Raw genomic sequence first — 57036 nt, forward strand, 5'->3', positions numbered from 1 at the left:
GACATGGACCCGGTCAACCCCGACTACCAGTACTGGTGCGAGGAATGCGCGCGGGCGCTGATCATAAAAGGCGACCCGATCGAGACGTACCGTGAGCTGGAGGGGGAGCCGATCTATGGGCGGCTGCTCGACGAGCACTGCACGCTCAAGCGGTTCTACCAGTTCGCGAGAGCCTGACCCGGGCCTGAGCCCGGGCCCGTCGGCGTCCGCGACGGGCAACGCGGTTCACGACGGACAACAGGGATGAATCGGGCAAACCTCTGCGCCCGGAAACCGATTTTTGGACCTGGGGCATGACCGTGTAATGTTCTCGATGTCGCCAGGGGGAACCGGCAAGGGAAACCGAGCAAGGGCCCGGCGGCAGAGGAACAAGGGGCTATAGCTCAGTTGGTAGAGCGCCTGCATGGCATGCAGGAGGTCAGGAGTTCAATTCTCCTTAGCTCCACAGAAGAGAAGCGGGCCACCCGGATCGGGTGGCCCGCTTCTCGTTGTGCGGAACGGTCGAGCGGCCGCCGGACCCGCTGCGGTACCCTGGCGCCATGCGTGCCGTACGCCTTCTGCTTACCGAGCCGCGCTGATCAGTACCGACCCTCCGAGACGGTCGGCATCGGCGCGGCGCCCCCTCCTGTGCGAGGGGTTTTTTCGTTTGGGCAGGCAGAGACGGCAGAGACGATCGATGGAGCTTCTGGAATCATGAGCGAGACGAACACCCCGGCCCCCGAGGCGGCCGAGGCGCACCGTTACACGGCTGCCATGGCCGCCGACATCGAGGCACGCTGGCAGGACGTATGGGACGCGCAGGGCACGTACGAGGCCCCGAACCCGTCCGGTGACCTGGCCGGTGACGCGGAGGTCGTCGCGCGCCCCAAGAAGTTCATCATGGACATGTTCCCGTACCCGTCCGGTGCGGGCCTGCACGTCGGCCACCCGCTGGGGTACATCGCCACCGACGTCTACGCCCGCCACCAGCGGATGAGCGGCCACAACGTCCTGCACACCCTGGGCTTCGACGCCTTCGGCCTGCCGGCCGAGCAGTACGCCGTGCAGACCGGCACGCACCCGCGCGTCTCCACCGAGGCGAACATCGAGAACATGAAGGTCCAGCTGCGCCGGCTGGGCCTGGGCCACGACAAGCGCCGCTCGTTCGCGACCATCGACCCGGACTACTACAAGTGGACCCAGTGGATCTTCCTGCAGATCTACAACTCCTGGTACGACGCGGACGCGGCCAAGGCCCGCCCGATCGCCGAGCTGGTCGCCGCCTTCGAGGACGGCTCCCGTGAGGTCCCCGGGGGCCGCTCCTGGGCCGCGCTGACCGCGGGCGAGCGGGCCGACGTACTGAACGAGTACCGGCTGGCGTACGCCTCGGACGCGCCCGTGAACTGGTGCCCCGGGCTCGGCACCGTCCTGGCCAACGAGGAGGTCACCGCGGACGGCCGCTCCGAGCGCGGCAACTTCCCGGTCTTCAAGGCCAAGCTGAGCCAGTGGAACATGCGGATCACCGCCTACGCGGACCGCCTGCTGGACGACCTGGACGCGCTGGACTGGCCCGAGGCCATCAAGCTGCAGCAGCGCAACTGGATCGGCCGCAGCGAGGGCGCGCGCGTCGACTTCGCGGTCGGCGACGACGCCATCACGGTGTTCACCACCCGTCCCGACACGCTGTTCGGCGCCACCTACATGGTGCTGGCGCCCGAGCACGCGCTGGTCGAGAAGATCGTCCCGGCCGAGTGGCCCGAGGGCACGCACCAGGTGTGGACCGGCGGCGCCGCGACCCCCGGCGAGGCCGTGGACGCGTACCGCAAGCAGGCCGCCGCCAAGTCGGACGTCGAGCGGCAGGCCGAGGCCAAGGACAAGACCGGTGTCTTCACCGGCGCCTACGCGGTCAACCCCGTCAGCGGCGACCGGGTCCCCGTCTTCATCGCCGACTACGTCCTGATGGGCTACGGCACCGGCGCGATCATGGCCGTCCCGGCGCACGACGGCCGCGACTTCGAGTTCGCGCGCGCCTTCGAGCTGCCGATGCGCTGCGTCGTGCAGCCCTCGGACGACCGCGACGCCGACCCGGCGGAGTGGGAGGACGCGTTCTCCTCGTACGACGGCACCATCGTGAACTCGACCGGAGACGGCATCTCCCTGGACGGCCTGGGCGTCGTCGAGGCGAAGGCCGCCATCACCGCCTGGCTGGCCGAGCGGGGCATCGGCGAGGGGACCGTCAACTTCCGCCTGCGCGACTGGCTGTTCAGCCGCCAGCGCTACTGGGGCGAGCCCTTCCCGATCGTCTACGACGAGGAGGGCGTCGCGCACGCGCTGCCCGCCTCGATGCTGCCGCTGGAACTGCCCGAGGTCGAGGACTACTCGCCGCGCACCTTCGAGCCCGACGACGCCGGCTCGAAGCCGGAGACCCCGCTGTCGCGGAACGAAGAGTGGGTCAACGTCGAGCTGGACCTGGGCGACGGGCGCGGGGTGCGCTCCTACCGCCGCGAGACCAACACCATGCCCAACTGGGCCGGTTCCTGCTGGTACGAGCTGCGCTACCTGGACCCGCACAACGCGTCGGCCCTGGTGGACCCGGAGATCGAGCAGTACTGGATGGGTCCGCGCGAGGGCGCGCCGCACGGCGGCGTCGACCTGTACGTGGGCGGCGCCGAGCACGCGGTGCTGCACCTGCTGTACGCGCGCTTCTGGTCGAAGGTGCTGTTCGACCTGGGCCACGTGTCCTCGGCCGAGCCGTTCCACAAGCTGTTCAACCAGGGCATGATCCAGGCGTACGCTTACACCGACGAGCGCGGGGTGTACGTCCCGGCCGCCGAGGTCGAGGAGCGCGACGGCGGCTGGTTCTACGAGGGCAAGCAGGTCAAGCGCGAGCACGGCAAGATGGGCAAGTCCCTGAAGAACGCCGTCACGCCGGACGAGATCTGCGAGGAGTACGGCGCGGACACCCTGCGCCTGTACGAGATGGCGATGGGTCCGCTGGACGTCTCGCGCCCGTGGGACACGCGGGCCGTGGTGGGCCAGTACCGGCTGCTGCAGCGCCTGTGGCGCAACATCGTCGACGAGGAGAGCGGCGCCGTGACGGTCGTCGACTCCGAGCCGGGCGAGGAGACCCTGCGCGCGCTGCACAAGGCGATCGACGGGGCCGGCGCGGACATGGCGGGGCTGCGCTTCAACACCGCCATCGCCAAGATCACCGAGCTGAACAACTTCCTGACCAAGGCCGGCCGCCCGCTGGAGCGCTCGGTCGCGGAGCGGCTGGTGCTGCTGATCGCCCCGCTGGCCCCGCACATCGCGGAGGAGCTGTGGCACCGCCTGGGCCACTCCGACTCGGTGGTCCACCGGGACTTCCCGGTCGCGGACCCGGCGTACGTCGTGGACGAGAGCGTGACCTGCGTCGTGCAGATCAAGGGCAAAGTCAAGGCGCGCCTGGAGGTGCCGCCGACGATCTCCGAGGGTGACCTGGAGCAGCTGGCGCTGGCCGACGGGGCGGTCGTGGCGGCCCTGGGTGGGGCCGAGATCCGCAAGGTGATCGTGCGCGCGCCGAAGCTGGTGAACATCGTCGTGTGACCCTGTTGGTCGGGGCCTGTACGGCCCCGCTGGTCAGGGCCCGGGTGACCCCGCTGGTCAGGGCCTGGTGACCTCGCTGGTCAGGGTCTAGGGGTTGTCCCGTACGGGCAGGTTGGGGGTTCGATTGGAACCCCCGGCCTGCCCGTGGCGTTTACGGTGGAGGGGACGGAAACGGCAGGGGAAGGGAGCCTCTTATGGAGGCGGGCGCGTTGATCATTATCTTTGCCCTGTTGGTGCTGTTCGCCTTCCTGGGGCTGGGAGCCTGGGCCACCGTGAAGGCGGTCGGGGCGGCGAAGCGCGGCGTGGACCGTACGATCACCCAGGCCCGCCGCACCGTGGAGGACACGGCGCTCAGGGCCAAGAGCTTCGGCCAGGTGGGCGTGGCGGGGTCGCTGGCGCAGCTGCGGCTGGACCTGCGCACCTCGATGCGGGCCACGCAGCAGGCGCTGTACCAGGGCGTCCAGGCGGACGCCTCGCTGAAGGAGTCGATCGGGTTGTTCGAGCGGCTCAGCGCGCACGGCTACGAGCTGGACGACGAGCTGAAGCGGCTGGAGCAGGAGCCGGACCGGGCGCGGACCGGCGCGATGCTGCCCGAGCTGAGGGAACGGACCGCCAAGATCACGGAGGCGGCGGACTCGCTGCGGTGGGCCGCCCGCGACCGGGCCCGGCGCTTCGCCGAGGACGACCTGTCGGCGCTGTCGGCGCAGATCGAGGTCGAATCGGGGGCGCTGCGGGACTGGTCCCGCGAATCGGTGGACGACCTGGCGGCGGCGGCCGCGGCCTGGGACGCGCAGCAGCCGCCCGCGGGGCGGGCCACCTCTGCCGGCCCGTCCGGTCCTGCCGCGCGGACCCCGGAGCCCCCGGCGGCCCTGAACCCGACGCCCCCGCGGAGCGGCTACCCGTGGCAGAAGGCGCCGCGGCCGGAGACCACGACCTGAGCCGCGGGCGCCGAGCGGCCCCCACGCGGAACCTTTCCCGGTCCCCGGCCAGGGCCGGGCTGCCGTCGCGCCCCCACTGGCGGTAACCTCCGGCTCATGTCCTGCCATGTCGCGATCGTCACCGATTCCACGGCCTACCTGCCCCAACCGGCCATGTCGCGGCACGGAATCACCTCCGTCCCGCTGACCGTGGTCCTCGGCGACGAGGCGCTCGAAGAGGGCACCGAGATCTCGGCCCGCAGCCTCGCCCTGGCCCTGCAGAAGCGCCGCTCGGTCACGACCTCCAGGCCCAGCCCGGAGGAGTTCGTACGGGCCTACCGGGCGGCCGCGGAGGCCGGCGCGACCGGCATCGTCAGCCTGCACCTGTCCGCCGAGTTCTCCGGCACCTACGACGCCGCCGTCGTCGCGGCGAAGACCGCCCCGGTGCCCGTCCGCGTCGTCGACACCGGCATGGTCGCGATGGCCCTGGGATTCTGCGCCCTCGCCGCGGCCGAGGCGGCCGAAGCCGGCGGCTCCGTGGACGAGGCCGTGGCCGCCGCCGAGAAGCGGGCCGCCGACATGTCCGCGTACTTCTACGTCGACACCCTCGACTACCTGCGCCGCGGCGGCCGCATCGGAGCCGCCCAGGCCCTCCTCGGCTCGGCCCTCGCCGTCAAGCCGCTGCTCACGCTGCAGGGCGGGCGGATCGAGATGCTGGAGAAGGTGCGCACGGCCTCCAAGGCCATCGCCCGCCTGGAGGAGCTGGCCGTGGAGCGGGCGGGGGCGGGCAGCGTCGATGTGGCGGTGCACCACCTCGCGGCGCCCGAGCGAGCGGAGAAGCTGGCGCAGCGGCTGCGCGAGCGCATCCCCGGGCTGGTAGAAATGCACGTCAGCGAGGTCGGCGCGGTGATCGGCGCGCACACCGGTCCGGGGCTGCTGGCGGCGGTCGTCTCGCCCCGCTGATCACCGGAACGGGTGACGGAGTTTTCCACAACGGCCGGGATTTCCACCGGAATTGATAACTCCGGACCGGGGTCGGGATTCGCCCCTACCGTCGTGCCATGACTCTTCGCACACGTACCTCGCCCTCCTCCGGAGCCACCAGCGGTCCCGGCCGGTCCCCTCTCTCCGACGGGCGGCTGCGCCACCGCCGGAGGCGTCCGCGTGCCGGTTCCCCTCACCCCGAGGCCGCGGCGGTGCGGCGCCGGGCCGAAGCCCTGCTGGGCGGCGGCCCGCAGCCCCCGCCGCCGCAGGCGCCGCCGGCGCCACCGGAGTCCCCACCGCCGCAGGCGCGGCCGGATCCGGGGCCCGGGATCCGGTCCGTGGCCGATCCGCCGCCCGGGGAGGCCGCGTCCGGCGCGGCTCGGCTGTCCGGGGGAGCCGCGCTGCGGCTCGCGGTCCGGGAGCGGCTGCCGGTGTGGTTGCAGGCCCGGTGTGCGGTGGAGCCGCGGACGGCGGCCGCCGTGGGGGTGGTGCTGGCCGCCGCCGTGGCCTTCGGGGCGCAGCAGTACTGGACCGCCCGGCCGCAGCCGGTGACCGCCCCGCCGGTGGTCGCCCCGGCCACGGCATCCGCTGCGGCGGCGAGCCCCGGGCCGCCCGGCGCTGCGGGAGGGGGCGGTGGGCGGATCGTGGTGGATGTCAGCGGGAAGGTGCGTGATCCCGGGGTGCGGCGGCTGCCCGCCGGGGCGCGGGTCGAGGACGCGCTGGCCGCCGCAGGGGGAGTGCGGCCCGGTACCGACGTCAGCGGGCTCAACCGGGCCCGGGTGCTGGTCGACGGCGAGCAGGTCGTGGTGGGCGCCCCGGCGTCGCCCGCCCCGGGCGGAGGCGCGGGTGGCGGTGGTGGCGCCGGGCCGTTGAGTCTCGGCACGGCCACCGTGGAGCAACTCGACGGCCTGCCCGGGGTCGGCCCGGTACTGGCGCAGCACATCGTGGAGTTCCGGACCGCCCGGGGCGGCTTCCGCTCGGTGGAGGAACTCCGGCAGGTCGACGGCATCGGGGAGCGGCGCTTCGCCGACCTGCGCAAGCTGGTGCGGCCGTGAAGGGCCCCGAGGGTCCGGGGCCGGTGGACCTGCGCCTGGTGGTGCCGGCGCTGGCAGCCTGGGGGGCCGCCGCCCTCGCCCTCGACGCACCGGCGGTCGTGGCCGCCGCCGGGGCAGGACTCGGGGTCCTCGGCGCGGGGCTGCTGCTCGTGGCCGCCTGTCGGCGTCCGCGATCGCTGTGGCGGGTCGGGCCGGCGCTGGCCGCCGTCCTGCTCTGTGCGGCCGCCGGGGCCGGGGTGGCGGGCCTCCAGCGGGCCGAGGCGCGGGCCGGGCCGGTCCCGGGGCTCGCGGGGGAGCGCGCCCGGGTCCTCGCCGAGCTCACCGTCGGCTCCGACCCGCGGGCCGCCCGCGGAGGGAGCGGGCCGCCGGTGGTGGTCCTGGACGCGGTGCTGACCGGGGTGACCGCGCCCGACGGGACGCGGACCCGGGTCGAGACCCCCGTGCGGGTGCTGGCCGGGCATCCGCAGTGGGCCCGGCTGCAGCCCTCCACCCGGGTCGCGGTCGTCGCCCGGCTGGCCCCGGGCCGGTCCGGGGAGCGGGCCGTGGCACTGCTGCGCCCCGCCGGGGACACCCCGCCGCGGGTGACCGGCGGACCCGACACCGTCCAGCGGATCGCCGGGAGGCTGCGGGCCGGGCTGCGCGAGGCCACCGGGGGGCTCGCCCCGGACGCCCGGGCCCTGCTGCCGGGGCTGGTCGTCGGGGACACCTCGCGGGTGCCGCCCGACCTGGACGAGGCGTTCCGCGCCACCGACCTGCTCCACCTGCTGGCCGTGTCCGGGTCCAACCTGACGGTGGTGCTGTTCCTGCTCATCGGCGCGCCCGCCGCCGCGCAGCGCGCCGAGCGGGGCGGGCTGGCACCCCGCCTCGGACTGTCCCTGCGGGCGACCGCCCTGTGCGGCGCCGCCCTGACCCTGGCCTTCGTGGTGGTGTGCCGGCCGGAGCCGAGCGTGCTGCGGGCCGCGGCCTGCGGGGCGGTCACCCTGCTGGCCATCGCCACCGGGCGGCGCAGGTCCCTGATCCCCGCCCTGGGGGCCGCGGTCCTGCTGCTGGTGCTCCACGATCCGTGGCTCGCCCGCAGTCCCGGGTTCCTGCTCTCGGTCCTGGCCACCGGCTCCCTGCTTACGCTCGGCCCGCGCTGGAGCGAGGCCCTGCGGCGGCGTGGGATGCGGCCCAGGCTCGCCGAGGCGCTGGCCGCCGCGGCGGCCGCCCAGGCGGTCTGCGCACCGGTGGTCGCGGTGCTCTCGGCCCGGGTGAGCCTGGTCGCGGTGCCCTGCAATCTGCTGGCCGAGCTGGCGGCGGGCCCGGCGACCGTGCTCGGTTTCGCGGCGCTCGCGGCGGCCCCGCTGTGCATGCCCGCCGCCGAGCTGCTCGCCCGGTGCGCGGGGGTGCCCGCGGGGTGGATCGCCGGCGTGGCCCGGGCCGGGGCGCGGCTGCCGGGCGCGGAGCTGGCCTGGCCGGGCGGGCTCGCCGGGGGAGCGCTGCTGGCCGTCGCCACCCTGGCCGTCGTGGGGCTCGGCGTGCGCGTCCGGCATCGTCCGTGGGTGTGCTCCGCCCTGGCCGTGCTGCTGCTCCTGGCCGTGCTGCGGCCGCCGCAGCTGACCCGTACGCTCACCCGCTGGCCGCCGCCCGACTGGAGCTACGTGCAGTGCGCGGTGGGCCAGGGCGACGCCGGCGTACTCGCCGTCGGACCGGGTACGGCCGTGGTGGTGGACGCCGGTCCGGAGCCGGGCCCGGTGGACGCCTGCCTGCGCGCCCTGGGGGTGAGCCGGGTCCCGCTGCTCCTGCTGACGCACTTTCACGCCGACCACGTCGGCGGCCTGTCCGGGGTGCTGCGGGGCCGGGCCGTGGGTGTGATTCAGACCACCACGCTGGAAGAGCCCGCCGGGCAGGCCGCGTTCGTCCGGAGGGCCGCTGCGGCGGCGCACGTACCGGTCACGGCGGCCTCCGCGGGTGAGCGGCGCCGGGCCGGGCCGCTGGACTGGCAGGTGCTGTGGCCCTCGCCCGACGGGCCGCGGCCGGAGGGGCCCAACGACGCCAGCGTCGCCCTGCTGGTCCGCGGCGCGGGCCTGACCCTGATGCTGCTCGGCGATCTCGAACCGCCCGCGCAGGAGGCCCTTTTGAGGGCCCATCCCGAGCTGGGCCCCGTCGACGTCCTCAAGGTCGCCCACCACGGTTCCGCCCACCAGGACCCCGGCCTCCAGGACCGGATCCGGCCCCGGCTCGCGCTCGTCCCGGTCGGCGAGGGCAACCGGTACGGACACCCCGCGCCGGGGACGCTCGCGCGGCTGCGGGCCGGGGGCGCGACGGTGCTGCGCACCGATACCGACGGTTCGATCGCGGTGGCCGGGAGCGGCCCGGGGATGCGGGCGTTCCCCTCCCGGCGGCGGCGGCGCCGACACGGGCATACCGGACACCGCCTTTCCGTTTGCCCGCAACCCGACAGCATGATCGAATGCGTCTTCGCCAGAGCGGTACAAGTCCACACAGCACGGGGGTGCATCAACCATGTTCGGTCGCCGAAGGGGGATGGAGACGGCCGGGAGTGCCGGTCAGCACACATCCGCGACACTGACGCTGCCTCATACGGCGCGGCTGCTCAGCTGTCGGGTCCTCGACACCGTCCACCAGCCGGTCAGACAGGCGAAGTTCGAGGTGACCGACCCGATCGGCCGGCGCGTCGTCAGCGGCGAGACCGACCCGTACGGCGGGTTCACCGCGGCCGTACCGGAGGGCGAGTACCGGCTCTCCGTCACCGCCGAGGGCTACGCCCCGTTCCACGGGGCGACGCTGGTGGGGGACCCGGGGCAGCCCGCCACCGGGGAGATCGTCCTCGACGCCGTGGAACCCCCGCTGCTGCCGGCGCCCGGCCACTGGGAGCTCGACCCCGCGCATTCGTCGATCGCCTTCACCGCCCAGCACATCGGCTTCGCCAAGATCCGCGGCCGGTTCAACACCTTCGCCGGCGGGGTGCGGATAGCCGACCGCATGGAGGACTCCTCCATGCACGTGATCATCGACGCGGCGAGCATCGACACCGGCATGCGGATGCGAGACGACCACCTGCGCTCCGCCGACTTCCTGGACGCGGCCCGGCATCCGACGGTCGAGTTCTACAGCGAGCGGTTCATCCACCGCAGCGGCAGCCGCTGGGCCGTCGCGGGCGCCCTGACCCTGCACGGGACGAGCCGCTCGGTGACGTTGGACACCGAGTACCTGGGCCTGGGCACCGGGTTGGAGGGGGAGCCGCGCGCGGCCTGCCGGGCGACCGCCGAACTGCACCGCGAGGACTTCGGAGTGAACTGGCAGTCCGTCCTGGCGCAGGGGATAGCGGCGATCGGTTCGAGCGTGGAAGTGGTGCTGGACGTCCAGATCGTGCACAAGGCCTAGGTCGCAGGGAGTTCCGGAGGCTACGGGGCTTCCAGCCAGCCCTCGTACTCGGCGGCGAGGCCGTCCAACGCCGTGGCGTCGAGCCGTTCCTGCGGGTCCTCGACGACCACCAGCCACTGGGCGTCCTCGGCGTCGTCCTCGCCCGCGAGGGCGTCGCGCAGCAGCTGGGGCTCCTCGGGGAGGCCGAAGCGGTCCACGGCCTCCTGGGCCACCTCCTCGGCGGCGTCGCGGTCGGGCAGGACGAGTACATGTCGCACGTTCACCCGGCCATTCTCAAGGATGCGGTGCGGGAGGCCGCCGTGCGGGGGGCTGTCAGTGCGGCGTGGGATGCTGGACGCGATGGCCACCAGGAAGAACTCCACCGACGATCCGCTCGCCCCGCTCACCCTCGCGGTGGGGCAGGAGGACCTGCTGCTCGACCGCGCCGTTCGGGAGGTGGTGGCGGCCGCCCGGGCCGCCGACGCCGATACGGACGTGCGCGATCTCGCCCCGGAGCAGCTCCAGCCCGGCACGCTCGCCGAGCTGACCAGTCCCTCGCTCTTCTCCGAGCGCAAGGTGCTGGTCGTACGCAACGCGCAGGACCTGTCCGCCGACACGGTCAAAGAGGTCAAGGCGTACCTCGCGGCGCCGTTCGAGGAGATCGCCCTCGTGCTCCTCCACGCGGGCGGGGTCAAGGGCAAGGGGCTGCTGGACGCGGCCCGCAAGGCCGGGGCCCGGGAGATCGCCTGCCCGAAGATGACGAAGGCGGCGGACCGGCTGGCGTTCGTGCGGGGCGAGTTCCGCACGCTGGGCCGCTCGGCGACCCCCGAGGCCTGCCAGACGCTGGTCGACGCGATCGGCAGCGATCTGCGGGAGCTGGCGAGCGCCGCCGCGCAGCTGTGCGCGGACGTCGAGGGCACGATCGACGAATCCGTGGTCGGGCGGTACTACACGGGCCGGGCCGAGGCCTCCAGCTTCACGGTCGCCGACCGGGCGGTCGAGGGGCGGGCCGCGGAAGCCCTCGAAGCGCTGCGCTGGTCGCTGTCCACGGGGGTGGCGCCGGTGCTGATCACCAGTGCGCTGGCGCAGGCGGTGCGGGCCATCGGCAAGCTGGCCTCCGCCCCGCGCGGTGCCCGCCCCGGTGACCTCGCCCGGGACCTCGGCATGCCGCCCTGGAAGATCGACCGGGTCCGCCAGCAGATGCGGGGCTGGTCGGCGGACGGCGTCGCGGACGCCCTGCGCGCCGTGGCCGCGGCCGACGCCGGGGTCAAGGGCGGCGGCGACGATCCGGAGTACGCGCTGGAAAAGGCGGTCGTGGCCGTGGCCCGGGCCGCCCGCCCCCAGCGCCGCTGACGACCGGTCGGCGGCAGGCCGGCGGCGCACCGCCGCCGGCCTGCCGCCGGCCGGCGCCGGGCAAGGCGAAGGCCCCGGGGGCCGCCCTGGGGAAGGGGGGCTCTCGGGGCCTTCGTTACTTCTTGTTGCGCCGCACCCGCGTGGCGAACGCTTCGTGTGCGGCGCGGGGGGCCGGTCAGGAGCGGGAGAGAGGGCCCGCTGGATCCGTTCCGGCGATCACATCAGAGCTCAGCCCTGGAGGGAGGCAACCTTGGTGGCCAGCGCCGACTTCTTGTTGGCGGCGGCGTTCTTGTGGATGACACCCTTCGAGACAGCCTTGTCGAGCGCACGCGAGGCGGCGCGAGAAGCCACGGTGGCCTTCTCGACGTCACCCGCGGCCACGGCCTCGCGGGCCTTGCGGATCGCGGTCTTGAGCGAAGACTTGACGGCCTTGTTGCGCAGGCGCGCCTTCTCGTTCGTCTTGTTCCGCTTGATCTGGGACTTGATGTTCGCCACGAAAGAGCCTTTTCAGGTTCAGAGTTTGATCTTCGGATTGTGCCTCGACAGCTGAGAGGGCATACGAGACACAGCTGCTCAGGCTACCAGGCACGCTCCCACCGGCCCAAACCGAGCGCATCCCCCCGTCCATGGGACCATGGGAGTCTGCGTACAGATCCGACGAGAGCCGGAAACGCTTCCGACTGCGACCCGAGAATCAGGACACTGCGTGCCCGCGATCCCCAGCCACGTGCCCGAGCCGAGCCGTACCGACCCGGCGCTGATCCGCAATTTCTGCATCATCGCGCACATCGACCACGGCAAGTCGACGCTCGCCGACCGGATGCTCCAGCTCACCGGTGTCGTCGACCAGCGGCAGATGCGCGCCCAGTACCTCGACCGCATGGACATCGAGCGTGAGCGCGGCATCACGATCAAGTCCCAGGCGGTCCGTCTGCCCTGGGCGCCCACCACCGGCGAGGACGTCGGCAAGACGCACATCCTCAACATGATCGACACCCCCGGGCACGTCGACTTCACGTACGAGGTCTCGCGCTCCCTCGCCGCCTGCGAGGGCACGATCCTCCTGGTGGACGCCGCGCAGGGCATCGAGGCCCAGACCCTCGCCAACCTGTACCTGGCGATGGAGAACGACCTCGCGATCGTCCCCGTCCTGAACAAGATCGACCTGCCGGCCGCCCAGCCGGAGAAGTTCGCCGAGGAGCTCGCGAACCTGGTCGGCTGCCAGCCCGAGGACGTCCTGCGGGTCTCCGCGAAGACCGGTCTCGGCGTCGACGCCCTGCTCGACAAGGTCGTCGCCACCGTCCCGGCCCCGGTCGGCGTCAAGGACGCCCCCGCCCGCGCGATGATCTTCGACTCGGTCTACGACTCGTACCGCGGCGTCGTCACGTACGTCCGTGTGGTCGACGGCCAGCTCAACAAGCGCGAGCGCATCCGGATGATGTCCACCGGCGCCACGCACGAGCTGCTGGAGATCGGCGTCTCCTCCCCGGAGATGACCCCGGCCGACGGCATCGGCGTCGGCGAGGTGGGCTACATCATCACCGGCGTGAAGGACGTCCGTCAGTCCAAGGTCGGTGACACGATCACCAGCCTGCACAACGGCGCGACCGAGGCCCTCGGCGGCTACAAGGACCCGAAGCCGATGGTCTTCTCGGGCCTCTACCCGCTCGACGGCTCCGAGTACCCCGACCTGCGCGAGGCCCTGGACAAGCTCCAGCTCAACGACGCCGCGCTCGTCTACGAGCCGGAGACCTCGGCGGCGCTCGGCTTCGGCTTCCGCGTCGGCTTCCTCGGCCTGCTCCACCTGGACGTGGTCCGCGAGCGCCTGGAGCGCGAGTTCGGCCTCGACCTGATCGCCACCGCGCCGAACGTGGTCTACCGCGTCGTCCTGGAGGACGGCAAGGAAGTCCAGGTCACCAACCCGAGCGAGTTCCCCGAGGGCAAGATCTCGGACGTGTTCGAGCCGGTCGTCCGGGCCACCGTGCTCGCGCCCACCGAGTTCATCGGCGCGATCATGGAGCTCTGCCAGACCCGCCGCGGCACGCTGCTCGGCATGGACTACCTCTCCGAGGACCGCGTCGAGATCCGCTACACGCTGCCCCTCGCGGAGATCGTCTTCGACTTCTTCGACCAGCTGAAGTCCAAGACGCGCGGTTACGCGTCCCTCGACTACGAGCCCACGGGCGAGCAGTCCGGCAGCCTGGTCAAGGTCGACATCCTGCTGCACGGGGACAAGGTCGACGCCTTCTCCGCCGTCACGCACAAGGACGCCGCGTACGCGTACGGCGTGCGCCTCGTCGCCAAGCTGCGTGAGCTCATCCCGCGGCAGGCCTTCGAGGTGCCGATCCAGGCGGCCGTCGGCTCGCGCGTCATCGCCCGCGAGACCATCCGCGCCATCCGCAAGGACGTCCTCGCCAAGTGCTACGGCGGTGACATCTCCCGTAAGCGGAAGCTGCTGGAGAAGCAGAAGGAAGGCAAGAAGCGCATGAAGATGGTCGGCTCGGTGGAGGTGCCCCAGGAGGCCTTCATCGCCGTCCTCTCCAGCGACGAGTCCGCCGGCAAGAAGAAGTAGTCCGCGGCCCGCTCTCCCGGGCGACGCCGTACGGAACAGGCCCCCACGCCGACGCGCGGGGGCCTGTTTCGTTATGAATCGGCCGCCCGCCGACTCTTACGCCCCGGCCGGAGGCCACCTAGTCTGATCACTGCTCGATGGTTACTCGCCAGTTACAAGCCCCTGAATGACAGGCCCTGCCGCGTGGTCCGGAGGACGTCCGTGAGCGACACACAGACCTTGATCGAGAACCGCCCGCCCACCGTGGCGGCCCTCTTCCTGGAGCGTGTCGCCGCCACGCCGAACGCCGAGGCCTACCGGTTCCCGGTGCCCGCGGCCGGCGGCAGCGGCCCCGACGACTGGAAGTCGCTGAGCTGGGGCCAGGCCGCCGAGCGGGTCTTCGGCATCGCCGCCGGCCTGCTGGAGCTGGGCCTGCAGCCCGAGGACCGGGTCGCGCTCGCCTCCAACACCCGCGTCGAGTGGATCCTCTCGGACCTCGGCGTCATGTGCGCCGGCGGCGCCGTCACCACGATCTACCCGAGCACCAACGCCGAGGAGTCGGCGTTCATCCTCTCCGACTCCGCCAGCCGCGTGCTGATCGCCGAGGACGCCTCCCAGCTCGCCAAGGCCCGCGAACGCCGCGCCGACCTGCCCGAGCTCGCCCACGTGGTGGTCGTGGAGGCCGCCGACGCCGTACCCGCCCCCGGCGATCCGGAAGGCTGGGTGCTCTCCCTCGCCGACCTGGAGGCGCGCGGCACGGCGTACCTCGCCAAGAACCCGGGGGCGGTCAAGGAGCGGATCGGCGCCATCACCGCCGACCAGCTCGCCACGCTCATCTACACCTCGGGCACCACCGGCCGCCCCAAGGGCGTACGCCTGCCGCACGACAACTGGTCGTACATGGCCAAGGCCACCGTCGCCACGGGCATGATCTCCAGCACCGACGTCCAGTACCTGTGGCTGCCCCTCGCGCACGTCTTCGGCAAGGTCCTGACCTCCGGCCAGATCGAGGTCGGCCACGTGACCGCCGTCGACGGCCGCATCGACAAGATCATCGAGAACCTGCCGGTCGTCCAGCCCACCTACATGGCGGCCGTCCCCCGCATCTTCGAGAAGGTCTACAACGGGGTCGCCGCCAAGGCCCGGGCCGGCGGCGGCGCCAAGTACAAGATCTTCCAGTGGTCGGTCGGCGTGGCCCGCGAGTACGCCAAGACCAGCCAGGACAACTTCCGGCGGACCGGCAGCCCCGCGGTCCCCTTCGGCCTCGCCACCAAGCACAAGATCGCCGACGCGCTCGTCTACTCCAAGCTCCGCGAGGCCTTCGGCGGCCGGCTGCGCGCCGCCGTCTCCGGCGCCTCCGCCCTGGCCCCCGAGATCGGCTACTTCTTCGCCGGCGCCGGCATCAACATCCTGGAGGGCTACGGCCTCACCGAGTCCAGCGCGGCCTCCTTCGTCAACCCCGGCGAGGCCTACCGCACCGGCACCGTCGGCAAGCCGCTCCCCGGCACCGAGGTCCGCATCGCCGACGACGGCGAGATCCTGCTGCGCGGCCCCGGCATCATGCAGGGCTACCACCTCCAGCCCGAGAAGACCGCCGAGGTGCTGGAGGAGGACGGCTGGCTCCACACGGGCGACATCGGCGAGCTCTCGCCCGACGGCTACCTGCGCATCACGGACCGCAAGAAGGACCTGATCAAGACCTCGAACGGCAAGTACGTCGCGCCGGCCGAGATCGAGGGCCGCTTCAAGGCGATCTGCCCGTACGTGTCGAGCATCGTCGTGCACGGCGCCGACCGGAACTTCTGCGCCGCCCTGGTCGCACTCGACGAGCCCTCGATCATGGTCTGGGCCGCCGAGAACGGGCTGGAGGGCAAGACGTACGCCCAGGTCCTGGCCGCGGCGGAGACGAACCGGCTGGTCGAGACGTACATCCAGACGCTGAACGAGGGCCTCCAGCGCTGGCAGACGATCAAGAAGTTCCGGATCCTGCCCCGCGACCTCGACGTGGAGCACGGCGACCTCACGCCCAGCCTCAAGCTGAAGCGGCCGGCCGTCGAGCGTGAGTTCAAGCACCTGATCGACGAGATGTACGAGGGCTCGCGCGAGGCGTAGAGCGGCGGCGGCCGGCAGCGGACGGTACGAGGGGCCCGCGGGCGGCGGCGCGCGGCCGGGCCCCCGGCCGGGGTGCGGGACAATGGGGGCATGCCTTCCGCACTGCCCGACGGTGAACCCATGCCCGAAGACGGCTCGCTGCCGTCGCACGCCCTGGCGGGCGGCGGGGACCGGCCGCTCGGGTTCTACCTGCACGTCCCGTACTGCGCCACGCGGTGCGGGTACTGCGACTTCAACACGTACACCGCGACCGAGCTGCGCGGCACCGGCGGCGTGCTCGCCTCCCGTGAGAACTACGCCGACACCCTGATCGACGAGGTCCGCCTCGCCCGCAAGGTGCTCGGAGACGACCCGCGCGCCGTACGGACCGTGTTCGTGGGCGGCGGTACGCCGACGCTGCTGCCCGCCGCGGACCTCGTACGGATGCTCGCGGCGATCCGGGACGAGTTCGGGCTGGCCGAGGACGCCGAGGTCACCACGGAGGCCAATCCGGAGTCGGTGGACCCGCAGTACCTGGCGGAGCTGCGGGCCGGGGGCTTCAACCGGGTCTCCTTCGGCATGCAGAGCGCCAGGCAGCACGTCCTGAAGGTCCTCGACCGCACGCACACCCCCGGCCGGCCGGAGGCCTGCGTCGCGGAGGCGCGGGCGGCGGGCTTCGAGCACGTCAACCTGGACCTGATCTACGGCACGCCCGGCGAGACCGACGAGGACTGGCGGGCCTCCCTGGCCGCCGCGCTCGGCGCCGGTCCGGACCACATCAGCGCGTACGCGCTGATCGTGGAGGAGGGCACGCAGCTGGCCCGGCGGATCCGCCGCGGCGAGGTCCCGATGACCGACGACGACGTGCACGCCGACCGGTACCTGATCGCCGACGAGGTGATGGCCGCGGCCGGGTACTCCTGGTACGAGGTCTCGAACTGGGCCACCTCGCAGGCGGGCCGCTGCCTGCACAACGAGCTGTACTGGCGCGGGGCCGACTGGTGGGGCGCGGGCCCCGGAGCCCACTCGCACGTGGGCGGGGTCCGCTGGTGGAACGTGAAGCACCCCGGCGCCTACGCCGCCGCCCTCGCGGAGGGCCGCTCCCCGGGCGCGGGCCGCGAGCTGCTGTCCGAGGAGGACCGCCGGGTGGAGCGGATCCTGCTGGAGCTGCGCCTGGTGGACGGCGTCCCGCTGTCCCTGCTGGCCCCGGCCGGCCTCGCGGCCTCCCGCCGCGCCCTCGCCGACGGCCTCCTGGAGGCGGCTCCGTACGAGGCGGGCCGCGCCGTCCTGACCCTGCGCGGCCGGCTGCTGGCCGACGCGGTGGTCCGGGACCTGGTGGACTGAGTCACTCGCCGGAGTGAATCCCCGCCGAACCGGCCAGCGCCTGCCTACTCTTTTCCTAGGCTGCCGTCGACAGTACGCGGCGGATGTGGAGGACCACGGAGATGACCGCTGTGGACGAGCGTGGGATGGCCAAGTTCTTCGAGGGGTTCCAGCCTCCCGACGGAGTCAAGGTCGAGCTCCTCCGGGGGGAAATCGTGATGATGGCCGGTCCCGATCTGGTGCACAACCTGATCGTGGAGGACGTGCAGGACCAGATCCCGCGCAAGCGGTGGGCACGGCTTCAGACCCAGGACGTCGACATCGTCGACGAGGCGAGCGAGCCCGTGCCCGACTTGGTGGTTCTGGATCGCGAGGCGCAGCCTGAGTCGGGCCGACTCCTTCCGTCGCAGCTGATCACGCTGGTGGTGGAGGTCGTTTCCAAGACCAGCGTCGACAGGGATTATGTGGTCAAGCGTTCGATCTATGCCGCGGGTCGGGTGTCTGCTTACCTGATCATCGATCCCATCGTTGCCCAATGCGTCCTGCTGACCATCCCTGCCGGTACGGGAGACGACGCAGACTACCGTTCCCAGCGGATCTCGAAATTCGGCGAGCCGCTGCCGCTGGAGCTGCTCGGCATCGAACTGAACACGAGCGACTTCGGCACCTTCAAGGGCGTCAGGCCTCACCGCCACCCGTGACGAAGTCGATCAACTCCTCCACGCGGCCCAGCAGGACCGGCTCCAGGTCCTTGTAGGACCTCACGCGGGACAGGATGTGCTGCCAGGCGGCCCCCGTGTTCTCCGGCCAGCCCAGCGCCCTGCAGACGCCCGTCTTCCAGTCCTGGCCCGGCGGGACCACCGGCCACGCGGAGATGCCCAGCGCGGACGGCTTCACCGCCTGCCAGACGTCCACGTACGGGTGGCCGACGACCAGGACGTCCGACGAGGTCACCGACGCCGCGATACGGGACTCCTTCGAGCCCGGGACCAGGTGGTCCACCAGGACGCCCAGGCGGGCGTCCGGGCCCGGGGCGAAGTCGGCGACGACGGCCGCCAGGTCGTCGATGCCCTCCAGGTACTCCACCACCACGCCCTCGATCCGCAGGTCGTCGCCCCAGACCCGCTCCACGAGCTCCGCGTCGTGCCGGCCCTCCACGTAGATCCGCCCGGCCCGCGCCACGCGGGCGCGCGCCCCCGGGACCGCCACCGAGCCCGACGCCGTGCGCAAGGGCGCCGCGGGCGCCCGTGAGGGGCGGGTCAGGGTCACCACGGCGCCCTCCAGCAGGAACCCCCGCGGCTCCAGCGGGAACACCCGCCGCTTGCCGAAGCGGTCCTCCAGGGTCACCGTGCCCGCCTCGCAGGCCACCACCGCGCCGCAGAAGTCCGTGCCCGCCACCTCGACCACCAGGTCGGGGTCCGCCGGCACCTCCGGCACCGGCTTGGGGCGCTTCCACTGCGGGGTCAGATCGGGGGAGTACTCGCGCATCCGGCCGAGCGTAGGAGAGCGTGCGCCCTCACACGGCCGACACGCCGAACCGCCGTGCCAGTGTGTCGCGTTGCTCACGCACGAACGCCGCCGGGACCACCGCTCCGTGACCCGGCACGTACAGCGCGTCGTCCCCGCCCAGCGACAGCAACCGGTCCAGCGCCGCCGGCCACTGCGCCGGCACCGCGTCACTGCCCGCCTGCGGCTCCCCCGACTCCTCGACGAGGTCCCCGCAGAACACCGCCTCGCGCTCGCCCGGCACGAACACCGCCAGGTCGTACCGGGTGTGCCCGGGCCCTACGTTGGCCAGCAGCACCTGTACCCCGCCCAGCTCCAGCGTCCATTCGCCCGACACGGAGTGCTTCGGGACCACCAGCAGGTCCACCGCCTCGGCCGCCTCGGCCTCCGCCAGCCCCTGCGTGACCGCACTGACGCGCAGTTCCTCCCGGCCCGTCGACAGCTCCGCGTCCAGCCCGACCGCCCCGTACACCTCGGCGCCCGCGAACGCGGCCCCGCCCAGTACGTGATCGAAATGGCCGTGCGTGAATGCGATATGCGTCACGCGCCGGCCCGTCAGCCGCTCCGCCTCCGCCCGCAGCTGCGCGCCTTCCCGCAGGCACGAACCCGGATCGATCAGGAGCACCGATTCGTCCCCCACCACCAGTCCCACGGTGCAGTCCCACACCGGGAGTCGTCGCCGTCCGGTCCGTCCGGTCAGCCGCTCCCAGCCCGCCTCTTCCCAACGCACGTCCATACCGCGACGCTACCCTGGCGGGCCGCCCTTGCCAGGGGCTGACTACCCGGCCGTACACTGGCCGGGGGATCTCTGGCACTCGAACGCCCGGAGTGCCAACGAAGCAGATGAAACCGACCACGACGAGCGACGACGACCAGCTGGAGGTGTGCGCGATGCTCAGCGAACGCAGACTCGAGGTGCTGCGCGCCATCGTCCAGGACTACGTCGGGACGGAGGAGCCGGTCGGCTCCAAGGCGCTCACCGAGCGGCACCGGCTCGGCGTCTCGCCCGCCACCGTGCGCAACGACATGGCCGTGCTGGAGGAGGAGGGCTACATCGCCCAGCCCCACACCAGCGCCGGCCGGATCCCCACCGACAAGGGCTACCGGCTCTTCGTCGACAGGCTGGCGGGGGTCAAACCCCTGTCGACGCCCGAGCGCCGGGCCATCCAGAACTTCCTCGACGGCGCCGTCGACCTCGACGACGTCGTCGGCCGCACCGTGCGGCTGCTCGCGCAGCTCACCCGGCAGGTCGCCGTCGTCCAGTACCCGAGCCTGACCCGGTCCACGGTCCGGCACGTCGAGCTGCTGTCGCTGGCCCCGGCCCGGCTGATGCTCGTACTGATCACCGACACCGGCCGGGTCGAGCAGCGGCTCGTCGACTGCCAGGCGCCGTTCGGCGAGGCCTCGCTCGCCGATCTGCGGGCGCGGCTCAACAGCCGGGTCGTCGGCCGACGGTTCACCGACGTGCCGCAGCTCGTACAGGACCTGCCGGAGTCCTTCGAACCGGAGGACCGCGGCACGGTGTCGACGGTGCTCTCCACGCTGCTGGAGACGCTGGTCGAAGAGGCCGAGGAGCGGCTGATGATCGGCGGGACCGCCAATCTCACGCGCTTCGGACACGATTTTCCCCTGACGATCAGGCCGGTGCTCGAAGCGCTGGAGGAGCAGGTCGTGCTCCTCAAGCTGCTGGGCGAGGCCAACGAGTCGGGGATGGCCGTACGGATCGGGCATGAGAATGCCTACGAGGGACTGAACTCCACGTCCGTCGTCTCGGTCGGCTACGGTTCGGGCGGCGAGACAGTCGCCAAACTCGGCGTGGTCGGACCGACCCGCATGGACTACCCCGGAACGATGGGAGCGGTACGCGCAGTGGCACGTTACGTCGGACAGATCCTGGCGGAGTCGTAAGTGGCCACGGACTACTACGCCGTTCTCGGCGTGCGCCGCGACGCATCGCAGGACGAGATCAAGAAGGCCTTCCGCCGCCTGGCGCGTGAACTCCACCCGGACGTGAATCCGGACCCGAAGACGCAGGAGCGCTTCAAGGAGATCAACGCGGCCTACGAGGTGCTCTCGGACCCGCAGAAGAAGCAGGTCTACGACCTCGGCGGCGACCCGCTGTCCTCCTCGGGCGGCGGCGGGGGCGCGGGCGGCTTCGGTGCGGGCGGCTTCGGCAATTTCTCGGACATCATGGACGCCTTCTTCGGCCAGGCCTCGCAGCGCGGACCGCGCTCGCGGACCCGCCGCGGCCAGGACGCCATGATCCGCCTCGACCTGGAGCTGGACGAGGCCGCCTTCGGCACGACCAAGGACATCCAGGTCGACACGGCCGTCGTCTGCACCACCTGCTCCGGAGAGGGCGCCGCTCCCGGCACCTCGGCGCAGACGTGTGACATGTGCCGTGGTCGCGGTGAGGTGTCGCAGGTCACCCGGTCCTTCCTGGGCCAGGTCATGACCTCGCGCCCCTGCCCCCAGTGCCAGGGCTTCGGCACCGTGGTCCCGACCCCGTGCCCCGAGTGCGCGGGCGACGGCCGGGTCCGCTCCCGCCGCAGCCTGACGGTCAAGATCCCGGCCGGTGTCGAGAACGGCACCCGGATCCAGCTCGCGGGCGAGGGCGAGGTCGGCCCCGGCGGCGGCCCCGCCGGCGACCTGTACGTGGAGATCCACGAGCTGTCGCACCCCACCTTCCAGCGGCGCGGGGACGACCTGCACTGCACGGTGACCATCCCCATGACGGCCGCGGCCCTGGGCACCAAATGCCCGCTGGAGACCCTGGACGGCATGGAGGAGATCGACATCCGCCCGGGCACCGGGTCCGGCCAGTCGATCCCGCTGCACGGGCGCGGCGTCACGCACCTGCGCGGCGGCGGCCGCGGCGACCTGATCGTCCACGTCGAGGTCACCACCCCGAGCAAGCTGGACGCCCAGCAGGAGGAGCTGCTGCGCCAGCTCGCCAAGCTGCGCGGCGAGGAGCGGCCCATGGGCCAGTTCGCGCCGGGCCAGCAGGGCCTGTTCAGTCGCCTGAAGGACGCCTTCAACGGCCGCTGACCGGCCCGTCGGCAGACGTACGAGCCCGGTCCGGGGACGCCCCGGACCGGGCTCGCCGCATGGATCCGGACGCCGCCGGAGAAGCGGACTATGCCAGGCGAATGCCGTGATTTAGCCCGGTGAGCGGGACATGGCACGATGCAGTCCATGTCCTCCGCACCGTACGGTCTCTCCCCCTACCCGATCGTGCAGGCTCCCATGGCGGGCGGCGCCTCCTGTCCGCCGCTGGCCGCCGCCGTGTGCGAGGCGGGCGGCCTGGGCTACCTGGCCGGCGGCTACAAGACCGCCGACGGCATGTACCAGGAGGTCAAACAGCTGCGCGCGCTCACCCGGCGCCCCTTCGGCGTGAACCTCTTCATGCCGCAGACCGGGTACGTGGACCCCGCCGCGGTGGAGGCGTACCGCGGGCAGCTCGCCGGTGAGGCGAGCTGGTACGACGTCTCCCTGGCCGAAGAGGACATCATCGGCACCAGCGACGACGGTTACGACGCCAAGCTCGCGATCCTGCTCGAAGACCCGGTCCCCGTCGTCTCGTTCACCTACGGGGTGCCCGCGCCCGCGGTCCTGGCCGCCCTGCGCAAGGCCGGCACGTACTCGGTCGTCACCGTCACCTCGGTCGACGAGGCCCGCGCCGTCCAGGCCGCGGGCGCCGACGCCGTCTGCGTCCAGGGCGTGGAGGCCGGCGGTCACCAGGGCACCCACCGCGACGACCCGCAGGCCGACGGCACGGCGGGCGTGGGCCTGCTCGCGCTCGTGGCCCAGGTACGGGAGGCCGTGGCGCTGCCGATCATCGCGGCGGGCGGGCTGATGCGGGGCTCGCAGGTCGCGGCGCTGCTGGCGGCGGGCGCGGACGCGGCGCAGTTCGGCACCGCGTTCCTGGCCTGCCCCGAATCGGGCGCGCACCCGCTGCACAAGCAGGCCCTGACCGACCCCCTGTTCCCCCACACGGAGCTCACCCGGGCGTTCTCGGGGCGGCCGGCCCGGGGCCTGGTGAACCGGTTCATGCGGGAGCACGGGCCGTACGCCCCGGCCGCGTACCCCCAGCTCCACCACATGACCAGCGGACTGCGCAAGGCGGCCGCCGCGGCCGGGGACCCGCAGGGCATGGCCCTGTGGGCGGGCCAGGGGCACCGGCTGGCCCGGGCCCTGCCCGCGGGGGAGCTGGTGGAGGTGCTGGTGGCCGAACTGGCCGAGGCGCAGAGCGGATGGAAGTCGATGGACAACAGGAGTACGTCATGACCGCCCCCGTGTTCGTGGTCGAAGAGGTCCCCGCAGGGCCGGAGTTCGTGCTCGACGGCCCGGAGGGCCGGCACGCGGTCTCCGTGAAGCGGCTGAACCCCGGCGAGGACGTGGTCCTCACCGACGGGCGCGGCCACTGGGCCGAGGGGGTCGTCAAGGCCGCCGAGGGCAAGGACCGGCTGGTGGTCATGGACCTGAACTCGATCGAGGAGGAACCGGAACCGGCCGTCCGGATCACCGTCGTACAGGCCCTCCCCAAGGGCGACCGAGGCGAGCTCGCCGTCGAGACCATGACCGAGACCGGCGTCGACGCCATCGTCCCCTGGCAGGCCTCGCGCTGCATCACCCAGTGGCGCGGCGACCGCGGCGCCAAGTCCCTGGCCAAGTGGCGGGCCACGGCCCGGGAGGCGGGCAAGCAGTCCCGCCGGGTGCGCTTCCCGGAGGTCGCGGAGGCCATGTCCACCAAGCAGGTCGCGGCGCTGCTGGCCGGGGCCGACCTGGCGATGGTCCTCCACGAGGACCGGGACACCCCCTCGGGCGCCCTGGCCACGGCCGAACTCCCGGCCGCCGGCTCCGTCGTCCTGGTCGTCGGACCCGAGGGCGGGGTCTCGCCGGAGGAGCTCGCCGTCTTCGCGGAGGCCGGGGCCCACCCGTACCGCCTGGGCTCCTCGGTCCTGCGCACCTCCACCGCCGGAACCGCGGCGACGGCGGTCCTGCTCGCGCGCACCGGCCGCTGGTCCTGAGCCGCCCGTCCCGCCGAAACCCGCATGAGGGCGCCGACGGCGCCGGATACGATGCCGGGGCTGATCATCGTCGGCTCCGGCGGCCCGTCCGCCGCAGCCGCAGTCTCGGAAGGCGGAGCAATGGCCGGGGAACCGCAGGCGGACTGCCTGTTCTGCAAGATCGTCGCGGGTAACATCCCCGCGACCGTGGTCCGGGAGACCGAGACGACGTTCGCCTTCCGGGACATCAACCCGCAGGCGCCCACGCACGTCCTCGTGATCCCCAAGGTGCACTACCCCGACGCCGCCTCGCTCGCCGCCGCCGACCCGGCCGCCGCCGCCGACGTGCTGCGCGAGGCCGGGCAGATCGCGGCCGACGAGAAGCTGGACGACCACGGCTACCGCATCGTGTTCAACACCGGCGCCGGAGCCGGCCAGACCGTCTTCCACGCGCACGCGCACGTCCTGGGCGGCCGCGGCCTCCAGTGGCCCCCCGGGTAGCACCGTGTCCGTACGCGAGTTCGTGGTGCTGGGCACCGCCAGCCAGGTGCCCACCCGCCACCGCAACCACAACGGCTACCTCCTGCGCTGGGACGGCGAGGGCATCCTGTTCGACCCGGGCGAGGGCACCCAGCGCCAGATGCTGCGCGCCGGGGTGGCCGCGCACGACATCGACCGGATCTGCGTCACCCACTTCCACGGTGACCACAGCCTCGGCCTCGCCGGGGTGATCCAGCGCATCAACCTGGACCGGGTCCCGCACCCCGTCACGGCGCACTACCCGGCCTCGGGGCAGAAGTTCTTCGACCGGCTCCGGTACGCCACCGCCTACCGGGAGACCGTGGCGCTGCGCGAGGAGCCCGTGGCGGCGGACGGGACGCTGGCCGAGGGGGCCTCGTACGTCCTGGAGGCCCGGCGGCTCTCGCACCCGGTGGAATCCTTCGGCTACCGCCTGACCGAACCGGACGGACGCCGCATGGTGCCCGAACTCCTCGCGCGGCACGGGATCAAGGGGCCCGACGTGGGCCGGATCCAGCGCGAGGGGCGGCTGGGCGGGGTCACGCTCGACGACGTCAGCGAGCCCCGGCCGGGCCAGAGCTTCGCCTTCGTCATGGACACCCGGCTGTGCCCCGGCGTCGACGCGCTCGCGGCGGGCGCCGACATGCTGGTGATCGAGTCCACGTTCCTCGACGAGGACGAGGCCCTGGCGACCGACCACGGCCACCTCACCGCCGGCCAGGCGGCCCGGGTCGCACGCGACGCGGGCGTACGCCACCTCGTGCTGACGCACTTCTCGCAGCGCTACGGCGACCCGCAGGAGTTCGAACGCCAGGCCCGCGCGGCCGGTTTCGAGGGCGAGCTGACGATCGCCGCGGACCTCGTACGGGTTCCCCTGCCCAAGCGGGGCTGAGGGCGGAGCGGGCAGCCGGTCCGGGGACCCGCTAGAGCCGGTCCTTCGCGGCGGCGCGGCGGGTGCGGGCGGCCGTGGGGGTCAGGAGCAGGATCCGGCGCGGAGTGCGCCGTACGCGGACGGGCGCGTCGGCCACCGGGCCGGGGCCGGGGGCCGGCGCCGGGACCTCGCCCCGCAGGACCGGTCCGCCGACCGCGGCGGTGGCGGTGGCCGCAGGGCCCCTGCCGGCGTGCACCGCGACGGCGGTCAGCGGTCCGGCCACCGCCAGCAGCAGCCCGCCCAGCACCAGTCCCATGCCCGGGAGCCCGAAGGCCTCGGCGAGCAGGCTGCCCGCCACCGGGCCGCAGGCCGTGCCCAGCGAGGAGGCGGCCCCGGCGAACACCGCCCAGCGGCCGCGCGGGTCCAGGGCCGCCGCGAGGCCGATCACGTACGAGAGGACGACCGGGTAGACCGCGTTCCACAGGACCTCCCCGGCCGCGAAACCGGCGAGCCCGTCCGCGGAGGCGGTCAGCACCACGCAGCCCGCGATGGCCGCCGTGCCCGCGCCGATCGGGACCGCCCGCCCCAGCCGCGTGCCGAACGCGGAGGCGCCCGTGACCCCGAGCAGGCCCGCGCCCAGCGCCACGGCGAAGACGACGCCCAGCGTGGCCTCGGACAGCCCCGCCTGCTCGGCGCCGATCCGCCCGCTGACGCCCCACAGGGCCTCCTGGGTCAGGGACCAGAGCAGCAGGCACCCCGCCAGCACCGCCCCGGCGCGCGGGTACGGCGGCCGGCCGGAGCTCCGTACGGCGGCCGGACCGGGACGGGTCGGCCCGCCCAGGCGGCCGGTGGCCGGCCAGGCCAGCGCCGCGACCAGGGCGATGGCCGCGAACGGCAGCCCGTGGCCGCCGCCGAGGTGGGGCAGGGTCAGGTACAGGGCCCCCGCGGTCGCCGAGACCGACAGCAGCCCGAGCGAGGACATCCGGTGCGGATCACGGTGCCCGGCGATCCCGGCGGCTGCCACGGCGGTCGCGCTGCCGGAGCCGAAGCCGCCGACCACCACGCCCGCGACCACGAGCGGGAGCAGGGTGGTGGAGGCCGCCGTCCCGTAGCCCAGGACGGCGAGCAGCAGGCCGAGCCGGGCCAGCGGCCGCGGCCCGCGGCGGGGGATGCAGGAGGCCAGGGTGAACCCGGCGGTGGCGGAGCCGAGGAGCAGGGCCGTGCCGACGAGCCCGGCCTGGGCGGGGCTCAGCGGGAGGTGGGCGTCGAGGCGTCCGACGACGGTGGGGAGCAGGTAGGGGGCGACGTACCCGGCCGTGAAGAGGGCCACCAGGGGCCAGGCGGCGGGCGGCGCGGGGGTGGTGTCGGACACGGCTCTTCCCGATGATGCGCAGGTGGGGCGGGATTTCCGCGAGGCCGCGGTCCCCTTGTCTATCAAGCCGCCGGCGACCCCGAGAAGAGCACCACGAGAGTGATGTGCGCCACACTGTGTTTTGGCCCTGCCCACGGTGGGCAGGGCTGGCAGCTTTCCACCGCATGCCCGCTTGCGGAAACGAGCCTTCGCACCAGAGCCGGGAGTACACCGTGACCAGTCGGGACAGCCGCACCAGCCGCACCGCAGACCTGGACCCGCTCGACAGCGCGGCCGCGGACCTGGATCCGCTCGGCCCGCTGCGGGACCCCCTGGAGCCGGGGTTCGACGTCTACCTGACCGGCACGGTCTTCCTCGACATCATCTTCACCGGCCTCGACTCGGCTCCGGTGCGCGGTACCGAGTCCTGGGCGCGCGGCATGGGCTCCAGTCCCGGCGGAGTGGCCAACATGGCCACCGCCCTGGCCCGGCTCGGCCTGCGCACCTCGCTGGCGGCCGCGTTCGGCGACGACCACTACGGCGAGTACTGCTGGGACGCGCTGGAGCAGGGCGAGGGCATCGACCTGTCGATGTCGCGGACCATCCCCGGCTGGCACAGCCCGGTCACGGTCTCGATGGCGTACGAGGGCGAGCGCACGATGGTCTCGCACGGCCACGAGGCCCCGCCCCCGGCGGGCCCCGGCCCGTTCCCGCAGTGCCCGCCGCGCACCCGGGCGGCCGTGGCCTCGCTGGCGCGGGGGCGGACGGAGCCGTGGGTCGCGGAGGCGGCGCGCCGCGGGGCGCGGATCTTCGCGGACGTGGGATGGGACGAAAGCGGCCGCTGGGACCTGGCGGCACTGCCGGACCTGGAGCACTGCGAGGCCTTCCTGCCGAACGCGGGGGAGGCGATGCGGTACACGCGGACGGACTGTCCCAGAGCCGCGGCCCGGGCGCTGGCCGAGAAGGTGCCGGTCGCGGTGGTGACGATGGGCGCGGAGGGCTCGTACGCGGTGGACGGGCGGACCGGCGAGACGGCGGAGGTCCCCGGGATCGCGGTGGAGGAGCTGGACCCGACGGGGGCGGGGGACGTCTACGTGGCCGGGTTCGTCACCGGCACCCTGGCGGGGTGGCCGCTGGGGGACCGGCTGGCCTTCGCGGGGCTGACGGCGGCCCTGTCGGTCCAGGAGTTCGGTGGCTCCCTGTCGGCCCCGGGCTGGCCGGAGGTGGCCCACTGGTGGCGCACGGTCCCCGAGACCCTGCGGCCGCGCTACGGGTTCCTCGACGCGCTGGTCCCGCCGGGCGGGGAGCCGGCCTCCCGGCGCCGGGCGGTCCCGACCATCGGCTTCCGCCATCCCGTCTAGGGCGTGCCCGCCAGGGCCCCGCGGGCGGGGTGAAAAACCCCCTCGGGGATGGGGCGGCCAAGTCGTACCCTTGGTACTCCGGAGGTCGTCGATCGGCGCGGCCCCTCAGCGGGAGGTATGTGCAGGCCACAGTGCCGGCCCATGACTCAGACACCCACAGCCCAGAACCCGGCGCCGGGGCAGGCGCGAGCCCACTTCACCGTTCCGGCCAGGCACCCGATGGTCGCGGTGCTCGGCTCTGGTGACGCCCTGTTGCGCGTGATCGAGAAGGCCTTCCCGAAGGCCGACATCCATGTTCGGGGCAATCAGGTCAGCGCGGTCGGAGACGCGGCGGAAGTCGCTCTGGTCCAGCGCCTGTTCGACGAGATGATGCTGGTGCTCCGCACCGGGCAGCCGATGACGGAGGACGCAGTGGAACGCTCGATCGCCATGCTCAAGGCGAGCGGCAACGGCAACGGGCCGGACGAGACCCCGGCGGAGGTGCTCACCCAGAACATCCTCTCCAGCCGCGGCCGCACCATCCGCCCCAAGACCCTCAACCAGAAGCGGTACGTCGACGCGATCGACAAGAACACGATCGTGTTCGGCATCGGCCCCGCCGGTACCGGCAAGACCTACCTCGCCATGGCCAAGGCGGTCCAGGCCCTGCAGTCCAAGCAGGTCAGCCGGATCATCCTGACCCGCCCCGCCGTCGAGGCCGGAGAGCGGCTCGGCTTCCTGCCCGGCACCCTCTTCGACAAGATCGACCCGTACCTGCGCCCGCTGTACGACGCGCTGCACGACATGATCGACCCGGACTCGATCCCCCGCCTGATGGCCGCGGGGACCATCGAGGTCGCGCCGCTCGCGTACATGCGCGGCCGTAGTCAGCCGATCTTCACGAACGTTCTGACACCGGATGGCTGGCGACCCATCGGCGATCTTCGAGTGGGTGACCTGGTCGTCGGATCGAATGGCGAGCCGACCCCGGTCCTCGGTGTCTATCCGCAGGGCGAGAAGGACATCTACCGTGTCACGTCCCAGGACGGCTCCTGGACCCTGGCCTGCGGTGAGCACCTCTGGACGGTCAGGACGCGCGACGACAAGCGCCGCGACAAGCCGTGGCGTGTGCTGGAGACCCAGGACATGATCGGCAACCTCCGGGCAGGGCACGCCCGCCGCTATGAGCTGCCGATGCTCACCGCACCTGTCGAGTTCCCCGTACGCGAGATCCCCATGGACCCGTACGCGCTCGGGCTGCTGCTCGGGGACGGATGCCTGACCGGCTCCACCACCCCGTCGTTCTCCACGGAGGACGAGGAACTCGTCCACGCGCTGGAGGCTGCGCTTCCAGGTGTGGCCGTTCGGCACAAGGGCGGTCCCGACTACGTCCTGAACCGGACCAAGTCTCCCGGTGACGTGATCACCCTGGAGAATCCCGTCACCCGGATCCTGCGCGAACTGGACCTGCTCGGCAGCCGTTCACACTCCAAGTTCGTGCCGGACGACTACCTGTTCAACACGGCGGATGTCCGTCTCGCCGTGCTCCAGGGGCTGCTCGACTCCGACGGCGGCCCGGTCGCCCAGAAGGACCGGACCTGTCGGATCCAATACTCCACGGCGTCGGTCGTCCTGAGGGACGACGTGATCGCCCTCGTCCAGTCCCTCGGCGGCGTCGCGTACACCCGGCGTCGCGCGGCCGAGGGACGCGAGCAGGGCAGTGCGCGAGCCGCTCACCGCTACGACGCGCACGTCGTCGACATCCGCCTGCCCGAGGGCATCGAGCCCTTCCGTCTCGCCCGCAAGCGGGACAGCTACCGCGCGGCCGGCGGAGGCGGGCGTCCGATGCGCTTCATCGACTCGATCGAGCCGGCGGGGCGGGAGGAGGCGGTGTGCATCCAGGTGGCCGCCGAGGACTCGCTGTACGTCACGCAGGACTATCTCCTGACGCACAACACCCTCAACGAGGCGTTCGTCGTCCTCGACGAGGCGCAGAACACGACCACCGAGCAGATGAAGATGTTTCTGACCCGCCTCGGCTTCGATTCGAAGATCGTCATCACGGGTGACATCACCCAGGTCGACCTGCCCGGCGGCGCCAAGTCGGGTCTGCGCCAGGTCCAGACGATCCTCGAAGGGGTCCCGGACATCCACTTCTCGCGGCTCACGTCCGAGGATGTCGTCCGGCACAAGCTGGTCGGCCGTATCGTCGATGCGTACGAGAAGTACGACGACAGCCAGGACGCCCAGCAGTCCCGGAACGGCTACCAGCGGAAGTAGAACCCAGCGCACCATGTCGATCGACGTCAACAACGAGTCCGGAACCGAGGTCGACGAGCGGGCGATCCTCGACATCGCCCGCTACGCGCTCACCCGGATGCGGATCCACCCGCTGTCCGAGCTCTCCGTCATCGTCGTCGACGAGGACGCCATGGAGCAGCTCCACATCCAGTGGATGGACCTGCCCGGTCCCACCGACGTCATGTCCTTCCCGATGGACGAGCTCCGTCCGCCGGCGAAGGACGACGAGGAGCCCCCGCAGGGGCTCCTCGGCGACATCGTGCTCTGCCCCGAGGTCGCCAAGAAGCAGGGCGAGGAAGCCCCGACGCAGCACTCCATGGACGAGGAGCTCCAGCTCCTGACCGTCCACGGGGTGCTGCACCTGCTCGGGTACGACCACGAGGAGCCGGACGAGAAGGCCGAGATGTTCGGCCTCCAGGCGGCCATCGTCGACGGCTGGCGCGGTGAGCGCGGCATGACCGGTCCGTCCCCGGCCCCGACCGTCTCGTGACCGCCCCGCAGCTGATCACCGGCGCGGTCCTGCTGGTGGTGGTGGCCTGGTTCGCGGCGTGCGCCGAGTCCGGGATCGCCCGGATCTCCAGCTTCCGCGCCGAGCAGGCCGTACGGGAAGGCCGGCGCGGCAGCGCGAAGCTGGCGCAGGTCGCCGCCGACCCGACCCGTTACCTCAACGTGGCGCTGCTCGTGCGGGTCACCTGCGAGATGGCGGCCGGCGTGCTCGTCACGTACGTCTGCCTCGACGAGTTCGGCGACAACTGGAAGGCCCTGCTCATCGCGATCGCCGTGATGGTGCTGGTGTCCTTCGTGGCCGTCGGGGTCTCCCCGCGCACCATCGGCCGCCAGCACCCCCTCAACACGGCGACGGCGGCCTCGTACGTCCTGGTCCCGCTCGCCCGCGTCATGGGACCGGTCCCGCAGCTGCTGATCCTGATCGGCAACGCGCTCACGCCCGGAAAGGGCTTCCGCAAGGGGCCGTTCGCCTCCGAGGCCGAGCTGCGCGCGATGGTCGACCTGGCGGAGAAGGAGTCGCTGATCGAGGACGAGGAGCGCCGGATGGTGCACCAGGTCTTCGAGCTCGGCGACACGCTGGTGCGCGAGGTGATGGTGCCGCGCACCGACCTGGTCTGCATCGAGCGGTACAAGACGATCCGTCAGGCGACCACGCTGGCGCTGCGGTCGGGCTTCTCGCGCATCCCGGTCACCGGGGAGAACGAGGACGACATCGTCGGCATCGTGTACCTGAAGGACCTGGTCCGCAAGACGCACATCAGCCGGGAGGCGGAGGCCGACCTGGTCACGACCGCGATGCGGCCGGCGGTGTTCGTACCGGACACCAAGAACGCGGGCGACCTGCTGCGCGAGATGCAGCAGGTGCGCAACCACGTGGCCGTGGTCATCGACGAGTACGGCGGCACGGCGGGCATCGTCACCATCGAGGACATCCTGGAAGAGATCGTCGGGGAGATCACCGACGAGTACGACCGCGAGCTCGCGCCCGTGGAGGAGCTGGGCGAGGACCGCTACCGGGTGACCGCGCGGCTCGACATCACCGATCTCGGCGAGCTGTTCAAGGTCGAGGACTACGACGACGAGGACGTGGAGACGGTCGGCGGCCTGCTGGCCAAGGCGCTGGGCCGGGTGCCGATCGCGGGCGCCTCGGCGGTCGTGGAGCTGCCGGACGGGCGGCCGCTGCGGCTGACGGCCGAGTCCCCGGCCGGGCGCCGGAACAAGATCGTGACGGTGCTGGTGGAGCCGCTGGCCCAGGTGGCGGGCGAGGAGGGGGAGGACGTATGACGCCCGCGGAGCTGCGTGCGTTCTGCCTGGGGTTCAACGCGGCGGTGGAGGAGTTCCCCTTCACGCCCGAGACCTCGGTGTTCAAGGTGCTGGGGAAGGTGTTCGCGCTGAGCGCGCTGGACGCCGACCCGCTCAAGGTCAACCTCAAGTGCGAGCCGGAACTGGCGGTGCGGTTGCGCGAGGAGCACGAGGCGATCGTGCCGGGCTGGCACATGAACAAGCGGCACTGGAACACGGTGACGGTCGGCGCCCTGCCGGACGCGCTGGTGCGCGAGCTGGTCGAGGACTCGTACGACCTGGTGGTCGCGGGGCTGCCGAGGGCGGAGCGGCTGCGGCTCGACCGGCCGTGAGGGTCGACCTCCCGGGGGTGGAACACGGACAGGACGAAGGTCACTGGACTGCGTGACCTTTGGATCCCAGGTTCCGTTTATTGATCGCCTAGGTTTGGTCCCGCGTGCCTCAAGATCCAGGGGGATGGGGGACGGGGGACGGAGGGGAGAGCGTCTCGGCGGGGCCGTCGTGCGGCTCCGCCGAGACGCTCCATATGCTTTCGCCCATGACCGACAGCACCGGGATCAACCCCGAGGACAGCAAGATCATCACGCTCGCGCGCAGCGCCCGGGCCCGCAACGGAGTGCCCGAGGGCGCGGCGGTGCGGGACGAGACCGGCCGTACGTACGTCGCCGGGACGGTGGAGCTGGACTCCCTGAAGCTGAGCGCGCTGCAGACGGCGGTCGCGATGGCGGTGGCGAGCGGGGCCGAGTCCCTGGAGGCCGCGGCCGTGGTCAGTTCGGCGCAGGCGGTGGCCGACGCCGACCGCGCGGCGGTCAGCGACCTCGGCGGCCCGGACACGCCCGTCCTGCTGGCCGGCCCGGACGGCATCCTCAAGTCCACGACCCCGGCGGGCGCCTGACCCCGCGCCGGCCCGCGGCCGCCCCGTTCACGCCGTGAGGGCGACGGGGCGGCGGCGGATCACCATCGCCATCAGCGCCGCCATCGCGCACAGCGCGCCCGACGCGTACCAGACCAGGTCGTAGCTGCCGAAGGCGTCGCGGGCCAGGCCGCCCAGGAAGGCCACCAGCGCCGCGCCCACCTGGTGCGAGGCCAGGACCCAGCCGAAGACGATGGCGCTGTCCTGCCCGTAGTGCTCACGGCAGAGCGCGATGGTCGGCGGGACGGTCGCGACCCAGTCCAGCCCGTAGAAGATGATGAAGAAGACCATCGGCGGGTGCACGGAAGGCGCCAGCAGCATCGGCAGGAACAGCAGCGAGACCCCGCGCAGCGCGTAGTACACCGCCAGCAGGCGGCGCGCCTCGAAGCGGTCCGTGAACCAGCCGGAGGCGATGGTGCCGATCACGTCGAACACGCCGATCACCGCGAGCAGCCCCGCGGCCGCCGTCACCGGCATGCCGTGGTCGTGCGCCGCCGGCACGAAATGGGTCTTGACCAGCCCGTTGGTCGAGGCACCGCAGATCGCGAAGGTGCCCGCCAGCAGCCAGAAGGGGCCGGTACGGGCCGCCTTGAACAGGACCGTCACCGTCCGGCGCGCCGCTCCCAGGGCCGGCGCGGGCTTCTCGGCGTAACCGCCCCCGTACGGCGCGAGCCCCACGTCGGCCGGGTGGTCGCGCAGCAGCAGCCAGACGAACGGGACGACCGCGAGCGCCGCCAGCGAGACCGTCACGGCCGCCGGACGCCAGCCGTGGTGCACCACCAGCCAGGACAGCAGCGGCAGGAAGATCAGCTGCCCGGAGGCCCCGGCCGCGGTCAGGATGCCGGTGACGAGCCCGCGCCGGGCGGTGAACCAGCGGTTGGTCACCGTCGCCGCGAAGGCCAGCGCCATGGAGCCGCTGCCCAGGCCCACCAGTACGCCCCAGAACAGCACGAGCTGCCAGGACGCCGTCATCCACACGGTGGCCGCCGTGCCGCCGGATATGACCAGCAGGGCCAGGGCCACCACCTTGCGGATGCCGAAGCGGTCCATCAGCGCGGCGGCGAAGGGGGCGGTGAGCCCGTAGAGCGCGAGGTTCACCGATACGGCGAAGCCGATCGTGCCGCGCGACCAGTCGAACTCCTCGTGCAGCGGATCGATGAGCAGTCCGGGCAGGGAGGCGAAGGCGGCGGCGCCGATGATCGTCACGAAGGCGACGGCGGCCACGAACCAGGCGCGGTGGATGCGCCCCGGGGGGTTCGGGGCGGCGGCCGCGGGAGCGGGGGCTGCGTCGGGAGCTGTCTGCGTCACGCCGACAGCTTCCGGCCAGGAGGCCCCCGTACGACAGTGGCCTGACCGACACCCTTCGATATGATCGGGCCATGGCACCCCACCGCGTCGTCGTCCTCGCGCTCACCGGGCTGCTGCCCTTCGAGCTCGGCATCCCGCACCGGATCTTCGGCCGCGCCAAGGATCCCGCCGGAGCCCCGCTGTACGAGATCCTCACCTGCGCCCTGGCGCCCGGGCCGGTGCGCACGGACGCCGATTTCGCGGTCCACGTCGAGCACGGCCCCGAGCTGCTGGCCACGGCCGACACGGTGGTGGTGCCCGCCTCCTACGAGCTGGGGCCGGTGTACGAGGAGGGCCGCCTGACCGGCGAACTCGCCGCCGCGCTCGCCCGCGTCCGGCCCGGGACGCGGCTGGTGTCCATCTGCACGGGCGGGTACGTGCTGGCCGCAGCCGGGTTCCTGGACGGCCGGCCCGCCACCACCCACTGGGCGCACGCCGAGCACTTCCAGCGGCTCTTCCCGGCCGTACGGGTGGACGCGGACGTGCTCTACACCGACGACGGGGACGTGCTGACCTCGGCCGGGGTGGCCGCCGGCATCGACCTGTGCCTGCACATCGTGCGCCGCGACCACGGCGCGGCCGTCGCCAACGACGTGGCCCGGCGGACCGTCGTACCGCCGCACCGGGACGGCGGGCAGGCCCAGTTCATCGACCGCCCGGTGCCGCAGCCGCAGCTGGCGAGTACGGCGGCGGCCCGCGCGTGGGTGCTGGACCGGCTGCACGAGCCGGTGCGGCTGGCGGACCTGGCCCGGCAGGAGGCCATGTCGGTACGGACGTTCACGCGCCGCTTCCGCGAGGAGTCCGGGGTCAGCCCGGGGGAATGGATCGTCGGGCAGCGGGTGGAGCGGGCCCGGGCGCTGCTGGAGCGGACGGAGCTGCCGATGGAACAGGTGGCGCGGGAGGCGGGGTTCGGGACGGCGCAGTCGCTGCGCAAGCACGTGCAGGCGGCGCTGGGGGTGAGCCCGACGGCGTACCGGCGCACGTTCCGCGCGGCTGGCGGGCAGGGGGAATCCGCCATTTCCTGATGGGCCATCAGTTGGTGCCGGGCCCGCGCCTTGACTTCTCCCGCCGTCCGCTCGTGAATGGCCCCCTGTCGACGCGACCTAGGGGGCGGGCCGTGCGAACACGGGCGGGCAGGAGCAGATGGTCGGCTGCCTTCGGCGTGGCCGCGCTCGCGGCGACGGCCGGGGGAGTGCTGGGCCCGCCCGCGGCCGCCGAATCCCAGACGCCCTCCGGCCAAGTGGAGTTCCCGACGCGGTGCCTGCCGCCGCGGGAGGCCGGCCTGCCGGCCGCCGAGGGGCCGACCACGGCACGGATCACCGTGGACGACCCGGCGCCGAAGGTCGGGGACACGGTCACCGTGACCTACCAGGTGACCCGGACCCCCGCCGTGAACCCGGTTGCCGACGAGCTCCCGGCCGATGTGCTGACCCCGGCCGGGCGGGTCCTCCTCGGCGGCGCGCAGAGCGGTGAGGTCACCGTCGTGGGGGCGCAGCGCAACGATCCCGTCGGGGCGGGGGCGGCCCTGCCGGCCGTCACGATGACCGGCACCTTCACCGTCACCGCACCGGGTGCGATCACCCTGGCCCCGGGCGGCTACACGCTGCACACCAGCCACCTGCTGGACCTGGACACCGGCTGCGCCGTGACCGGGGCGCCGGTGTCCGGACGGATCACCGCGAGCCCCCTGCCCCGGGCGAACCTGCGCTCGCTCGCGCTCGGCGCCGCGTACGGGAAGCCGGGCGCCGGGGTCGAGGTCACCGGCGCCGGCTTCGCCCCGGGCGCGGCCGTGACGGTGGCCGGCCGGGCGGGCGCCGCCGAGACGGCGGACCGGGTGGCGGCGAGGGCGGACGGGCGGGGGGAGGTCCGGGCGCACCTCCCGGTCACCGACCGGGCCACGACGGCGGTGGTGGCGTACGAGGGCCCGGCCTGGTCGGCGCAGGAGGGTTCGGGCCCGGCGGCGTACACGGTGCTCGCCCCGGCGCCCCCGCGGGCGGCCGCCCAGGAGGTGACCGCGCTGGTGGTGGATCCCGGCGCCCTGTCGATGACCCAGACGGGCGCCTCCCTCACGCTGGGCGCGCTCCCGTACGGGTCGGGCGGCGCGGCCCCGGGCCGGATCGGCACGGTCACCGTCAAGGACGCCCGGGGCGGGGTGCGGGGATGGACGCTGACCGGAAAGGTCACGGCCTTCACGGGTGCGGGCGGGGCAGCGGTCCCGGGCGCATCGCTGAGCTGGACGCCGACCTGCACGGCGGCGCCGGGCAGCGCGGGCCGCTGCGCGGCGGGCAGCGCCGGGCCGGTCGGACCGGAGGGGGCGGTGCTGGCCTCCGTACCGGACGGCGCCGCGGCGGGCGGCACCTTCACGATCGACGCGGCCGTCACCCTCACGCTGCCCGCGTACACCCCGCCGGGCGCCTACCGGGCGGTGCTGACCCTGACCCTCTCCTGACCCAGTCCGGCCCTCCGTCCGGCCCTCCTCGTGGCGGACTGGTCGGCGCGGGGACCCGCATCGGGGAGAATGGCCCGTATGAGCGATCGTTCCCCCGAGTCCACCGCCCCGCACCGTGCGGGCTTCGCCTGCTTCGTCGGCCGCCCCAACGCGGGGAAGTCGACCCTGACCAACGCACTCGTGGGCACCAAGGTCGCGATCACCTCCAACCGGCCGCAGACCACCCGCCACACCGTCCGCGGCATCGTGCACCGCCCCGACGCCCAGCTCGTGCTGGTCGACACCCCCGGTCTGCACAAGCCGCGCACGCTCCTCGGCGAGCGGCTGAACGATGTCGTGCGCACCACCTGGGCCGAGGTCGACGTGATCGGCTTCTGCCTGCCCGCCGACCAGAAGCTGGGCCCCGGCGACAAGTTCATCGCGAAGGAGCTCGCGGGGATCAAGAAGACCCCCAAGATCGCCATCGTGACCAAGACCGACCTCGTCGACTCCAAGGCACTGGCCGAGCAGCTCCTCGCGATCCACCAGCTCGGCGCCGAGCTCGGCATCGAGTGGGCCGAGATCGTCCCCGTCTCGGCGGTCGGCGACACCCAGGTCCAGCTGCTGGCCGACCTGATCGCGCCGCTGCTGCCGGAGAGCCCGCCGCTGTACCCGGAGGGCGACCTCACCGACGAGCCCGAGATGGTGATGGTCGCGGAGCTGATCCGCGAGGCCGCGCTGGAGGGCGTACGCGACGAGCTCCCGCACTCCATCGCCGTCGTGGTCGAGGAGATGATCCCCCGGGAGAACCGCCCGGCGGACCGCCCGCTGCTGGACATCCACGCGAACGTCTACATCGAGCGGCCGAGCCAGAAGGGCATCATCATCGGCCCGAAGGGCTCCCGGCTGAAGGAGGTCGGGATGAAGTCGCGCAAGCACATCGAGGCGCTGCTCGGCACCCCGGTCTTCCTGGACCTGCACGTTAAGGTCGCCAAGGACTGGCAGCGCGACCCCAAGCAGCTGCGCAAGCTGGGGTTCTGAGGGACCCGGGGCCCGGTCCGAGCGACAGGGCCCGGCCGCACCTCACGACGACGCACGGCCGCGGCCCCCGAGCGGGGCCGCGGCCGTGCGTCGTCGTGCCGTTCGGCTACCCGGGCCGGCGCATCCGCACCACGTTGTCCGTACGGTGCCCCGGCGTGCCGTCGGGCATCGCCTGGACCCGCTCGGTCTCCTCGGCGCGCAGCACCTCCCAGCCCGCCGTGACCGGCTCCAGCTGCGCGAGGACCTCCTCGGGCGTGGGGAAGTGCGCCTCTTCCCGGTCCTCCTGCCACGGCGCCCATCCCGCGTGGCCGACCACCAGCAGGGTGCCGCCGGGGGCCACGGCCGCGGCGGCCGCGCGCAGGACGGCGTCCCGGGGGAAGTCGCCGTAGTTGTGCAGGAAGCAGGCCGAGACGAGGTCGAACTCCCCCTGCGGGAAGGACTCCGTCAGATCGTGCCGGGCGAAGGAGACCCGGTCCGCGACCCCGGCCTCCGCCGCGTGCCCGGCCGCCCGGCCGAGAGCGACCCCGGAGATGTCGGTCCCGGTGACGGTCCACCCGCGGCGGGCCAGCCAGACGGCGTCCCCGCCCTCGCCGCAGCCGAGGTCCAGGGCCCGTCCCGGGGCGAGGTCGGACACCTCGCTCACCAGCATGGCGTTGGCCTCGCCGCTCCAGATCCGGTCGCTCTCCGCGTAGCGGCCGTCCCAGAACTCCTCTCCCGCCGGGGGCCCGGATGCGGGGTGCTGCTGCGTGTGCGCGTGCGAGTGGGCGTGCTCGGTCATGGGTTCCTCTTCCCGTACGGGTGCCGGTGCGGCCGATGCTCCGCCCGGCCCGCCCGTACGGGCAAACCTTGTTGCCGTTCCGGCAACGCCGCGCTCAGGCGCCCTCCTTCAGCAGCCGGGAGATCAGCGTCCGCTGGGCCTCCGACAGGTTCGGCTCCCGGCAGGACACGGTGCGGCCGTCGACGGTGATCCGGTACGAGAACCCGTCCCGGATCCGGTCCGACCCCGGGGCGGGCGGGACGGGCCGCAGCGCCAGCCGGGCCAGGGCCTGCCACTCCTCCTCGTCGGGCCGGCCCGAGGTGTCCACCTCGGCCCGGCGCTCGATGCCCGCGAAGCCGCCCGTCCGCACCACCAGAATCCGCATGCCCTGCGTTCTACCCCAGGCCGACGGCCGACCACGCCTTCTGGAGGGCCTGGTGCTCCGCCCCGCCGTCCCCGTACCGGGCCACCGCGGCCGCCACCGACAGCCGGGCGAAGTCCTTGAAGTCCGCGTCCGAGGCCAGCTCGCCGCCGGTCAGCGTGTCGTACCAGATCCGCCCGGCCCGCTCCCAGGCCTTGCCGCCGAGCTCCGTCGCCACCAGGTAGAAGGCGTGGTTGGGGATGCCCGAGTTGATGTGCACCCCGCCGTTGTCCTGCGCGGTCTTCACGTAGTCGTCCATCGTCGCCGGCTGCGGGTCCTTGCCGAGCTCGTCGTCGTCGTACGCCGTGCCCGGCGCCTTCATCGAGCGCAGCGCGACCCCGCTGACGTTCGGGCCGAGCAGTCCGGCGCCGATCAGCCAGTCCGCGTCCTGGGCCGTCTGGTCCAGCGAGTACTGCTTGATCAGCGAGCCGAAGACGTCCGACATCGACTCGTTCAGCGCGCCCGACTGCCCGTGGTAGTCGAGGTTCGCCGTGTACTGGGTGACCCCGTGGGTGAGCTCGTGCCCGATGACGTCGATCGACACGGTGAAGTCGAGGAAGACGTCCCCGTCCCCGTCGCCGAACACCATCTGCTGCCCGTCCCAGAAGGCGTTGTTGTAGTCCTGCCCGTAGTGCACGCTCGCGTCCAGGGCCAGCCCGGAGTCGTCGATCGAGTGCCGGCCGAAGCCCTTGAGGAACAGCTCGTACGTGGCGCCGAGCCCCGCGTACGCTCGGTTGACGGTGGCGTCGGCGCCGGCCTCGTCACCCTCCCCGCGCACCTTCTTCCCGGGCAGCCGGGTGCGGTGCTGGGCGTCGTAGATGGTGCGGCGGGGATCGTCGGAGGCGGGCGTCCCCGCGGCGGGGGCGATCCCGCGCAGGGTGGTGACGCTGCGCCGGGTGCGCAGCAGGGCGTCCTGTTCGAGGGTGCGCTGGGCGGCGTCGGCGCGCCGGAGCTGCTCGGACCGGGCGATCTTGTCGAGCAGGTGGGGCGGGACCACCGTGCAGAAGACGGGGTGGCGAGAAACGTGGGAGGCATCCATCCCGGCAATGTGGCAGTGAGTCATGAGGCTGTCACTACCCGCAACCATGATTCATTCGGTTGTCTGAAAGTGGTCACACCGCGTTGACGGATCGACCGGACCTGTATCGATGAAAGCGATATGGCTCACATTAGGTACAAATCGGACAGGGCGGTCCCGCATACTGAAACAGGTCCTCGCGTTACGGCGCGGCTCGGTTAGGCTCGGCCCATCATGCGTTTCGGGCTGCTTCTCCTTAGCTGCCGCGGCGAGGGTCTGTAGTCGTAGGCCGACCCCCTCCCCGCGGAGTTTGGTGTTGCGGTTTTTACGACCGCCGTCGGCCGTTCCAGCGAACTACACGCGGACACGCGAGGAGCCCAACGCCATGAGCCAGCAGCCTTTTGTCGGTCGCCCCACGCCCATCACCAACGCGACCCACACCCAGAAGACCTCCGGGATGCCGATCCACAAGTACGGCCGGTACGAGCAGGTCGACATCGCGGACCGCACCTGGCCCGACGCCCGCGTCACCAAGGCCCCCCGCTGGCTCTCCACCGACCTGCGCGACGGCAACCAGTCGCTGATCGACCCGATGACCCCCGCCCGCAAGCGCGAGATGTTCGACCTGCTGGTGCGCATGGGCTACAAGGAGATCGAGGTCGGCTTCCCCTCCTCCGGCGAGACCGACTTCGCCTTCGTACGCTCCATCATCGAAGAGGGCGCGATCCCGGACGACGTCACCATCTCCGTGCTGACCCAGGCCCGCGAGGACCTGATCGAGCGGACCGTGGAGTCGCTGGTCGGCGCCAAGCGCGCCACCGTGCACCTGTACAACGCCACCGCCCCGACCTTCCGCCGGGTCGTCTTCCGCGGCTCCAAGGAGCAGATCAAGCAGATCGCCGTAGACGGCACCCGCCTGGTCATGGAGTACGCCGAGAAGCTGCTGGGCCCGGAGACCACCTTCGGCTACCAGTACAGCCCGGAGATCTTCACCGACACCGAGCTGGACTTCGCCCTGGAGGTCTGCGAGGCCGTCTGTGACGTCTGGCAGCCGTCCGAGGGCCGCGAGATCATCCTGAACCTGCCCGCCACCGTGGAGCGTTCGACGCCGTCCACGCACGCGGACCGCTTCGAGTGGATGGCCCGCAACCTGACCCGCCGCGAGCACATCTGCATCTCCGTACACCCCCACAACGACCGCGGCACCGCCGTCGCCGCCGCCGAGCTGGCGCTGATGGCCGGCGCCGACCGCATCGAGGGCTGCCTGTTCGGGCAGGGCGAGCGCACCGGCAACGTCGACCTGATCACGCTGGGCATGAACCTGTTCTCGCAGGGCATCGACCCGCAGATCGACTTCTCGCAGATCGACGAGATCCGTCGCACCAGCGAGTACTGCAACCAGATGGAGGTCCACCCGCGCCACCCCTACGCGGGCGACCTGGTCTACACCGCCTTCTCCGGCTCCCACCAGGACGCCATCAAGAAGGGCTTCGACGCCATGGAGGCCGACGCGGCCGCCCAGGGCAAGACGGTCGACGACATCGAGTGGGCGGTCCCGTACCTGCCGATCGACCCGAAGGACGTCGGCCGCTCCTACGAGGCCGTCATCCGGGTCAACTCGCAGTCCGGCAAGGGCGGTATCGCGTACGTCCTGAAGAACGACCACAAGCTGGACCTGCCGCGCCGCATGCAGATCGAGTTCTCGCGGATCATCCAGGCCAAGACCGACGCCGAGGGCGGCGAGGTCACGCCGAAGGCGATCTGGGACGTGTTCGCGGACGAGTACCTGCCCAACCCCGAGAACCCGTGGGGACGCATCCAGCTGCGCTCCGGCTCGACGGCCACCGACAAGGACGGCACGGACACGCTGACCGTCGAGGCGGTCGTGGACGGCGTGGAGACGGTCCTGAACGGCACCGGCAACGGTCCGATCTCGGCCTTCTTCGACGCGCTGGCCGGCATCGGCGTCGACGCCCGCCTGCTGGACTACACCGAGCACACGATGAGCGAGGGCGCCTCCGCCGTCGCCGCCTCGTACATCGAGTGCGCGATCGACGGCCGCGTCCTGTGGGGCATCGGCATCGACGCCAACACCACCCGCGCCTCCCTGAAGGCGGTCATCTCCGCCGTCAACCGCGCGGGCCGCTGATCCCTCGTACGAGAGCCCTGTACGCGCAGAGCCCCGTCCCTCCCTCCGGAGGGGCGGGGCTCCGTCGTTCCCGCGCGCAGCGGGCCAGGTAGCCGCCGTCCACCGGCACGCTCGCGCCCGTGACCGAGGAGACGCAGACCAGCGTCCCGCCGGGCCGCTCCTGCGCGGTCATCGCCTCGATCGCGTACTTGCAGGTCAGAACGCGCCGCGGCCGTCGACCGCCATGACGTGGTCCCAGTCCTCGGGGCTGGTCTCGTTCACGTCCGACAGGGGGAGCGCCCCCGCGTTCGCCACGGCGACGTCGAGCCTGCCGTAGGCCTCCACGGCCGCTTCGACCATCGCCCGGTTGGCCCGCGGATCGGCGACGTCACCCGTCACGACGATGACGCCGATGCCCTCGGCGGCCAGTTCCGTACGCAGTCTCCCGACCCCGGGGCCATCGATGTCGGCCGCGGTGACGCGGGCCCCGGAGCGGGCCAGCAACAGGGCGGTGGCCTTGCCGATGCCGCTCGCGGCACCCGTCACCAGACAGGACTTCTCGTTCACGCGGCAGAGCCCAGGGAAAAGACGGAGACCGGCGGGGGCGTAGTTCGGCCAAGTCCCCTGGGTGGCGCAGGTTGTCTTGTCACACGACTGACGGATCCTCACCGATGTGGCTAACATCACGCCAACCGGCGGTGCTGCCGGCTGGTGATGGAGGTGGGACGTGCTGCCAGTTCGCGGTGGGGACGGCCGGAAGCTGACGGTCTGGGGCATCCGTACCACCTGGAGCACCGTGGGGGACGGGGAGTTCTTCTGCCCCGACTGCGGTGGCGACCGCAACTACCGCCGGCGCACCGGACGCCGCCGGTTCACGGTCCTCGGCGTCCCGCTGCTGCCGCGCGGAGCGGCCGGGCCCGTCATCGAGTGCCAGGGCTGCCGGGAACGCTTCGACACGGAGGTCCTCGACCACCTGACCACCACCCGCTTCTCGGCGATGCTGCGCGACGCGGTGCACACCGTGACGCTGGCCGTCCTGGCGGCCGGCGGGACGGCCTCGCGCGGGGCGCTGGAGGCCGCCGTGTCGGCCGTACGGGCGGCGGGCTTCCAGGACTGCACGGAGGAGCAGCTGGAGTCCCTCGTGGAGGCGCTGGCCACCGACGAGGGCCGGCTCGGGCTGTACGACGTACCCGAGTGCTGCGGCGCCGCGCTGGCGATCGAGCTCCACGAGGCCCTGGAACCGCTGGCCCCGCACCTGGCCGGGCCCGGGCGCGAATCGATCCTGCTCCAGGGCGCCCGGATCGCCCTCGCGGACGGCCCGTACACCCCGGCCGAGCGCGAGGTGCTCGCGACGGTGGGCGCCGCCCTGCGGATCGCCTCCGAGGACGTGTCCCGCCTCCTGTCGGCGGTCCGCGCGCCCTAGGTCCACTCCCGACCCGCACGCGCGCCCCGGGCCTTCCGCCCGGGGCGCGTTTTCGTATGCTCCGGCCTCGGTGGATCCACCCATGTGGGCGTCAACACTTTGTAGAAGTCGACGATATCTGTGAGCCCCTTCACAGGCGTTCAATTCCGGTCACACGACGAGACGCCGCCGGTAACACAGCGGGGCTTCGATTCACGTGATCGCACTGACAACCCTGGCGAACCAACGGGATAGCGACCCACTTCACCAGGGATAACCAGATTCCTCTCGTTCACCTACCTTTTGAAGGGCAAGGCAGAGATGGCACGTGTCGCCGCCCGGCTTTCCGCCAACGGAGAGCAGAGCCAGCACCCGGTCGACGAGGTGCTCCCCCTCCCCAAGCTCGCGCTGTACGGCTTCCAGCACGTACTGGCCTTCTACGCCGGCGCGGTGATCGTTCCGATCATCGTGGGCGGAGCCCTGGGCCTCTCCACCGAGCAGCTGGTCTACCTGATCAACGCCGACCTGTTCACCTGCGGCATCGCCTCGATCATCCAGGCCTGGGGCGTGGGCCGGATCGGCGCGCGCCTGCCGCTGATCCAGGGCGTCACCTTCACCGCGGTCTCCCCGATGATCGCCATCGGGCTCGGGGCCGGCGGCGGCACGGCCGGCCTGCTCGTCATCTACGGCGCGGTCATCACGGCCGGCGTCGCCACCTTCGCCTTCGCCTGGCTGCCCCCCAAGGCCTTCCGCGCGGTCATGAGGCTCTTCCCGCCGGTCGTCACCGGCACGGTGATCACCGTCCTCGGCGTCGTGCTGATCCCCGTGGGCCTGAACGACGCGGCGGGCGGCCTCGGCAGCCCGGACTTCGGCGACCCGAAGAACTTCGCGTACGCCGGTGGCACGATGCTCTTCATCCTCGTCCTGATGAAGCTCGGCAAGCCCTTCCTCTCCAGCATCGCGATCCTGATCGGCCTGGTCGGCGGCACCGTGGTCGCCTTCCTGCTCGGCGACGCCAAGTTCGGCGACGTGGGGAACTCGGACTGGATCGGCATCACCACCCCCTTCCACTACGGGGCGCCGAAGTTCGCCTGGTTCCCGATCCTGCTGATGCTCATCGTCATGCTGATCACCATGGTCGAGACGACCGGTGACACGTACGCCGTCGGCGACATCGTCGGCAAGGAGATCGACAGCGAGACCGTGGCCCGCGCCCTGCGCGCCGACGGCGCCGCGACCGCCCTCGGCGGCGTCCTGAACTCCTTCCCGTACGTGGCCTTCGCCGAGAACGTCGGCCTGGTCCGCATGACCAAGGTCAAGAGCCGCTTCGTCGTGGTCGCCGCGGGCGTGTTCATGATCGTGCTCGGGCTGATACCGAAGGCCGCCGCGATCGTCGCCGCGGTCCCGCACGGAGTGCTCGGCGGCGCGGCGACGGTGATGTTCGCGATGGTGGCGCTGGCCGGTATCCACACCCTCGCCAAGGTTGACCTCAAGGAGGAGAAGAACGCGCTGGTCGTGGGCGTCTCCCTGGCGTTCGCCCTGCTGCCGGCGACGGTCCCGGTGCTCTTCAAGGACCACATGGACGCGGACCTGTCCTCGCTCCTCAACAGCGGTGTGACGCTCGGCGCCACGGCCGCGATCGTACTCAACCTGATCTTCAACGGGCTGGCCGAGGACGATGCGCACGGCACCGTGGCGGCCGCGGTGCCCGCCCAGGCCGCGGCCCCGGACGCGCCGGAACCCGCGACCGCGGCGGCGCCCGCCGAGACCGAGACGGAGACGGTGGCCGAGGCGGAGACGGTGGCCGAGGCCACGGTCGGCGCCGCCGTGAGCACCACCGCCGCCACCGTGGTGAAGGCCGACGCGGGCGAGGCGACCGCGCCCGCCTCCTGATCCTCCCAGGGGGCGACGGCCCTCCGCCCGGACCCGTGTCCGGGTGGAGGGCCGTCGCCGCGCCCGGGCAGGCGACAATGGGCGCATGAGTCTGTTCCGCGACGACGGCATCGTGCTGCGCACCCAGAAGCTGGGTGAGGCGGACCGCATCATCACGCTCCTCACCCGTGGCCACGGGCGGGTGCGGGCCGTGGCCCGCGGAGTACGGCGTACGAAGTCCAAGTTCGGCGCCGGGCTGGAACCTTTCTCCCACGCCGATGTGCAGTTCTTCGCCCGGGGCAGCGAGCTGATCGGCCGCAGCCTCCCGCTCTGCACCCAGACCGAGATCATCGCCCCGTACGGCAACGGCATCGTCACCGACTACGCCCGCTACACCGCCGGAACCGCGATGCTGGAGACCGCCGAGCGGTTCACCGAGAACGAGGGCGAGCCCGCCGTGCAGCAGTACCTGCTGCTGATCGGCGCCCTGCGCACGCTCTCGCGCGGGGAGCACGAGCCGAACCTCATCCTCGACGCGTTCCTGCTGCGCTCCCTCGCCGTCAACGGCTACGCGCCCAGCTTCACGGACTGCGCGAAGTGCGGGATCCACGGCCCCAACCGGCACTTCTCGGTCGCCGCGGGCGGGGTCGTCTGCGGGGACTGCCGGGTCGCCGGCAGCGTCGTACCCTCGTCGGAGGCCATCGCCCTGCTCAGCGCACTGCTGACGGGCGACTGGGGGCATGCGGACGCCTGCGAGGCGCGGTACGTGCGGGAGGGCAGCGGGCTCGTCTCCGCCTATTTGCACTGGCATCTGGAGCGCGGGCTACGCTCCCTGCGATACGTCGAGAAATAGGAGCTGGACACATGGCACGACGCGGGATTCTGGGGCGCTCTCGCCGGGAGTACAAGGTTCCCGAGCCGCACCCGTCCGGTGAGCGCCCGCCGAAGATCCCCGGCGAACTCGTCCCGAACCACGTCGCGGTGGTCATGGACGGCAACGGCCGCTGGGCCAAGGAGCGCGGTCTGCCGCGCACCGAGGGCCACAAGGTCGGCGAGGGCGTCGTGCTCGACGTGCTCAAGGGCTGCCTGGAGATGGGCGTCAAGAACCTCTCCCTGTACGCCTTCTCGACGGAGAACTGGAAGCGCTCGCCCGACGAGGTCCGCTTCCTGATGAACTTCAACCGTGACGTCATCCGGCGCCGCCGCGACGAGATGAACGAGCTGGGCATCCGGATCCGCTGGGTCGGCCGCATGCCGAAGATGTGGAAGTCGGTCGTCCAGGAGCTCCAGGTGGCCCAGGAGCAGACCGTCGACAACGACGCGATGACCCTGTACTTCTGCGTGAACTACGGCGGCCGCGCGGAGATCGCCGACGCGGCGCAGGCGATCGCCCGGGACGTGGCCGCGGGCCGGCTGGACCCGTCGAAGGTCAACGAGAAGACCTTCGCGAAGTACATGTACTACCCGGACATGCCGGACGTGGACCTGTTCCTGCGGCCGAGCGGCGAGCAGCGCACCTCCAACTACCTGCTCTGGCAGAGCGCGTACGCCGAGATGGTCTTCCAGGACGTGCTGTGGCCGGACTTCGACCGCCGCGACCTGTGGGCGGCCTGCCTGGAGTACGCCCAGCGCGACCGCCGCTTCGGCGGCGCCGTCCCGAACCAGCCGGAGCCGGGCCCCACGGCCTGATCCGAGGCGGAAAAGGCCGTCGCGGGGGCCCGGCCGGGGGATAGGGTCCGTTGTCATGGACACGGATGGGGAACAGGTGCCGGTACGGCTCAGCTACCGGATCACCACGGCGGACGTCGCGCAGGCGCTCCGGGCGCGTGACGCCCGGGTGCCCGCGGGGCGCCGCAAGCGGCTGCTGCTGATCGTCTTCGGGGTGCTGCTGCTGGCCTTCGGGGGGCTGGCGGCGATGGGCGACGGGCCCCTCACCCAGCCGCTGGCCGTGCTGGGCGGCGGCGTCCTGCTGCTCGTCCTCACGTTCTTCGGCCCGCAGCTCACGGCGCGGGCCTTCGCGGGGCTGCTGGCGAAGGCCGGTGAGACCACGGCGGTGGTCGACGACGCGGGGCTGTCCGTGAGCACCGCCGACACGCAGTCGCGCATCAACTGGGCCGCGCAGCCGATGTACACGGAGACGGCCGACACCTTCGTCACGCTCGGTGTCGCCAAGCGGGCGGTGGCCATGACGATCCTGCCCAAGCGCGGGGTCGAGGACCCGGCGGAGGTCGACCGCCTCCGGGCACTCCTCGACCGCAACCTGCGGAAGCTCTGAGCGGAAGCCCTAGGTGTGCTGTCCGGATAGGTTGGTGACGCGGCTGGCTGGAGTGTGGCCGCTGATTCCGGTGTGGGGTCGGTGGTAGTTGTACCAGTCCAGCCAGTCGGGAAACGCTGCCTGGCGTTCGGCGTCTGAGGTGTAGGGCCGGATGTAGGCCCATTCGTCGAGCAGGGTGCGGTGGAAGCGTTCGACCTTGCCGTTGGTCTGGGGTCGCCAGGGCCTCGTCCATCGGGGGCTGATGGCCAGGTCGTGGCAGGTGTCGCGCCAGGTGTTCTTGGTATAGGCCCAGGCGTTGTCGGTCAGGACGCGTTCGATGGTGATGCCGTGGGCGGCGAACCAGGCGGTGGCGCGGGCGAGGAAGCCGGCGCAGGTCGCGGCGGTCTCGTCGGGCAGGTCTTCGGTGTAGGCCAGGCGGGAGTGGTCGTCCAGGGCGGTGTGCAGGTAGGCGTAGCCGGTGCCGGTGCGGTTGCGTCGCCCTTCGGCGCGGCCCTGGGTGCGGTGCCCGCCGCCGTCGGGGATGCGGCCGAGCTTCTTGACGTCGATGTGGACCAGTTCGCCGGGCCGGGAGCGTTCGTAGCGGCGGACGGGTTCGCCGGTGGCCCGGTCCAGGATGGTCAGGACGGGCAGACCGTGTCGCATGAGGATGCGGTGGGCGGTGGAGGCGGCGATGCCGCATCGGGCGGCCAGCCGCAGCGGGCCGATGCGGTGCTCTCGCCGTAGCCGCAGGACGTGTGCCTCCACCTGGGCGGGTGTCCGGCGCGGCTGACGGTGCGGACGGCTGGAGCGGTCCTGCATGCCCGCCTCGCCGTGCCGCCGGTAGCGGCTTGCCCAGCGTGCGGCGGTGGTGTGGCTGACCTGGAAGCGTTCCGCGGCCCGGCGCAGCGGCCAGCCGTCGTCCACGACACACCGGGCCAGACGGAGCCTGCCGGTCGGGGTCAGCGGGGCATTACGGTGGGACACGAGGGCCTCCTGCGGTCGGGCGTAGATGTCGCAATCCACACCGAACCCAGAAGGCCCTCACCTGTTCAAGCACCCAGCACGCGTGTCACCAACGTGCCGGGACAGCACACCTAGGCCGTGTCTTTCGGATCAGGGCGGGCCCGGGGCGCCTGGCACCGCACCTCGCGGCGTTCTCGTCGGTCGCCGACACACCACGTCGACTTCCTCCTCGGCCTTGCGATGCACGGCACCAGACGCCCCGGGCTGATCCGCCCTGATCCGAAAGACACGGCCTAGGCGGAAGCGGCGGCCGCGCAGTCGGCGCAGGTGCCGAAGATCTCCACCGTGTGGGCCACGTTCACGTAGCCGTGCTCGGCCGCGATGGACTCCGCCCACTTCTCCACCGCCGGGCCCTCCACCTCGACGGCCTTGCCGCACTTGCGGCAGACCAGGTGATGGTGGTGGTCCCCGGTGGAACAGCGCCGGTAGACCGACTCCCCGTCGCTGGTGCGCAGCACGTCGACCTCGCCGGCGTCGGCGAGCGACTGGAGGGTGCGGTACACGGTGGTCAGGCCCACGGAGTCGCCGCGGTGCTTGAGCATGTCGTGCAGTTCCTGGGCGCTGCGGAACTCGTCCACCTCGTCCAGCGCCGCGGCGACGGCTGCCCGCTGCCGGGTGGATCGTCCTCGTACTGGCGCGGTATTCATCTCGCCAGGCGCAGTCGCCACCGGTTCCTCCTCGTATCGGCCTCGGCCCATTGTGCCAGGCGGCCGCAGCGCCCAGACCGTCCTAGACCCTCACATCATCGCGCGTGCAGACCTCTTCGGCGGCGCGGGCCGCGTTCGCGCGGCGCCGGGCCAGCGGCGTGGACAGTGCGGTCATCACCATGAAGACGCCGATCGCGAGCAGCACGATGGTGCCGCCCGAGGGGGCGTCGATGTAGTACGTCAGGGTCGTTCCGGAGAGCGAGACCAGTACGCCGATCACCATCGCCACCGACAGGGTGGCCGTGAACCCGCGGGTGACGCGCTGCGCGGCCGCGACCGGGATCACCATCATGGCGCTGACCAGCAGCAGGCCGACGATGCGCATGGCCACGGTGACGGTGACGGCGGCGGTGACCGCGATCAGCAGGTTCAGGAAGCGCACCGGCAGGCCGGTGACCCGGGCGAACTCCTCGTCCTGGCAGACGGCGAACAGCTGGCGGCGCAGCCCGAGGGTGACGGCGATGACGAAGGCCGCGAGTATCACGACGGCGGTGACGTCCTCGGCGGAGACGGTGGTGATCGAGCCGAAGAGGTAGCTGGTCAGATTGGCCGTCGAGCCGCCCGGAGCCAGGTTGATGATCATCACGCCGCCGGCCAGGCCGCCGTAGAAGAGCATCGCGAGGGCGATGTCGCCGCTGGTCTTGCCGCGGGAGCGGATCAGCTCCATGCCGACCGCGCCGATGACCGCGACCAGGGTGGCCATCCACACCGGGCTCGCGTTGAAGAGGAAGCCGAGCGCGACACCGGTCATGGCCACGTGCCCGATGCCGTCGCCCATGACGGCCTGGCGGCGCTGCACCAGGTACGTGCCGATGGCCGGGGCGGTGACGCCGACCAGGACGGCCGCGAGCAGGGCCCGCTGCATGAAGGCGTAGTCGAGGAGGTCCATCAGCTCAGCAGTCCCGTCCGGAGCGGCTCGGCGTCGTGCGCCGCGTGGGGGTGTACGTGGTCGTGGCCGGGCAGGGCGTGCTGCCCCACGGCCTCGGGCGGCGGGCCGTCGTGGACGACGCAGCCGTCGCGCAGGACGACGGCGCGGTCGATCAGCGGCTCCAGCGGGCCCAGCTCGTGCAGGACGAGCAGGACGGTCGAGCCGGCGGCGACCTGCTCGCGCAGGGCGTTCGCGAGGACCTCCTGGTTGGCGAGGTCCACGCCGGCCATCGGCTCGTCCATGATCAGCAGTTCGGGCTCCACGGCGAGCGCCCGCGCGATGAGCACGCGCTGGTGCTGGCCGCCGGAGAGGGCGCCCACGGAGGCGTCCGCGTACGGGCTCATGTCGACCAGGGCCAGGGCCCGCTCGACGGCCGCCTTGTCGGCCTTGCGCAGGATGCCGAAGCGGGAGCGGGCGAGCCGGCCGGAGGAGACGACCTCGCGGACGGTGGCCGGGACCCCGCTGGCGGCGGTGGTGCGCTGCGGGACGTACCCGATGCGCGACCAGGCGCGGAAGCGCTTGAAGCCGGTGCCGAACAGCGCCAGCTCGCCGTCGGAGAGCGGGACCTGTCCCACGATCGCGCGCACGGCCGTGGACTTGCCGGAGCCGTTGGCGCCGAGCAGGGCGACGACCTCGCCGCGCCGGACGGTGAGGTCGACCCCGCGCAGCACGGGGCGCGAGCCGAGCGAGGCCGTGGCCCCGCGCAGGGATATGACGGGCTGGTCCGCCGCCTCCGAGGGCTGGGACTCCATGGCACGCGCCTCCGTTACTGCCATTACTTGCTACCGAGCGCCTTCTGCAGGTTCTTCAGGTTGGACCGCATGACCTCGAAGTAGTCAGCGCCCTGGGACTTGTCGGTGATTCCCTCAAGCGGGTCGAGGACGTCGGTCTTCAGGCCCGTGTCGGTGGCGAGCGTCTTGGCGGTCTTGTCGCTGGCCAGCGTCTCGAAGAACACGGTCGAGACATTGTCCTTCTTCGCGACGGCCTGGAGTTCCTTCATCCGGGCCGGGCTGGGCTCGGACTCGGGGTCGACTCCGGAGATGCCCTCCTGGTCGAGGCCGTAGCGCTCGGCGAGGTAGCCGAAGGCGGAGTGGGTGGTGATGAAGGTCTTGGACGCGGTGTTCTTCAGCCCGTCCTTGAACTCCGTGTCGAGCGCGGTCAGCTTGCCGAGCAGCTCGTCGGTGTTCTTGCGGTAGTCCGCCGCGTGGTCCGGGTCGGCCTTCTCCAGGGCCGCGCCGACGCCCTTGGCGACCTCGGCGTACTTCACCGGGTCCAGCCAGACGTGCGGGTCCTCGCCGGCCTCGCCGTGGGCGTGGTCGTGGCCCGCTTCGCCCTCGGTGTGGCCCGCCTCGCCCTCGTGGGCGTGGTCGTGGCCCGAGGAGCCGTGGACCTCCAGCTCGGTCAGCTTCGCCGCGTCGACGACGTGCTTCACGCCGGACTGGGCGACGGCCTTGTCGACGGCGGGCTGCAGGCCCTTGAGGTAGAGGACGACGTCGGCTTCGCCCAGCTGCCCGGTCTGCTTCGGGGTGATCTCCAGGTCGTGCGGCTCGACGCCCGGCTTGGTCAGGGTGTCGACCTTCACGTGGTCCTTGCCGATCTGTTCGGCGAGGAACTGCATCGGGTAGAACGACGACATGACGTCGAGCTTGCCGTCCTTGCCGGCGCCCGCCCCGGCTCCGGAGCAGGCGGTGAGGGCCGTGGCGCCGAGGGCTACAGCTCCGGCGAGGGCGGCGGCGGGTATGAGGCGTCGTACGTTCATGACATCCATTTTCATCAAAGATGGAAACGATTGTCAAAAACCCAGGTGAGGAGCCCGGGGACCGCACCGTGAACGGGGAACCGATTTGAAAGGGGGGGTGCGGGCGCCGGTAACCTGGAGCCTTCGCCGTTCGTCCTCGTAATGAAGAGAGCACCGTGGCCGCCGACAAGATCGAAACCATCGTCAGCCTGAGCAAGCGCCGTGGCTTCGTTTTCCCGTGCAGTGACATCTACGGCGGCTCCAGGGCTGCCTGGGACTACGGTCCGCTGGGTGTCGAACTCAAGGAGAACATCAAGCGCCAGTGGTGGAAGGCCATGGTCACCGGGCGCGAGGACGTCGTCGGCCTCGACTCTTCCGTGATCCTGGCCCCCGAGGTCTGGGTGGCCTCCGGCCACGTCGCGACCTTCTCGGACCCGCTGACCGAGTGCACCTCCTGTCACAAGCGCCACCGCGCCGACCACCTGGAGGAGGCCTACGAGGCCAAGCACGGCCGCCTCCCCGCCAACGGCCTCGCCGACATCAACTGCCCCAACTGCGGTGTGAAGGGCCAGTTCACCGAGCCGAAGCAGTTCTCCGGCATGCTGGAGACCCACCTCGGCCCGACCCAGGACACCGGCTCCAAGGCGTACCTGCGCCCCGAGACCGCTCAGGGCATCTTCACCAACTTCGCCCACGTGCAGACCACCGCGCGCAAGAAGCCCCCGTTCGGCATCGCGCAGATGGGCAAGTCGTTCCGCAACGAGATCACGCCGGGCAACTTCATCTTCCGCACGCGCGAGTTCGAGCAGATGGAGATGGAGTTCTTCGTCAAGCCGGGCGAGGACGAGCAGTGGCAGGAGTACTGGATGCAGGAGCGGTGGAACTGGTACCGCGACCTCGGCATCCGCGAGGAGAACATCCGCTGGTACGAGCACCCGAAGGAGAAGCTGTCCCACTACTCGAAGCGCACCGCCGACATCGAGTACCGCTTCAACTTCGGTGGCAGTGAGTTCTCCGAGCTCGAAGGCGTCGCCAACCGCACGGACTTCGACCTCAAGGCCCACTCCGCCGCCTCCGGCCAGGACCTCGTGTACTTCGACCAGGAGACCAAGGAGAAGTACACCCCGTACGTCATCGAGCCGGCGGCCGGTGTGAACCGCGCGATGCTCGCCTTCATGCTCGACGCGTACGTCGAGGACGAGGCCCCGAACGCCAAGGGCGTCATGGAGAAGCGCACCGTGATGCGCTTCGACCCGCGCCTGGCCCCGATCAAGGTCGCCGTCCTGCCGCTGTCCCGCAACGCGCAGCTGTCGCCGAAGGCCAAGGGCCTCGCCGCCGACCTGCGCAAGTTCTGGAACATCGAGTTCGACGACGCGGGCGCCATCGGCCGCCGCTACCGCCGCCAGGACGAGATCGGTACGCCGTTCTGCGTCACCGTCGACTTCGACACCCTGGACGACAACGCGGTGACCGTGCGCGAGCGCGACACCATGAAGCAGGAGCGCGTCTCCCTGGACCAGATCCAGAGCTACCTCGGCAGCCGCCTGCTCGGCTGCTAGCTCCCTGCCCCGCAGCGGGGTGAAACGGCCGGTGGCCCGGTGCGCGTCACGCGCACCGGGCCACCGTCGTTTCCGCCTCGCTCAGGCCTGCGCCTGCGCCTCGGCCCGGGCGCGGGCCTCGGCTTGGGCGCGGGCCTCGGCCTCGGCCGCCTCGGCGGCGCGCCGCTCGCCGGCCGCCTGCGAGCGCTTCGCATAGCGCGCGGTCCACAGGGCCAGCAGGCCCAGCGTCCCGTAGATCAGGACCGGGCTGACGACCACCATGGTGTCGGTGGGCAGCAGGTACGCCAGGACGACCCGTACCGCGGCCTCCGCGAGGTAGGCCACGCCCCACACCGTGGTCATGACGGTCATCGTGCGGCGGAAGCCGTCGAACTGCCACAGGCCGTTCCACCAGGCGGTGCTCTCGGGAGTGCCGTCGGTGGCGAACTTGCGGCCGAAGTAGAACATCAGCGGCCGCGGCGCGAGCAGGGTGGCGAGGCAGAGCGCCCCGAACAGCCCGGTCACCCCGGAGTCCTTGATCAGCAGCGCGCGCGCCGAGTGCGCGCCGACGAGCGAGACGACCGCCGTGATCACCAGGAACACCAGGGTGACGATGGCGAATTCGTCCAGCTTGCGGCGCCAGGCCAGGCTGATCGCACTGTCGAGCACCGGCCATGCGCCGCTGACCAGCAGGGCGCCGAACTCACTCCAGCCGTGGTCGTGCAGCTGGTTGTACGTGATGATCGGCGCGACCACGTTGAGGCCGATGGTCAGAATCCAGCCGAGAGCGGCGGCGCCGCCCGAACGGGCCGGAGGCTTGGGCTGCGTCGCCTGCGTTGGTTGAGCGGACAAGGTTCCCCCTGGAACGTGCCTGATGAAGCCTGGTACGGGGAACCTATGGAGTGTGACGGGGCACGGACAAGGCTGGCCGGTTCCAAATGATCATCAAGTCGTCCGGAGTGGCTCGTTCCGGACGTTCTTTGCCCGTCAGGCGCGCAGGCCCCTGATCACCAGCGCGGTGACCGCCTCGAACTCCGTGACGATCGTGGGCTTGAGCCACTCCGCCGCGTACTGCGGATCATGGAAACGGCCGGTGGCGTCGAACACCGCCCGGGCGGCGGCCGGTACGTCGGACGCACTGAGCGAACCCTCCTCGACCCCCTCGGCGATGATCCGGCCCAGCTGCTCGATCAGCTGGTTCAGATGCTGGTCCACCACGTCGCTGTTCTCGGCGAGCAGCACCGTGTACGTCGCGAACAGCTCCGGGTCGTCGCCCGCCTTGTGCCGCTTGGCCTCGAACAGCGCCTCCAGCCAGGCCTCCAGCTTCGAGGGAGCGGTGCCCTCGGGGGCCGAGGCGATCTTGTCCAGGCGGACGACGCTCTTGGCGAGCCAGCGGTCCGTGACGGCCTCGCGCAGCGCCGCCTTCGACGGGAAGTGCCGGTACACGCTGCCGTGGCTGACGCCCAGGGCTCGGGCCACGTCCACCACGGTGGCCTTGGTGGGGCCGAAGCGGCGCAGTACCTCCTCGGTGGTTTCGAGGATGCGCTCGGGTGTCAGGGGCTCGGCAGCGGCGGGGGACATGGGTACGACCGTACCGCCCGCTCAGTGCTCACTGTCGAGGTGGGCCATCTGCGCTTCCGGATACCGCTCGCCGGCCGCGGCTCCCGCCGGAACGGCCTCCTCGACGGCCGCCAGGTCCGCGGCCGTCAGCTCCACGGTCATGGCACCCAGTGCCTCGGCCAGTCTGTCCCGCCGGCGGGCGCCCACCAGCGGCACGATGTCCTCCCCGCGCGAGAGCACCCAGGCGATGGCGGTCTGGGCGACGCTGACGCCCTTGTCCTCCGCGACCTTGCGCAGGGCGTCGACCAAGTCGAGATTGCGCTGGAGGTTCTCCCCCTGGAAGCGCGGGCTCATCCCGCGGAAGTCGCCCGGCGCCAGCTTCCGGTCACGGCTGAAGTGCCCGCTGATCAGGCCGCGGCTCAGCACCCCGTACGCCGTGACCCCGATGCCCAGCTCGCGGGCGGTCGGCAGGATCTCCGCCTCGATGCCGCGGGAGATGAGCGAGTACTCGATCTGGAGGTCCGAGATCGGTGCCACCGCGGCGGCCCGGCGCAGGGTGTCCGCGCCGACCTCGGAGAGGCCGATGTGCCGGACGTGCCCGGCCTGGACGGCCTCGGCGATGGCCCCGACGGTCTCCTCGATCGGGACGTCCGGATCGACCCGGGCGATCCGGTAGACGTCGATGTGGTCCCGGCCCAGGCGCTGGAGCGAATAGGCCAGGAAATTCCTGACGGCCTCGGGGCGGCCGTCATAGCCGGTGAACCCGCCCTCGACGGTGCGCAGCGCGCCGAACTTCACGCTGATCAGCGCCCGCTCCGCAGCCGCGGCCGGCGCGGAGCGCAGCGCTTCGCCGATCAGCATCTCGTTGTGCCCCATGCCGTAGAAGTCGCCGGTGTCGAGCAGCGCGCTCGCGCCCTCGGGGACGGCGTCCAGATAGGCGTGGATGGTCGCGACGGACTCGGTGCGGTCGGCCTCTCCGTACAGCGCGGACATGCCCATGCAGCCCAGCCCCAGTGGGAAGACGGAAGGGCCGGTCGAGCCGAGGGCGCGGGTGTTCTGGTTCGTGGTCATGGAACAACCATGGCATGACGGGTGACAGATTTCAATATCTGTCACCCGTCAGGACGGCTACGCCGCCACACGGAGGACCAGTGCCGCCGCCGCGACCAGGGCGAGGACGGCCGCCGGGGCCAGTTCGAAGTCCTTGACGCGCAGGTGGCTGATGACCGCGCCGACGAAGTAGAGCGTCACGCCGATCGCGGCGGCCACGCCCAGCGGAGTCACCCACAGGCCTGCGACCAGGCCTGTCGCGCCCGCCGCCTTCAGGGCGGCCAGCCCCGGCAGCCAGGAGTCCGGGACCTGGACCTTCCGCATGTTCGTCACGATCGCCTCGTTCCGCCGGAGCGTGAAGGTGGCCGATGCGGCCAGGACGAGGGCGAGCAGGCCGGCGACGACGGCGTAGGCAATGAACATGAAGAGCTCCAATGATCGGTGGTGTCGAATCATTGAACAGCATCAACGATCGAAAGCCTGCAACCATTCCTCGATTGTTACGATGTCCGATATGACGGCAGCTCAGGAATCCCCGCACCCCCCGCAGCGCCTGGGCCTGCTCCTGGCCTGGCACGGCTCGATCACCGAGACGCTCATGAAGAAGGCGCTCAGCACGGCCGGACTCAGCCCGCGGCACGCGATGACGCTGATGCACCTGGAGGAAGGCCCCCTCGGCCAGCGGGCGCTCGCCGAGCGGCTGGAGGTGGATCCGAGCGTGCTGGTCGGCATCCTCAACGACCTGGAGGGCGAGGGCCTGGCCGTCCGCCGACGGGACCCGGCCGACCGCCGCCGCCACAACGTGGCCATCACCGACGCCGGATCGACCGCCCTCGCCAAGACCAACGCGGCCCTCGACGAGGTCGAACTCTCGCTCTTCTCGGCGTTCTCGCGAGCCGACCAGGAGGCGCTGCGCGCCCTGCTGGGCCGGATCGACTCGAACCCCGACCACTTCACCTGCGGGGAGTAGGGGCCCCCGGCCGCCCGCCAGCACCGCGAAC

Annotated in this window: 53 protein-coding genes, 1 tRNA gene and 1 pseudogene (1 of these 55 cut by a window edge); 36 read left to right on the forward strand and 19 right to left on the reverse strand. The window is 72.0% G+C overall.

The window, feature by feature from the left end; all coding sequences use genetic code 11:
* From CP980_RS22325 to CP980_RS22360, 8 genes and pseudogenes are all read left to right on the forward strand, one after another.
* On the forward strand, nt 1–177 hold the 3' portion of the coding sequence (locus CP980_RS22325) for a hypothetical protein (protein ID WP_008738908.1). Its footprint begins 57 nt before the window's first position; only the last 177 of its 234 coding nucleotides appear in the window; its start codon lies off the left edge, out of view; its stop codon occupies nt 175–177.
* Between the two features lie 195 nt (nt 178–372).
* Nucleotides 373–445, forward strand: a tRNA-Ala gene (locus CP980_RS22330).
* A gap of 248 nt (nt 446–693) precedes the next feature.
* The gene (gene leuS / locus CP980_RS22335; protein WP_132755285.1) at nt 694–3564 is read left to right on the forward strand and encodes a leucine--tRNA ligase; all 2871 of its coding nucleotides are present in this window, start codon (nt 694–696) and stop codon (nt 3562–3564) included.
* A gap of 194 nt (nt 3565–3758) precedes the next feature.
* Nucleotides 3759–4502 (forward strand): hypothetical protein, encoded by a 744-nt coding sequence (locus CP980_RS22340; protein ID WP_132755287.1) that lies wholly within the window; start codon nt 3759–3761, stop codon nt 4500–4502.
* Nucleotides 4503–4598: 96 nt separating this feature from the next.
* Nucleotides 4599–5444, forward strand: coding sequence for a DegV family protein (locus CP980_RS22345; protein ID WP_150528924.1), 846 nt, complete (start codon nt 4599–4601; stop codon nt 5442–5444).
* A 98-nt stretch (nt 5445–5542) separates the two neighbouring features.
* Nucleotides 5543–6520, forward strand: coding sequence for a ComEA family DNA-binding protein (locus CP980_RS22350; RefSeq protein ID WP_150528925.1), 978 nt, complete (start codon nt 5543–5545; stop codon nt 6518–6520).
* Nucleotides 6517–8889, forward strand: a pseudogene (locus CP980_RS22355) (ComEC/Rec2 family competence protein); the annotation flags it as partial. The gene CP980_RS22350 and the pseudogene CP980_RS22355, both read left to right, overlap by 4 nt.
* A gap of 136 nt (nt 8890–9025) precedes the next feature.
* Nucleotides 9026–9907 carry a YceI family protein gene (locus CP980_RS22360; protein ID WP_132755293.1) on the forward strand — a complete coding sequence of 294 codons (882 nt, stop codon included), beginning with the start codon at nt 9026–9028 and terminating at the stop codon, nt 9905–9907.
* Between the two features lie 20 nt (nt 9908–9927).
* Here the strand turns inward: CP980_RS22360 and CP980_RS22365 are convergent, their stop codons facing one another.
* Complete coding sequence (locus tag CP980_RS22365) at nt 9928–10170, reverse strand: hypothetical protein (protein ID WP_132755295.1); 243 nt, start codon at nt 10168–10170, stop codon at nt 9928–9930.
* 76 nt (nt 10171–10246) lie between these two features.
* Between CP980_RS22365 and holA the strand changes: the two genes are divergently transcribed.
* On the forward strand, nt 10247–11239 hold the full coding sequence (gene holA / locus CP980_RS22370) for a DNA polymerase III subunit delta (RefSeq protein ID WP_180291122.1): 993 nt from the start codon (nt 10247–10249) through the stop codon (nt 11237–11239).
* A 228-nt stretch (nt 11240–11467) separates the two neighbouring features.
* Here holA and rpsT read toward each other — a convergent pair whose 3' ends face one another.
* Entirely contained in the window at nt 11468–11734 is a 267-nt protein-coding gene (rpsT, locus tag CP980_RS22375) for a 30S ribosomal protein S20 (RefSeq protein WP_099892447.1), read from the reverse strand.
* Nucleotides 11735–11945: 211 nt separating this feature from the next.
* On the opposite strand from rpsT, the gene lepA reads away from it, so the two are divergent.
* From lepA to CP980_RS22395, 4 genes are all read left to right on the forward strand, one after another.
* Nucleotides 11946–13811 (forward strand): translation elongation factor 4, encoded by a 1866-nt coding sequence (gene lepA, locus CP980_RS22380; protein WP_099892449.1) that lies wholly within the window; start codon nt 11946–11948, stop codon nt 13809–13811.
* Between the two features lie 201 nt (nt 13812–14012).
* Nucleotides 14013–15902: an AMP-dependent synthetase/ligase gene (locus CP980_RS22385; protein WP_132755297.1), complete on the forward strand. Its 1890-nt coding sequence runs from the start codon at nt 14013–14015 to the stop codon at nt 15900–15902.
* Between the two features lie 90 nt (nt 15903–15992).
* Complete coding sequence (gene hemW / locus CP980_RS22390) at nt 15993–17225, forward strand: radical SAM family heme chaperone HemW (protein ID WP_132755299.1); 1233 nt, start codon at nt 15993–15995, stop codon at nt 17223–17225.
* Between the two features lie 83 nt (nt 17226–17308).
* Entirely contained in the window at nt 17309–17905 is a 597-nt protein-coding gene (locus CP980_RS22395; protein ID WP_132755301.1) for a Uma2 family endonuclease, read from the forward strand.
* Here the strand turns inward: CP980_RS22395 and CP980_RS22400 are convergent.
* Together CP980_RS22400 and CP980_RS22405 are read right to left on the reverse strand one after the other, a co-directional pair.
* A complete protein-coding gene (locus tag CP980_RS22400; protein ID WP_150528926.1) occupies nt 17883–18692 on the reverse strand; it encodes a DUF3097 domain-containing protein in 810 nt (269 codons plus the stop codon). The genes CP980_RS22395 and CP980_RS22400 overlap by 23 nt on opposite strands.
* 28 nt (nt 18693–18720) lie before the next feature.
* Complete coding sequence (locus CP980_RS22405) at nt 18721–19446, reverse strand: MBL fold metallo-hydrolase (RefSeq protein ID WP_132755305.1); 726 nt, start codon at nt 19444–19446, stop codon at nt 18721–18723.
* 155 nt (nt 19447–19601) lie between these two features.
* Here CP980_RS22405 and hrcA point away from each other — a divergent pair, with 155 nt between their 5' ends.
* The 6 genes from hrcA to CP980_RS22435 all read left to right on the forward strand — a co-directional run bounded on the left by hrcA (nt 19602) and on the right by CP980_RS22435 (nt 25130).
* Entirely contained in the window at nt 19602–20618 is a 1017-nt protein-coding gene (gene hrcA / locus CP980_RS22410) for a heat-inducible transcriptional repressor HrcA (RefSeq protein ID WP_132756069.1), read from the forward strand.
* Nucleotides 20619–21758, forward strand: coding sequence for a molecular chaperone DnaJ (gene dnaJ / locus CP980_RS22415; protein ID WP_099892461.1), 1140 nt, complete (start codon nt 20619–20621; stop codon nt 21756–21758).
* Nucleotides 21759–21905: 147 nt separating this feature from the next.
* On the forward strand, nt 21906–22997 hold the full coding sequence (locus CP980_RS22420) for a nitronate monooxygenase (RefSeq protein WP_150528927.1): 1092 nt from the start codon (nt 21906–21908) through the stop codon (nt 22995–22997).
* The gene (locus tag CP980_RS22425; RefSeq protein WP_123514517.1) at nt 22994–23740 is read left to right on the forward strand and encodes a 16S rRNA (uracil(1498)-N(3))-methyltransferase; all 747 of its coding nucleotides are present in this window, start codon (nt 22994–22996) and stop codon (nt 23738–23740) included. The genes CP980_RS22420 and CP980_RS22425 overlap by 4 nt, the downstream gene beginning before the upstream one ends.
* A 120-nt stretch (nt 23741–23860) precedes the next feature.
* Complete coding sequence (locus CP980_RS22430) at nt 23861–24220, forward strand: histidine triad nucleotide-binding protein (protein WP_132755311.1); 360 nt, start codon at nt 23861–23863, stop codon at nt 24218–24220.
* Between the two features lie 4 nt (nt 24221–24224).
* Complete coding sequence (locus CP980_RS22435; RefSeq protein ID WP_150528928.1) at nt 24225–25130, forward strand: ribonuclease Z; 906 nt, start codon at nt 24225–24227, stop codon at nt 25128–25130.
* Nucleotides 25131–25161: 31 nt separating this feature from the next.
* On the opposite strand, the gene CP980_RS22440 is transcribed toward CP980_RS22435, so the two are convergent.
* Nucleotides 25162–26481 carry an MFS transporter gene (locus CP980_RS22440; protein WP_189999315.1) on the reverse strand — a complete coding sequence of 440 codons (1320 nt, stop codon included), beginning with the start codon at nt 26479–26481 and terminating at the stop codon, nt 25162–25164.
* A 164-nt stretch (nt 26482–26645) separates the two neighbouring features.
* Between CP980_RS22440 and CP980_RS22445 the strand changes: the two genes are divergently transcribed.
* The 6 genes from CP980_RS22445 (at nt 26646) to CP980_RS22470 (ending at nt 32805) form a co-directional block, all read left to right on the forward strand.
* A complete protein-coding gene (locus CP980_RS22445; protein ID WP_150528929.1) occupies nt 26646–27821 on the forward strand; it encodes a carbohydrate kinase family protein in 1176 nt (391 codons plus the stop codon).
* A 141-nt stretch (nt 27822–27962) separates the two neighbouring features.
* Entirely contained in the window at nt 27963–30080 is a 2118-nt protein-coding gene (locus CP980_RS22450) for a PhoH family protein (protein ID WP_150528930.1), read from the forward strand.
* A 13-nt stretch (nt 30081–30093) separates the two neighbouring features.
* Nucleotides 30094–30591 carry an rRNA maturation RNase YbeY gene (gene ybeY / locus CP980_RS22455; RefSeq protein WP_099892475.1) on the forward strand — a complete coding sequence of 166 codons (498 nt, stop codon included), beginning with the start codon at nt 30094–30096 and terminating at the stop codon, nt 30589–30591.
* Entirely contained in the window at nt 30588–31892 is a 1305-nt protein-coding gene (locus CP980_RS22460) for a hemolysin family protein (protein ID WP_132755320.1), read from the forward strand. The genes ybeY and CP980_RS22460 overlap by 4 nt, the downstream gene beginning before the upstream one ends.
* The gene (locus tag CP980_RS22465) at nt 31889–32242 is read left to right on the forward strand and encodes an MmcQ/YjbR family DNA-binding protein (RefSeq protein WP_048480608.1); all 354 of its coding nucleotides are present in this window, start codon (nt 31889–31891) and stop codon (nt 32240–32242) included. The genes CP980_RS22460 and CP980_RS22465 overlap by 4 nt, the downstream gene beginning before the upstream one ends.
* Nucleotides 32243–32448: 206 nt before the next feature.
* Nucleotides 32449–32805 carry a cytidine deaminase gene (locus tag CP980_RS22470; protein ID WP_150528931.1) on the forward strand — a complete coding sequence of 119 codons (357 nt, stop codon included), beginning with the start codon at nt 32449–32451 and terminating at the stop codon, nt 32803–32805.
* 27 nt (nt 32806–32832) lie between these two features.
* On the opposite strand, the gene CP980_RS22475 is transcribed toward CP980_RS22470, so the two are convergent.
* A complete protein-coding gene (locus tag CP980_RS22475) occupies nt 32833–34131 on the reverse strand; it encodes an MFS transporter (protein WP_150528932.1) in 1299 nt (432 codons plus the stop codon).
* A gap of 71 nt (nt 34132–34202) precedes the next feature.
* On the opposite strand from CP980_RS22475, the gene CP980_RS22480 reads away from it, so the two are divergent.
* The 3 genes from CP980_RS22480 to era all read left to right on the forward strand — a co-directional run bounded on the left by CP980_RS22480 (nt 34203) and on the right by era (nt 37639).
* A complete protein-coding gene (locus CP980_RS22480; protein ID WP_150528933.1) occupies nt 34203–35195 on the forward strand; it encodes a GlxA family transcriptional regulator in 993 nt (330 codons plus the stop codon).
* A 137-nt stretch (nt 35196–35332) separates the two neighbouring features.
* Nucleotides 35333–36619 (forward strand): beta-xylosidase, encoded by a 1287-nt coding sequence (locus CP980_RS22485; RefSeq protein WP_150528934.1) that lies wholly within the window; start codon nt 35333–35335, stop codon nt 36617–36619.
* Between the two features lie 69 nt (nt 36620–36688).
* Nucleotides 36689–37639 carry a GTPase Era gene (gene era / locus CP980_RS22490; protein WP_037837453.1) on the forward strand — a complete coding sequence of 317 codons (951 nt, stop codon included), beginning with the start codon at nt 36689–36691 and terminating at the stop codon, nt 37637–37639.
* Between the two features lie 106 nt (nt 37640–37745).
* Here era and CP980_RS22495 read toward each other — a convergent pair whose 3' ends face one another.
* The 3 genes from CP980_RS22495 to CP980_RS22505 form a co-directional block, all read right to left on the reverse strand.
* On the reverse strand, nt 37746–38417 hold the full coding sequence (locus CP980_RS22495) for an SAM-dependent methyltransferase (protein WP_132755330.1): 672 nt from the start codon (nt 38415–38417) through the stop codon (nt 37746–37748).
* A 94-nt stretch (nt 38418–38511) separates the two neighbouring features.
* The gene (locus tag CP980_RS22500; protein ID WP_099892490.1) at nt 38512–38781 is read right to left on the reverse strand and encodes a protealysin inhibitor emfourin; all 270 of its coding nucleotides are present in this window, start codon (nt 38779–38781) and stop codon (nt 38512–38514) included.
* A 10-nt stretch (nt 38782–38791) separates the two neighbouring features.
* Entirely contained in the window at nt 38792–39856 is a 1065-nt protein-coding gene (locus tag CP980_RS22505; protein ID WP_150528935.1) for a M4 family metallopeptidase, read from the reverse strand.
* 364 nt (nt 39857–40220) lie between these two features.
* Between CP980_RS22505 and leuA the strand changes: the two genes are divergently transcribed.
* Nucleotides 40221–41984 (forward strand): 2-isopropylmalate synthase, encoded by a 1764-nt coding sequence (leuA, locus tag CP980_RS22510; RefSeq protein WP_099892494.1) that lies wholly within the window; start codon nt 40221–40223, stop codon nt 41982–41984.
* Between the two features lie 195 nt (nt 41985–42179).
* Here leuA and CP980_RS35230 read toward each other — a convergent pair whose 3' ends face one another.
* A complete protein-coding gene (locus CP980_RS35230) occupies nt 42180–42530 on the reverse strand; it encodes an SDR family NAD(P)-dependent oxidoreductase (RefSeq protein ID WP_167535868.1) in 351 nt (116 codons plus the stop codon).
* Between the two features lie 160 nt (nt 42531–42690).
* Here CP980_RS35230 and CP980_RS22520 point away from each other — a divergent pair, with 160 nt between their 5' ends.
* The 5 genes from CP980_RS22520 to CP980_RS22540 all read left to right on the forward strand — a co-directional run bounded on the left by CP980_RS22520 (nt 42691) and on the right by CP980_RS22540 (nt 47512).
* Entirely contained in the window at nt 42691–43386 is a 696-nt protein-coding gene (locus CP980_RS22520) for a TerB family tellurite resistance protein (RefSeq protein WP_053688487.1), read from the forward strand.
* A gap of 300 nt (nt 43387–43686) precedes the next feature.
* A complete protein-coding gene (locus CP980_RS22525; protein WP_167535869.1) occupies nt 43687–45258 on the forward strand; it encodes a nucleobase:cation symporter-2 family protein in 1572 nt (523 codons plus the stop codon).
* A gap of 85 nt (nt 45259–45343) precedes the next feature.
* On the forward strand, nt 45344–46090 hold the full coding sequence (gene recO, locus CP980_RS22530) for a DNA repair protein RecO (RefSeq protein WP_030162779.1): 747 nt from the start codon (nt 45344–45346) through the stop codon (nt 46088–46090).
* Between the two features lie 11 nt (nt 46091–46101).
* Nucleotides 46102–46926: an isoprenyl transferase gene (locus CP980_RS22535; RefSeq protein WP_099892498.1), complete on the forward strand. Its 825-nt coding sequence runs from the start codon at nt 46102–46104 to the stop codon at nt 46924–46926.
* Between the two features lie 55 nt (nt 46927–46981).
* Nucleotides 46982–47512: a YcxB family protein gene (locus tag CP980_RS22540; RefSeq protein WP_150528938.1), complete on the forward strand. Its 531-nt coding sequence runs from the start codon at nt 46982–46984 to the stop codon at nt 47510–47512.
* A 9-nt stretch (nt 47513–47521) separates the two neighbouring features.
* Here CP980_RS22540 and CP980_RS22545 read toward each other — a convergent pair whose 3' ends face one another.
* The 5 genes from CP980_RS22545 to CP980_RS22565 all read right to left on the reverse strand — a co-directional run bounded on the left by CP980_RS22545 (nt 47522) and on the right by CP980_RS22565 (nt 51908).
* Nucleotides 47522–48475 carry an IS481 family transposase gene (locus CP980_RS22545; RefSeq protein ID WP_150528555.1) on the reverse strand — a complete coding sequence of 318 codons (954 nt, stop codon included), beginning with the start codon at nt 48473–48475 and terminating at the stop codon, nt 47522–47524.
* Between the two features lie 272 nt (nt 48476–48747).
* Entirely contained in the window at nt 48748–49182 is a 435-nt protein-coding gene (locus CP980_RS22550) for a Fur family transcriptional regulator (RefSeq protein ID WP_099892502.1), read from the reverse strand.
* A 61-nt stretch (nt 49183–49243) separates the two neighbouring features.
* Nucleotides 49244–50110 (reverse strand): metal ABC transporter permease, encoded by an 867-nt coding sequence (locus CP980_RS22555; RefSeq protein WP_099892504.1) that lies wholly within the window; start codon nt 50108–50110, stop codon nt 49244–49246.
* Nucleotides 50110–50901 (reverse strand): metal ABC transporter ATP-binding protein, encoded by a 792-nt coding sequence (locus tag CP980_RS22560; protein ID WP_150528939.1) that lies wholly within the window; start codon nt 50899–50901, stop codon nt 50110–50112. Before CP980_RS22560 ends, CP980_RS22555 begins: the two co-directional genes overlap by 1 nt.
* A gap of 23 nt (nt 50902–50924) precedes the next feature.
* Nucleotides 50925–51908 carry a metal ABC transporter substrate-binding protein gene (locus tag CP980_RS22565; protein WP_150528940.1) on the reverse strand — a complete coding sequence of 328 codons (984 nt, stop codon included), beginning with the start codon at nt 51906–51908 and terminating at the stop codon, nt 50925–50927.
* Nucleotides 51909–52063: 155 nt separating this feature from the next.
* Between CP980_RS22565 and CP980_RS22570 the strand changes: the two genes are divergently transcribed.
* Complete coding sequence (locus CP980_RS22570; protein ID WP_099892510.1) at nt 52064–53446, forward strand: glycine--tRNA ligase; 1383 nt, start codon at nt 52064–52066, stop codon at nt 53444–53446.
* Between the two features lie 81 nt (nt 53447–53527).
* On the opposite strand, the gene CP980_RS22575 is transcribed toward CP980_RS22570, so the two are convergent.
* From CP980_RS22575 to CP980_RS22590, 4 genes are all read right to left on the reverse strand, one after another.
* The gene (locus CP980_RS22575; RefSeq protein ID WP_132755344.1) at nt 53528–54277 is read right to left on the reverse strand and encodes a VC0807 family protein; all 750 of its coding nucleotides are present in this window, start codon (nt 54275–54277) and stop codon (nt 53528–53530) included.
* A 135-nt stretch (nt 54278–54412) separates the two neighbouring features.
* Nucleotides 54413–55006 (reverse strand): TetR/AcrR family transcriptional regulator, encoded by a 594-nt coding sequence (locus CP980_RS22580; RefSeq protein WP_150528941.1) that lies wholly within the window; start codon nt 55004–55006, stop codon nt 54413–54415.
* 21 nt (nt 55007–55027) lie between these two features.
* A complete protein-coding gene (locus CP980_RS22585) occupies nt 55028–56056 on the reverse strand; it encodes an aldo/keto reductase (protein ID WP_150528942.1) in 1029 nt (342 codons plus the stop codon).
* 57 nt (nt 56057–56113) lie between these two features.
* Nucleotides 56114–56458, reverse strand: a complete 345-nt coding sequence (locus CP980_RS22590; protein WP_150528943.1) for a DoxX family protein — start codon at nt 56456–56458, stop codon at nt 56114–56116.
* Nucleotides 56459–56549: 91 nt separating this feature from the next.
* Here CP980_RS22590 and CP980_RS22595 point away from each other — a divergent pair, with 91 nt between their 5' ends.
* Complete coding sequence (locus tag CP980_RS22595) at nt 56550–57005, forward strand: MarR family winged helix-turn-helix transcriptional regulator (protein WP_229907228.1); 456 nt, start codon at nt 56550–56552, stop codon at nt 57003–57005.
* Nucleotides 57006–57036 lie beyond the last annotated feature (31 nt).

Origin of the sequence: Streptomyces vinaceus, assembly GCF_008704935.1 — a bacterium.
GTDB classification, from domain to species: domain Bacteria; phylum Actinomycetota; class Actinomycetes; order Streptomycetales; family Streptomycetaceae; genus Streptomyces; species Streptomyces vinaceus.

Coding starts and splice junctions, on each gene's coding strand:
- ybeY (WP_099892475.1), top strand. CDS start 30,094: ATGTCGATCGACGTCAACAACGAGTCCGGAACCGAGGTCGACGAGCGG.
- CP980_RS22420 (WP_150528927.1), top strand. CDS start 21,906: ATGTCCTCCGCACCGTACGGTCTCTCCCCCTACCCGATCGTGCAGGCT.
- CP980_RS22595 (WP_229907228.1), top strand. CDS start 56,550: ATGACGGCAGCTCAGGAATCCCCGCACCCCCCGCAGCGCCTGGGCCTG.
- CP980_RS22340 (WP_132755287.1), top strand. CDS start 3,759: ATGGAGGCGGGCGCGTTGATCATTATCTTTGCCCTGTTGGTGCTGTTC.
- CP980_RS22345 (WP_150528924.1), top strand. CDS start 4,599: ATGTCCTGCCATGTCGCGATCGTCACCGATTCCACGGCCTACCTGCCC.
- CP980_RS22590 (WP_150528943.1), bottom strand. CDS start 56,458: ATGTTCATTGCCTACGCCGTCGTCGCCGGCCTGCTCGCCCTCGTCCTG.
- CP980_RS22360 (WP_132755293.1), top strand. CDS start 9,026: ATGTTCGGTCGCCGAAGGGGGATGGAGACGGCCGGGAGTGCCGGTCAG.
- CP980_RS22585 (WP_150528942.1), bottom strand. CDS start 56,056: ATGACCACGAACCAGAACACCCGCGCCCTCGGCTCGACCGGCCCTTCC.
- CP980_RS22535 (WP_099892498.1), top strand. CDS start 46,102: ATGGCACGACGCGGGATTCTGGGGCGCTCTCGCCGGGAGTACAAGGTT.
- CP980_RS22470 (WP_150528931.1), top strand. CDS start 32,449: ATGACCGACAGCACCGGGATCAACCCCGAGGACAGCAAGATCATCACG.
- CP980_RS22505 (WP_150528935.1), bottom strand. CDS start 39,856: ATGGATGCCTCCCACGTTTCTCGCCACCCCGTCTTCTGCACGGTGGTC.
- CP980_RS22350 (WP_150528925.1), top strand. CDS start 5,543: ATGACTCTTCGCACACGTACCTCGCCCTCCTCCGGAGCCACCAGCGGT.
- CP980_RS22565 (WP_150528940.1), bottom strand. CDS start 51,908: ATGAACGTACGACGCCTCATACCCGCCGCCGCCCTCGCCGGAGCTGTA.
- CP980_RS22465 (WP_048480608.1), top strand. CDS start 31,889: ATGACGCCCGCGGAGCTGCGTGCGTTCTGCCTGGGGTTCAACGCGGCG.
- era (WP_037837453.1), top strand. CDS start 36,689: ATGGCCCGTATGAGCGATCGTTCCCCCGAGTCCACCGCCCCGCACCGT.
- CP980_RS22400 (WP_150528926.1), bottom strand. CDS start 18,692: ATGCGCGAGTACTCCCCCGATCTGACCCCGCAGTGGAAGCGCCCCAAG.
- hrcA (WP_132756069.1), top strand. CDS start 19,602: ATGCTCAGCGAACGCAGACTCGAGGTGCTGCGCGCCATCGTCCAGGAC.
- CP980_RS22525 (WP_167535869.1), top strand. CDS start 43,687: ATGGCACGTGTCGCCGCCCGGCTTTCCGCCAACGGAGAGCAGAGCCAG.
- CP980_RS22405 (WP_132755305.1), bottom strand. CDS start 19,446: ATGGACGTGCGTTGGGAAGAGGCGGGCTGGGAGCGGCTGACCGGACGG.
- hemW (WP_132755299.1), top strand. CDS start 15,993: ATGCCTTCCGCACTGCCCGACGGTGAACCCATGCCCGAAGACGGCTCG.
- CP980_RS22445 (WP_150528929.1), top strand. CDS start 26,646: ATGCCCGCTTGCGGAAACGAGCCTTCGCACCAGAGCCGGGAGTACACC.
- CP980_RS22495 (WP_132755330.1), bottom strand. CDS start 38,417: ATGACCGAGCACGCCCACTCGCACGCGCACACGCAGCAGCACCCCGCA.
- CP980_RS22480 (WP_150528933.1), top strand. CDS start 34,203: ATGGCACCCCACCGCGTCGTCGTCCTCGCGCTCACCGGGCTGCTGCCC.
- CP980_RS22450 (WP_150528930.1), top strand. CDS start 27,963: ATGACTCAGACACCCACAGCCCAGAACCCGGCGCCGGGGCAGGCGCGA.
- recO (WP_030162779.1), top strand. CDS start 45,344: ATGAGTCTGTTCCGCGACGACGGCATCGTGCTGCGCACCCAGAAGCTG.
- CP980_RS22500 (WP_099892490.1), bottom strand. CDS start 38,781: ATGCGGATTCTGGTGGTGCGGACGGGCGGCTTCGCGGGCATCGAGCGC.
- CP980_RS22560 (WP_150528939.1), bottom strand. CDS start 50,901: ATGGAGTCCCAGCCCTCGGAGGCGGCGGACCAGCCCGTCATATCCCTG.
- CP980_RS22580 (WP_150528941.1), bottom strand. CDS start 55,006: ATGTCCCCCGCCGCTGCCGAGCCCCTGACACCCGAGCGCATCCTCGAA.
- holA (WP_180291122.1), top strand. CDS start 10,247: ATGGCCACCAGGAAGAACTCCACCGACGATCCGCTCGCCCCGCTCACC.
- CP980_RS22395 (WP_132755301.1), top strand. CDS start 17,309: ATGTGGAGGACCACGGAGATGACCGCTGTGGACGAGCGTGGGATGGCC.
- CP980_RS22540 (WP_150528938.1), top strand. CDS start 46,982: ATGGACACGGATGGGGAACAGGTGCCGGTACGGCTCAGCTACCGGATC.
- leuA (WP_099892494.1), top strand. CDS start 40,221: ATGAGCCAGCAGCCTTTTGTCGGTCGCCCCACGCCCATCACCAACGCG.
- CP980_RS22425 (WP_123514517.1), top strand. CDS start 22,994: ATGACCGCCCCCGTGTTCGTGGTCGAAGAGGTCCCCGCAGGGCCGGAG.
- leuS (WP_132755285.1), top strand. CDS start 694: ATGAGCGAGACGAACACCCCGGCCCCCGAGGCGGCCGAGGCGCACCGT.
- CP980_RS22555 (WP_099892504.1), bottom strand. CDS start 50,110: ATGGACCTCCTCGACTACGCCTTCATGCAGCGGGCCCTGCTCGCGGCC.
- CP980_RS22430 (WP_132755311.1), top strand. CDS start 23,861: ATGGCCGGGGAACCGCAGGCGGACTGCCTGTTCTGCAAGATCGTCGCG.